The organism is uncultured Phocaeicola sp. (assembly GCF_948499155.1).
GTDB classification, from domain to species: domain Bacteria; phylum Bacteroidota; class Bacteroidia; order Bacteroidales; family Bacteroidaceae; genus Phocaeicola; species Phocaeicola faecalis.
Map to the genome: position 1 here is coordinate 1 of NZ_CAOOSE010000026.1, position 53,949 is coordinate 53,949.

A 53,949-nucleotide genomic window follows, 5' to 3' on the forward strand; every position below is an offset into this window, starting at 1 on the left:
AACCCCCCTTTCAAGAATGAAAATCTTGCGTCCTAACCGATAGACGAAGGGGCCAGGCCTTTAACTTGCCAGCCTTAGCTTGGCTTTTGCATCAGAGAGTGTTTTTCTCTTTTGCGGTTGCAAAGGTAGGAACTATTTTTAAATCTCCAAAACATTCGAGTGATTTTTTTTAGTTTTCTGCTCATTTTCCTCGAAATTGACTACTTTTGTACGTGGTAGAGGCTTAATAATGGAAGAATATGTTGCAAAAAACAGTCGGAATCGTACTTCATAGTCTAAAGTATAATGATACTTCGAATATTGTCGATATCTATACGCAGCACACGGGACGGGCTTCGTTTCTGGTGAAAATTCCCCGCTCGCGCAAGTCGGCGGTGAAGTCGGTGCTTTTTCAACCCCTTGCTATGGTGGAGTTTGAGGCGGACTATCGTCCGAATGGCAGCCTCTATCCTGTTAAGGAGGCTAAATCATGGTATCCGTTTCGTACCTTGCCTTATGATCCTTATAAGTCGGCCATAGCTATGTTTCTTGCAGAGTTTCTTTATCGGTCATTGCGTGAGGAGGCAGAGAACAGACCGCTTTTTGCTTATTTGGAGCATTCCATTCGTTGGTTGGATGAGTGTGAGCGTGGGTTTGCCAATTTTCATTTGGTGTTTTTGATGCGCTTTTCCCGCTTTCTAGGTCTTTATCCTAATACGGAAGATTATGATGAGGGATGTTTTTTTGATTTGCTCAATGCTTGTTTCACTCCCATACAGCCTTCGCATGGGGCGTTTCTGAAGCCGGATGAGGCTTCTCATATTAATATTCTGATGCGGATGAATTATGAGACGATGCACCTTTTTGCCATGAGTCGTGCGGAGCGCAACCGTTGTCTTACCATTATCAATGATTATTATCGCCTGCATTTGCCTGATTTCCCTTTGCTTAAATCATTGGATGTATTGAAAGAGCTCTTTGCCTGAAAACCGATATTTTTCTGCGGATTCAAATACGAAGTAAAGGAAAGCGGGGCAGTCAGTATTCTTAGTGATTTATATGTCATGTCATCGACAAAGGAAGAGTAAGCTGTTTCTTAGGGTCAGCTAAAGCTTTTTGAACGGAAGATTACTACAGTCTACAGCAATGGACTGTACGGTCCACCGTAACGGACTGTACAGTCTGCCGTAATGGACTGTACAGTCCACTGCCGAAGACTGTAGTAATCCGACTGACAGAAAGGCTTAATCGAAAGGACGCAAACGCTTATTCCGGCTAATGAAACGATGTAGGGAGTTCTAAGCGTCTGCGGGGGGGTGAAAACCGGAGGAAAGGATGTGTCAAAACGTAATTTGATGAAAGGACAATTTTTAATCTGAAACTTGACTCCCTAAATCAATGATGAAAAGAGCCATATCATTACTTAAAAACAGAGTTTGATATGGCTCCTTTATAATTGTTAGTTACAATCTGTAACTTTGTAGAGTGGTCATGTTGGTTTTGACACACCTTCTTGATTTGTTAAATCCCCAAGAATAATGACTGCCTCGGGAAACTGCGTTTCATATATCAGGGGGTAACCATTAGTGCTACAATAGCTTGGTGTGGAAGCCGGATGATGAATTAAACTTATTGTAAAGAGTTGTTGCAATAAAAAAGACAGAAGAGCGTTTCTTACACAAGACCAAGGTCTTTTCAGAAAAACTCTCCTGCCTTTTTCAAAAACTTCAGCAGCTTTTTGGCAAACGCTTCCGTCTTTTTTAAATGGTGTTTAAAGGCTTTATGCTAACAGTTCTTTTACCTTAGCTGAAATGGCACGACCTTCTGCTTTGCCTGCCAGTTGCTTGGTAGCCACGCCCATTACTTTGCCCATATCCTGTGGACCGGTTGCGCCTACTTCTGCAATGATTGTTTTCAAAGCAGCTTCCAATTCTTCAGCCCCCATCTGTTTCGGCAGATAGGCTTCGATGACGGCTACCTGAGCCAATTCGGTTTCTGCCAAATCAGAACGGCCTTGTTCGGTGTAAATAGCAGCTGAGTCCTTGCCTTGTTTTACCAATTTCTGCATAATTTTTAGAGCAGCGTCATCGGTCAGTGTATCATTGGCTCCCGGAGCGGTCTTTGCTTCGAGGAAGAATTTTTTTACATTGCGCAAAGTTTCTAATTTCACTTTGTCCTTGGCCTTCATAGCCTCTTTGATATCGTTGCTGATTACGTCAAATAAATCCATATTCTCTATATTTTAGTTGTTAAAATGTTATTGTTATGCCACCGTTTTCGGTATCGTTGTTGCTGAATGTTTCCTCTTCCTCGGCCACGGCTTTGGATTGGATACTTTCGAGCACAGTCTTGGTTCGTTGATAAGTGGGGGTTGTTTCTACCATACTGATGATGTCGTCATTGTCAAGGTCTTCCAGACTGAAGATATAGATGTTGTGTCGTTTTTTCTTGTTGCTATTCTTGAAAGTGTCGCGACCGTAGTAGTCTCCGCGGCGTTCATCTTTGCGCTGTTCTTCTTCTTCCTGTTCTTCCAGCTTCTTTTGTTCTTCGATGGTACGTTTGTTGAGCATATTGTCCATACCCGGTACATCTTTGATGCCGAAGCCGGTTGCCAGTACAGTGAATTTCACTTTGCTTTCCAACGATTCGTCGATGTAAAGTCCCCATTTGGTTTCCACATCTTTGCCAAACTTACTCATGAAGTCGTGCACTTCGTTCATTTCTTCCATCATTAACTCGCTCTTAGTGCTGAAAGAGATGTTGAACAGAATCTTCTTTGAGTTGAAAATATCATTGTTGTTCAGCAGCGGAGAGTGAAGCGCATCATTGATAGCCTGGCTCACACGATTTTCTCCTTCACCGTATCCGGTACTCATTATGGCCACACCACCGTCTTTCAATACTGTTTTCACGTCATTGAAGTCGAGGTTGATAGTACCGCGGATAGTGATAATCTCGGCAATACTTTTTGCTGCTACAGAAAGGGTGTCATCTGCTTTTCCGAAAGCATTCATGACACTGAAGTCGGAGTAGATGTCGCGCAGGCGTTCATTATTGATAACCAACAAAGCGTCTACGTGCTGGCTCATTTGCTCTACACCGTCCAGCGCCTGATCTATTTTGCGATTGCCTTCGAACAAGAAGGGTATAGTGACGATACCTACAGTAAGGATATCCATATCTTTGGCTGTCTTGGCAATGATAGGTGCCGCACCGGTTCCGGTTCCTCCCCCCATTCCGGCAGTGATAAATACCATTTTACAGCCGTCGTTCAGCATATTTTTTACGTCTTCAATGCTTTCTTCAGCGGCTTCGCGTGCACGTGCAGGACGATTTCCGGCTCCCAGTCCTTCTTTGCCCAGTTGCAGTTTGACGGGCACAGGCGATTCGGCCAATGCCTGATTGTCTGTGTTGCACACTACAAATGTTACATCGTGAATACCTTCTTTGTACATGTGATTTACGGCATTGCCGCCGCCACCACCCACACCGATTACTTTAATGATGGTCGGGTTGTCTTGTGGGAAATCGAATGGCATTATAGTTTCATCAGACATAATCTTACTATATTATATAAGGTGATGTAATTTACTAGTTTCTTTTAATCTTCTTTTAACAGGTCGTCAGAGAGCGTGGTGATTTTCTTGCCCAGCTTTGACCAAAGGCTGCTGCCTTTTTTCAATTGCTTGATGTCTTTCTCCAGTTCGCGTATCTGAGCATTCTTGGTTTCTACACCGAGCATTTCAGCTTTGCTCAAAGCAGCTAATGCTTCTTTATATTTTTCAGAATTCTTCAGTTCGATGGCTTTCTTTATGAAGCTTTCACAGTCGGCAATGCGTTGCTTTTCAGCTTCTTCCTTTCTGCGTTTCTCTTCGGCTTCCTGTGCCAGTCTTCTTCTTTTTTCTTCTGCACTTTCTCCTTCTTCAGTAAAGAGCCCGGTTTGAATGGGTTGTACCGGTTCTTTCGGGTGTTCAGGGCGGTAACAGTTCTCTTTTCCGGCAGCCAACAGTGCGATGATGGTGTTGGCCGTTCCGTCTTTCTTTAATTCAATACCTCCTTTAAGACTCAGTTGGCAGTCTTTGGCCATTCTCACTTTCTCCAGTTTGGTGCGTTTGCTGAAAGCTTCTTCCATATTTTTCAAGTTGGCTGCACCACCGGTGACAATGGCACCTGCCAACAACTTGTCATCGTAGCCGGAGAGTACAATCTGATTCCATACATTAGCCAATATTTCGTTGACACGTGCTTCAACAATATCTTCCAGCAAATGAGCTTCGATACTGCACTTTCCGTCAATGGCATAGTTGGGTGTTTCTTCTTCGTCTTGTGACGGATCAATATAGGCATTGCCGTATTTGACTTTCAACTCTTCGGCATCCTCTTCTTCTATTTGCTGGCTGCAAATATCTTTGGTAATATTGCTGCCGCCTAAAGGAATAACTGCCAGATGGCGGAGGATATTGTTTTTATAAACCGAAACAGTAGTTGTATCTGCACCAAAGTCGATGAGCATACACCCGGAGCGTCTTTCGCTGTTCGTCAGCACCGCATTGGCAAGTGCCAACGGTGAGATGACATAATCTGCAATCTCTATTCCCGCTTGACGGAAACACTTGTCGATATTCTGTTTTACACTGCTGCGGGCAATGATGTTGAGGAAACGGCCTTCAATATGGTCACTGGGAACGCCGACAGGATCAGCCAATAAGTTAATGCCTACCTTATATTCTTGTGGGGCTACCTCCAATATATCTTGGTCGATGATGGGCACTTCGCGGTTGCTGTCCATCAGCGAGTCAATTAACTCTTGTGATATTTTAGTCTCTTCTTCCAAATGGCGTACTTCCGTGTTGCGGATAGTGCGGAGCGACTGTCCGCCAACGCCTACATATACCTTTCCGATAGAAGCCTTTAATGTCGATTCCAGTTTCTTGATAATCGAAGTAAGGCTTTGTGCGGTCTTGTCCAGATTATAAATAACTCCTTTCCTGATGAAATCAGACGAAGGTTCGCTGGCAAGGGCCAGTACTTGTATACTTCCGTCCGGATGCTTCTTTCCTGCAATGCCTGTGATCTTTGAAGACCCCAGCTCTATTGCTACAATAAAATCTGTTGCTGCCATATCTTACTTCTCTTTTTTGGTACAAATAATCTGATTGCTAAACTCCAAACTGATGCGGCTGTATTTGTTCCAGCCCACCTGGTTCAGACCTTTTTTATAAAAAATCTTCAGTCTTTCAAACTTTTCCTCATAATCGCCGGGTTTCCCAAGGAAGATGATATGCTCTCCAACACGCGGAACCAGTTCCAGTTCTTTGGCAGGAGTGACGTTTATCTGTTCAATCTGGGCTTCCCATAGAGGATGATTCTGTAGAAAGATGCCTAACTTATATAATTCTTTCGTGGCAAAGTCACGGCTTACACTACCAGTAACAACAGCTACATGGGCCGAACTGTTGGGTATCGGCATCACTTTTCCTTTGCTGTCAATGTAATAATTATCTCCGTTGGCAGCCATTACCCTTAATAAGGGCAGGCGCTGGGTAACTTCGATACCGATTTTACAACCGGGAGTACGGTAACATTCCACGTTCTCAATCAATGGGTGCTTGCTGAGTTCATCTTCTAAAAGCCGGGTGTTGATTGTTCCCATCTTCTTTCCCACGGGAGACAACTTCTTGCTGTTGAGTAGGCGGAGTACTTCTTTTTTAGTGATGAAGCCATGGTCGATACTGTCATTGATAATCAATTCCATACCCTTGCAAGTCTGGTCTGCAGGCTTGGTATTGAAGACTGTAACCGCTACTACAAGGTAAGCTGTTATCAGTAACAAGAACAGGAGTATGAAAATTCGTTTAATCATTGTTTGTTCAGTATTTCGCAGATTTGGGAAACATAGTTTTCAATGTCTCCCGCACCTAAAGTGATTAATACTTCTATATTTTTATTTCCCAGTACCTCTGGAATCTCTTCTTTCCGGCACATAGATTTCTCGATGCCGGGGCGCAGATTGTCATAAATCAATTTGCTGGTCACTCCGGGGATTGGTTTCTCTCGTGCCGGATAGATATCTACCAAAATTACTTCATCCAGCAATGACAGGCTGTCTGCAAAGTCTTGGTAGAAATCACGTGTACGGGTATAGAGATGCGGCTGAAATACTGCAGTCAACTTCTTGTCCTGATACAAGGCGCGCATGGAAAGAATGCTTTGACGGATTTCAGACGGATGGTGGGCATAGTCACTCAGGAATACCACTTTGTCATTCTTTATTTTAAAGTCAAAACGACGGTCTACTCCATGGAAGGTTCTCATTCCTTCTTTTATTTCTTCATTGGTGACACCGCTCATCTGGGCCAATGCCATAGCTGCCACTCCGTTTTCAATGTTAATGGCGATGGGTACTCCCAATTGGATATCGTCAATATTACCCAGTGGCGAAATGTAGTCAAAGAATATTTCACCGTTTCCGATACGGATATTCTCTGCATGGAAATCACCTTCTTCTTTAGAATAGGTATATAGTTTTACACCTTCCTGCAAATCCGGTTGCAGTTCGATGCCTTTGCGCATAATCAGCGCCCCACCCGGACGAATCAAGGAAGTATAGTGCCGGAAACTCTCCAAATAGGCTTCTTTGGTGCCGTAAATGTCCAAATGGTCGGCATCAGTAGCAGTGACTACTGATATATAAGGTGAAAGCCAATGAAAAGAACGGTCAAACTCATCGGCTTCGATAACTATATATTCACTGGTATCGGACAACAGTAGATTAGTTCCGTAATTTTTTGAAATACCTCCCAGGAATGCGTTGCAACCGACATGGGATTGATGCAGCAAGTGGGCTGTCATGGTCGAAGTGGTCGTCTTGCCATGTGTGCCGGCTACACAAAGACCTTTTCCGGCATGGGTCAACATGCCGAGCACTTGCGAGCGTTTCTGTATCTCGAATCCGTTTTCACGGAAATAGGTAAACTCTTTATGTGTTTCGGGGATAGCGGGAGTATATACAACCAAAGTGCTTGACGCATCACGGAATGAGGCGGGTATTTGGTCTGTGCTATCTTCGTAGTGAATAGCTGCTCCTTCTTCTATCAACTTTTCCGTCAGTTCACTTGGAGTACGGTCATAGCCACCTACATTCTTGCCTTTTGACAAGAAGTAACGTACCAATGCACTCATACCGATGCCCCCGGCGCCGATAAAGTAAACTGATTTTAGTGTATTAACATTCATTTCTCTTTCTATAATCATCAGCCAATTCATAGACTTCGCGTGCAATGACATTTGCAGAGTCCGTAAAGGCCAGTTTTGCAATATTTGTACTTAAACTCTTTAGCAATTCAGGATGTTGGACGGTTTCAATCGCTTTATCCAACAAAGCTTCTTTGGCAGCGGCATCTTTTATATAGAGCGCCGCGTTTTTATTGACTAATGCCAATGCGTTTTTGGTTTGATGGTCTTCCGCTACGTTGGGAGAGGGTACCAGAATGACCGGTTTCTGCAATAGACAGAATTCAGAGATGGAACCGGCTCCGGCACGGCTGATAACCAAGTCCGCAGCACTGTATGCCGATGCCATATCACTAATGAAATCGGTAACATGAAGCATGGGCAGTTCTCCCGCTTTAGCTACGGCAGCGCGGGCTTCATCAATGTAAATCTTACCGGTTTGCCAGATGAATTGCACGCCCGATGTGCGTATCTTTTCAAGTCCTTCCATCACACAATGGTTGATGGTACGTGCACCGAGGCTTCCCCCTAGAATGAGAATGACCTTTTTTTCCGGGGAAAGTCCGAAAGAATGAATGGCTTCTTCGCGAGTGATAGCATGATTGAGCAACCCTTGGCGTACAGGATTACCGGTCAGTATGATTTTGTCTTTTTCAAAGAAACGCTCCATACCGTCATAGGCTACACATATCTTACAGGCTTTTTTTGCCAACAGCTTATTCGTAACTCCTGCATAAGAATTCTGTTCTTGCAACAGGGTGGGGATTCCCATCATTCCGGCTACCTTCAGTGTTGGGCCACTGGCATATCCACCGACTCCGACTGCTGCATGGGGACGGAACTCTTTAATAATTTTGCGCGCTTTCCACTGGCTCTTTGCCAGTTTGTAAAGGACGGATATATTTTTTAGCAAGTTCTTGCGGTCGAATCCGGCAACGGGTAAACCTTTGATTGGATAACCGGCAGCTGGAACACGATGCATCTCCATTCTGCCTTCGGCGCCTACGAACAGGATTTCCGCTTCGGGATGTTGTTCTTTTATGGCATTGGCAATGGATATGGCAGGGAAAATATGTCCGCCGGTTCCCCCTCCGCTGATGATAATTCTTAAATTCTCTTCCATTTCTTGCTCTATTTTGATGCAAAGTTATGAATAAACTCCTAATATGTTCAGTCTTAGACTGATTTATTGTCTTCGGAAGTTTCTGTTACTACTGTTTCGTCTGCCGAAATTGGTTCTGACACCTCCGAAAGTATATCTTCGTTCTCAAGTTTACCGGCAGCTTCGGTTGTTACCAGACCTCGTGCATGTTCCAGCAAAATCTGGGTAGCTGCTTGTAGCCTCACTTCGGCAGCAGTCTCTTCTTCCTGTTTCTTTTGTTCTTCTTTCTCTACTACATATCGGCTGACACTGAGAATCATGCCGATGTAGGCGCAGTTGATTAAAGTGGATGTACCTCCTTTGCTGATAAGAGGCAATGGCTGTCCCGTGACAGGGAAAAGACCTACTGCCACCATCATATTCAACATAGCCTGGGAGACTAGCAAAATGGCAATGCCCATGACAAGGAATGCAGGAAAAGCTTTTTCACTCTTTCGGGCTATCTTCCCGGCACGCATCAGTAACCAAATGTAGAGAATGACAACAAAGCCGCCTCCCAACAACCCAAGTTCTTCAATAACAATAGCAAAAATAAAATCGGAGAACGCCTGCGAAAGAAAATCTCGCTGGACACTGTTGCCCGGCATTTTTCCAATGATATTGCTGGAGGCAATGGCGATATTGGCATGGGCGATTTGAGCATCCTTGTCAATATCATATTTAGCAGCCGGAACAGCTTCTTTATCTTCGAAGAATCCTTTAATACGGTTCTGCCATGTCTCTACACGGTGCATCATCGGTACGTCACGGTATTGCTTTGCGGGTGTTACCATAATCATTCCCACAAATATGACGGCAATGACTCCTACAATGGAAGTCAGCTTGAGGAGTTGTTTCCATGGTACGCGTCCGATAATCATCATCAGAAAAACAACTCCAAAAAGTAACATGGCTGTTGAACCGTTCTCGGGAGCAATCAATATGAATACGATACCGGTAATCCACATAATATATTTGAATGCCTTCGGATTGGCACTGTCTTCTTCTTGAAACTTGGAAAGAATGAAAGCTGTGACGATGATAACAGCCATTTTAGCAAGCTCAGACGGTTGGAACTGGATGCCGAAAAAAGTCATCCATCGGGCTGCTCCGTTCACGCGGTCACCTGTAATAATACCCATTCCCATTACGAATACCAATAAAACTGCAGATATAGGCAATAAGAAGAAGGGAAGAACTCTAAACCACTTGCAGGGAATGTTATGCACCAATACCACAATGCAAGCACCCACCATTAGGATAACACTATGTTGAGTGATGGGACCCCAATGGTCTCCACTTTTGTAAGTAAGCGTACTGGCGGCGCTGAATACCTCTACAATGGAAATCAAACAAAGAAACAGGAAGATAATCCAGATTACTTTGTCGCCCTTGAATAAGTCTTTTATCAGGTCCATGCTATTTTATTTTCAGTTTATACGTTGGCTAAATTAATCAGGTTGCCTCTTTTACAATGCTCTTACGCATTCTTTAAACTGCTCCCCACGGTCTTCGTAACTCTTGAAGAGGTCGAAACTGGCACAACAAGGGCTCAACAATACAGTTTCACCTTTCTTTGCCATGCGATAGGCTGCATCCACAGCATCTTTCATACTCTGAACATCAGCTGTGGGAAGTCCGAATGAGTCGAAGAACTCATGCAGCTTTTCATTGTGTAACCCCATATAAATGAGCCCTACACATTTCTCTTTTACCAAATCGGCGATTTCATTGTAATCATTGCCTTTATCTTTTCCACCTAAAATCAGGACTGTTTTTGTCTTCATGCTTTGCAATGCATACCAGCAAGAGTTTACATTGGTGGCTTTTGAGTCATTGATATAGTCCACTCCTTTTACGCGGCATACTGTTTCCAGTCGGTGTTCCACTCCTTTGAAGTCTCCCAAGGCTTCGCGGATACATTCTTTGCGGATGCCGGCCAAGTTAGCGGAAATACCGGCAGCCATGGAGTTGAATAAATTATGAGTGCCGGTCAGGGCCAACTCTTCTTGCTCCATGTTGAAGGCAATCGGTCTGGTGAAGCATACCTTGTCTTTCTCAACATAGGCAGCTGCTCCGTCTTCTTTTTGCTCGGCAAAAGGATAGTAATGTCCGTGAATTCCATATTTATGGAGTTCACGCTGAATAATCGGATCGTCATTCCAGAAGATAAAGGCATCTTCGTCTGTCTGATTTTGTATGATGCGGAATTTTGCATCCACATAATTCTGCATTTCATGGTCATAACGGTCCAGATGGTCCGGGGTGATATTCATCAGCACCGCAATGTTGGCATGAAATTTATACATATTATCCAATTGGAAGCTGCTTAGCTCAATTACATAATAATCATAATTGTATTCAGCCACTTGAAAAGCAAGACTTTGCCCTATATTTCCAGCCAGACCGACATTCAGTCCTGCTTTTTTGAAGATATGATAAATAAGGGAAGTAGTGGTGGTCTTGCCATTACTGCCTGTAATACAAATCATTTTAGCGTTCGTATAACGTCCTGCAAACTCTATCTCAGAGATAACAGGTGTTCCTTGTGCTTTCAATTTCAAAATCATTGGGGCATCATTAGGGATACCGGGGCTTTTTATCACTTCATCAGCGTTTAGTATCAGCTCTTCGGTATGCTTTCCTTCTTCCCATGCAATGCCTCGTTCGTTTAGCATATCTTTGTATTTGTCCTTAATCATAGACATGTCTGAAACAAATGTCTCAAAACCTTGTTTCTTTGCCAGAACTGCTGCTCCCGCACCGCTTTCTCCGGCTCCTAATATGACAATTCTCTTAGCCATAATCAATCTTCGTTTATCTTATCTTTAATGTAATAATCGTAATTGCAGCCAGCACGATAGTAACAATCCAGAAACGTACTGTGATTTTAGATTCATGAAATACACTGCCGGGTTTTGTAAAGACATAGCTGCAATTAGGGTCTAGTTGTGCTAATGTAGTGCGGAAATGGTCATGGATAGGTGTACGCTTGAAAATACGTTGCACATGTCCTTTCTTTTTTCCACTCTTGAAATATCTCACTTGAAGAATAACCGATAAGTTTTCTATCAAGAAGATTCCGCAGAGGATAGGTATAAGCAATTCTTTGTGAATAATGATTGCAAATACCGCTATGATACCACCGATGGTCAAACTTCCCGTATCGCCCATGAATACTTGTGCCGGGAATGCATTATACCAAAGGAAACCAATGAGTGCACCAATAAATGCACATATAAATATAACCAGTTCTTCACTACCGGGAATATACATTATATTAAGGTATCCGGCATATTCGATGTGGCTGGATACATAGGCCAGAATGCCGAGCGTCAAACCTATGATAGCAGAGTTACCGGCTGCCATTCCATCCATGCCGTCATTTAGGTTGGCACCATTCGAGACGGCAGTTACAACAAAAATGGTTACTAAAACGAATAATATCCATCCGGCAGTTTGAGCATGCTCGCCTAGAAAGCCTACAAAATCAGCATAATCCAAGTTGTTGTTCTTAAAGAACGGTATGGTTGTTTTGGTGGATTTCTCATCATGGGTCTTATGAATCACTTCTACTATTTCTCCTTCTTTCTGTATTTCTACATTCTCACGGATAACCACATTGGGGCTTAGGTAGAGAGTTAACCCTACGATTAATCCTAACCCAACCTGGCCGATAATTTTAAATTTGCCATGCAAGCCTTCTTTATCTTTCCGGAAAACTTTGATATAGTCATCCAAGAATCCTAATGTGCCTAGCCAAACAGTAGTAATCAGCATCAATATCATATAAATGTTATCCAGTTTTCCCAATAAAAGACATGGAATGAGGATAGCCACAATAATAATAATCCCCCCCATCGTAGGAACGCCTACCTTCTTTACGTTAAAAGGGTCGATAGAGGCGTCGCGCTGGGTTTCTGTAATCTGTTTCCGTTTCAGCAAGTTGATGAAATATTCTCCGAAGATAGCGGATATCAACAACGAAAGTATGACAGCCATTAATGAACGGAATGATACATAGCCGAACATTCTGGCTCCGGGAAAATCACACTGCTCTAAAAATTTAAATAAATAATATAGCATCTCTTGTGGGTTTATTCATTAGCAAATATATCTTTCAATACCTCCTTATCATCAAAATGGTGCTTTACACCTTTTATTTCCTGATAGTTTTCATGCCCTTTTCCGGCAACCAGCACGACGTCTTTCGCTTGGACAAGCATACATGCCGTGCGAATGGCTTCTTTTCGGTCTGCTATGCTGATAACTTTACGCATATCGTCTTTGTCCAGTCCTGCAAGCATATCATTAATGATATCCTGCGGTTCTTCAAAACGGGGATTATCTGAAGTAATGATGACCCTGTCACTTTGCTTTGCTGCTTCTTGGGCCATTAAAGGACGCTTTCCCTTATCACGGTTACCGCCTGCGCCTACCACTGTAATCACTTTTCCTTTTCCGTTCAATACTTCGTGGATGGCATTCAACACATTTTCCAGTGCATCGGGAGTATGTGCATAATCAACGATGGCTGTATAGCCTTTGGGAGAACGCAAGGAATCAAAACGCCCGGCGACGGGGTGTAGTGTACTTAAAGCAAGAAGAACATCTTCTGGTTTCTTTCCCAGCAGACAGGCGGCACCATAAACGGCTAATAAATTGGAGGCGTTGAAACGTCCGATGAATTGTACGTTGACCTCTACATTATTAATGTCCAGCAACATTCCTTCAAATCCATCTTCAAGCACTTTGCCCTTAAAGTCACTGAGGCTGCGAAGAGAATAGGTGCTGACTTTCGCTTTGGTGTTCTGTGTCATAACCAAGCCGTTTTTATCGTCTAGATTGGTTAGGGCAAAAGCACTTTTCGACAAGCCGTCAAAGAATGCTTTCTTGGCTTTTAGATAATTCTCGACCGTTTTGTGATAATCCAGATGATCGCGCGTCAAATTGGTGAAAATAGCCCCGGCAAACTTTAAACCTCCAATCCGCTTTTGGGCAACAGAATGTGAACTGACTTCCATGAAGACATACTTGCAACCTTCGTCTGCCATACGGCCTAATAATTGGTTTAATGTAATGGGATCGGGAGTGGTATGGTCTGTAGGAATCGCCTCATTATCAATATAATTACAAACTGTGGATATTAAGCCAACCTTATAACCGAATTTACGGAACATATTATATAATAAGGTGGCAATGGTGGTTTTACCATTTGTTCCGGTCACACCTACCAATTCCAGTTGTGATGTCGGGTCACCATAAAAGGCAGTGGCCAGTTTCCCGACAATATCTTCTGTATCGCTTACCTTAATATAAGTGATGTTTTCGTTCAATGTTTCGGGAAGAGTCTCGCATACCACTGCAACAGCACCTTTTTCTATTGCTTTTGTGATATAAGCATGTCCGTCTGTCTGCGTACCTTTTACAGCTACAAACGCATGTCCCGGTTCAATAAGACGTGAGTCCATATTGATTCCTGAAATATCTTTGGCGGTATTGCCACTGATTTCGCTTACGGTTATACCTTTTATAATCTCTTCCAGTTTCATTTTTTTCTTCTATATTAATTTAATCGTAATTGTATGGTTTGTCCCTTGCGTATAGTATTGCCGGCCGGAATACTCTGCGACTTGACTTTACCCATTCCGTTTAGACGGGCTTTCAAGCCGACACTCTCCAATAGATAAACAGCATCTTTAGCGCCCATGCCGATTACGCTCGGTACTAGTTTATTATTTATTTCTTTTTTACTGAACATTACATTCTCTGGATTCGTCGTGACGTTTCCCCAGACCGGCTTGTCAATTGAATAGCTGTTTGATAGACCGGTGGTTCTTACATCAATCTGATTTAATACATAGTTTGCTGCTCCTATGTCTCCGTGTTTCACGTCAGGAACTAAGATGGAAGTTGAATCTTTCGCACCTTGTAAGTCCTGGGCAAGATGTTTGGCAAACACGCGTTCGGCTATATTGCGGAATACAGGACCGGCCATACCGCCTCCCGATGCCGGATAACCATTCTTTTGAATGGCCACGATACAACTGTATCGGGGAGCTTCGGAAGGGAAATAACCGCAGAAACTGACCAAATACTGGCGCATTCCGTTAGTGTATCCCGACCTTCCTTGAGATACTTGAGCGGTACCTGTTTTCCCGGATACATGGAACTGTTTGGAACCTGCTTGTCGGCCTAATCCCTCGCTAACTACCTTTTCAAGAATAACTTGTATCTCTTGAATTGTTTTGGGAGAAGCGATAGCTGGGTTAAGAACTTCGGTCGGAATTTCTTCTACTACTTGTCCGTCTTTCACGATTGCCTTGACAAATTTAGGTTTGACCAATACACCGTTGTTTGCTATAGCGTTATAAAACGTTACCGTACTGATGGGAGGAATCTGTGTCTCATATCCGATAGACATCCATGCCAATGCCGTCCGTGACCAGTTATTCTTGTTAGGCATGCGGATAAATGGGTCGCCTGCTCCCGGAATATCCAAATGGAGTGGAGACGCTATACCTAATTTATATAAACCTTGTACATACTTCTCAGGATGGTCGTGATAGTTTTGGTCTATTAACCGTGACACACCGATGTTGGAAGAGTACATTAACGTTTGCGTAGTGGTGATTACGCCATATCCTCCCCGATGCCAGTTATGGTCTTTCATGCGGGCACCATGCATGTTATAAACGCCGTTTCCGGTATCAATAGTTTGGTCGGGTGTTATTTTCCCATCTTCAAGAGCTACCATGATAGAGGCTGTTTTAAAAGTAGACCCGGGTTCCATCATATCCGAGACCGCATTATTGCGGATTTCCCTGTATACTCCATCCGCACATTTGGTCATATTCACAATCGCCTTGATTTCTCCGGTCTGTACTTCCATTAAAATGGCAACACCTACGGTTGCATTAATTTCTTTCAATTTATCGACCAATGCTTTTTCTGCGATATCTTGCATACCGACATCGATTGTCGTAATGATATCACATCCGTCGACAGGCGGTATGTCTACTATGTTCAGGTATTTGTTCATCACCTTTTGGCGGTGGGTAATACCTTCGCGTCCCTTCAATATAGAATCGTAAGAAAGCTCCAAACCATTCTTGGCACCTTGTTCAATGTCGGGATACATATCGCCTAATGTACGCATGGCTAATGAACCGAATGGTTTTTTGCGCTGGTTGAATGCCTGTTCGTGAAAGCCGCCCTTGTATTTGTTTAAGTTGAAGACCGGCAGACGTTTAGCCTCCTTATACTGTATGTAAGACACCCGTTTGGGATAAAGCAGATAATTGCGGCTTCCTTTCTTCCTACCTTTTAATATGTGAGATTTGAATTCCGCCTTGCTCTTATCCGGAAAAATCTGATGCAGGCCATCACAGATGGAGTCCATATAGAGCATAAGTAAGGAGTCCTTCAGGTGACCGCCGGCTTTGAAGTCCATATAGATTTTGTATTCCGGAAGACTGCTTGCCATTAACTGTCCATCAGAAGATATGATATTTCCTCGGGTTGGACGGACGGTTACGTTCTCTTTCACAAAACGGTCGGCTACATCTTTCCAATATTGCCGTTCGGCAAACATGATGACGCCGGCTTTGCAAATAATTGCAATACCTATCAATACCATCACCAGAATGATGAAGGAATAGCGGGTCATTATGCTTTTTTGATTCGGCATCATAATTTTAGTCTTTTTTTATCAGGTAAGGACGGTTGGTAGCCGTTTGTAAATGGCTCTCTTCCGTCGAAATATACTCTTCGATACGTGACTGACGGCTCTTTTCCATTAATTCGGATGAACGGGTAAGGGCGTCATATTTAATATCTACTAAATCTTTCTTTAACTTATCTATTTCAATCAGCTCCTGTTGGCTGCTGTAGCGGTTGTCGATGTACAACACCGTTAATATCATAATAAGGATAAGCAAACGGGTTTGTCTCTTAAAGAAATCGTTAGCTAGAATATCTCCTCCTAATATGCTGCGAATAGACATGTGTTTAGGAGAAGGAGCGGCATGCTCTTCCTTGGCCTGTTGTGTATTTTGCTTTTGTTCTTCTTCCATCTCGTTTATCTTTTTTCTGCGATTCTCAATTTGGCACTGCGTGAGCGGGGGTTGCGTTCCACTTCTTCGCTGTCGGCAACGATTACTTTGCTGTTTATCAGCTTGAATGGTGTTTGCACATTTCCGAAGAAATCTTGTTCCGTCTTCCCCTCTACATTGCCTGTCTTCATGATGTTCTTTACCATTCGGTCTTCCAGAGAATGATAGGTAATAACGACTAAACGTCCGCCCGGCTTCAGAGCTTCGGTAGCAGCATAAAGCATTTCCTTCAGGGCTTCCATCTCTTGATTGACCTCAATGCGTAGAGCTTGAAATACTTTAGCCAGTTCTTTCTTTTCGCGCTCACGGCCGAATAAAGGTTTAATGATTTCCAAAAAATCTCCGATGGTGACAATCTGTTTGACTGCACGCGCTTTTACGAGGACGGATGCCAGCTTGCGGCTGTTCTTCAATTCTCCATAAAGATAGAAAATGTCGGCAAGGCGTTCTTCGTCGTAGGTGTTTACCACATCGGCTGCTGTCATGCCGGCACGTTTGTTCATACGCATATCCAACTTTCCCTCAAAACGGAAGGAGAAACCGCGTTCCGAATCATCAAAATGGTGAGAAGAAACACCTAAGTCTGCTAAAATGGCATCTACACCTTCTACGCCATAATAACGAAGGAAATTATGTAAATAGCGGAAGTTGCTGCGCACAAATGTGAAACGCCGGTCGTTTACGATATTCTTCTCCGCATCTTCGTCCTGGTCAAAACTGAGCAAGCGTCCTGTATGGTCCAAACGATTCAGTATCTCTTTGGAATGGCCGCCACCACCGAATGTTACATCTACATAGATGCCTCCGGGCTGGATATTCATTCCGCTTACACTCTCGTCCAGCAGTACCGGTATGTGATATGTCTGTTCTGTTTCGCTCATTCTAATCCTTCATTATTGTTGTTTCCCATTATTTCTTCTAGCTCCTTGCCGAAATCTTCAGGCATCATGAACGGCTTGTCTGCAATTTCCTTTGCCCATATCTCGATTGTGTCATCCATCCCGATGAATCTGACTTCTTGCTGAATGCCTGCCAGTTTTAAATATCTTTTCGGGATGAGAAAACGTCCGTTGCCGTCCAGTGTGATGATTTCTACGTCCGACACGAATTGCCGGAATACCATTTGATGTTTGGAGTTCCAGCGGTTGAGCTTGCTGCGCAATTCGTTCATTTGCTCGTTCCATACACTTTCCGGGTATAAAACCAGGCAATCCTGATAGGTGTCTTTACGTAGAATCAGGCATTCTTCGGCCGCAGTTTGCAACTGCTTCCTGAATACAGCCGGAAAGAAAACCCTTCCTTTTGCATCTGTTTTTGCTTCCGAATTGCCAAGAAATCTCATCTTTACACCTTATTATATTATTCAGGTTGTAAAATTACACAATTCCCCACAATTCCCCACAATAAAACCAAGAAAATATTTCGAGAAGTTTTCAACAGGTTGTTAAAGGGGCTATGCGCTTGGTAAACAGGAACTTTAATTTTAATAATTTTCTTATAAAAAGGGCTGGAATCAGGTTGGTGCGGGAAGTGGAGAAAGCAACCGGATAATTGCACATTCGTTTTTAAACTGCGCAAAAACAGTGTGCTTTGTATTGTCTCAGACACAAAAACTCTTAATTTTTTTAGAGAAGGGCTCATTTTTCTGTCATAAATTGCCAATATAAAAAAAGATAAGTTACTTTTGCAATGAAAAGACGTTTGTAAAATGGCTGACGACTCTATATTTTTAATTGACATAGATAAGATTTTAAAGACGAAAGCTGGGAAGAAATCCAAATACATTCCTCGCTTTGTTACTTCATACTTGAAGCGTATTGTGCATCAAGATGAGTTGAACGTCTTTCTGCATGACTCCAAAGATAAAGTCGGAGTTGAATTTCTGGAAGCGTGTATGGAGTTCCTGGATGCTAAAGTGGAAATTAAAGGTCTGGAAAACTTGCCTAAAGAGGGTAAGTGTACCTTTGTGAGTAATCATCCGTTGGGAGGACAAGACGGTGTCGCTTTAGGATATATTCTTGGGAAGCACTATGACGGTAATGTTCGTTACTTGGTAAATGATTTGTTGATGAACCTGCACGGCTTGGCACCGTTGTGTATTCCTATCAATAAAACCGGTTCCCAATCCAGAGATTTCCCTAAAATGGTAGAAGCCGGTTTCGCTTCTGATAATCATATCATTATGTTTCCCGCCGGGCTATGTTCGCGTCGTCAGAATGGTGTGATAAGAGACTTGGAATGGAAAAAGACGTTCGTAACCAAGAGCGTGGAGACGCAACGCGATGTAGTACCTCTGCATTTTGAAGGACGAAACTCGGATTTTTTCTATAATCTGGCCAACTTATGTAAATTCGTAGGTATCAAGTTTAACATTGCTATGCTTTATCTGGCTGATGAAATGCTGAAGAACCGGCATAAAACTTTTACCTTGACCATTGGTAAACCCATCCCCTGGCAAACTTTTGATAAGTCTAAAACTCCTGCACAATGGGCGCAGTTTGTAAAGGACGTTGTCTATAAACTATAACAGACAAAGGAGAGAGAAATATATATGGAAGAGATTATTGCACCAATTAACAAAGAAATTCTAAAGGCGGAATTAACAGAGGATAAGCGCCTTAGATTTACTAATAAGAGTCATAATGAGATTTATGTCATAACCCATCAGGATTCCCCCAATGTAATGAAGGAAATCGGGCGTTTGCGCGAGATTGCTTTCCGTGCTGCGGGAGGAGGTACCGGGAAATCAATGGATATTGATGAATATGACATTATGGAGAATCCCTATAAGCAGTTGGTGGTATGGAATCCGGAAGCTGAAGAAATATTGGGCGGTTATCGTTATCTGTTAGGCGATGAGGCTCAATTTGACGAACATGGCAAGCCGCTCTTGGCAACAGCTCATATGTTTAATTTCTCCGAAACATTCTTGAAAGAATACTTGCCTTATACTGTCGAACTCGGACGTTCGTTTGTGACGCTGGAGTATCAGTCGACACGTGCCGGCTCAAAGGGCTTGTTTGCTCTCGATAATTTATGGGATGGCTTGGGAGCCTTGACGGTTATCAAGCCGAATGTGAAATACTTCTTTGGCAAGATGACAATGTATCCCAGTTATCACCGTCAGGGACGTGATATGATTCTTTACTTCCTCAACAAGCATTTTGGCGATAAGGATAAACTTATTACTCCGATGAAATCGTTGGAAATTGAAACAGACCCGGAACTGCTGAAGAACTTGTTCTGTTATGAATCTTTCAAGGAAGATTATAAGGTGCTTAATACTGAGGTGCGTAAGTTGGGGTATAACATTCCTCCATTGGTAAATGCATATATGAGTTTGTCTCCGACAATGCGCATGTTTGGTACAGCTATCAATTATGGATTTGGTGATGTGGAAGAGACAGGTATCTTGATTGCTGTCAATGAAATATTGGAAGACAAACGTGTGCGCCATATTGAGTCTTTTGTGAAGCAGCATCCTGAGTCATTGAAGATAACTTCCGGAGCACATCCTATTTTAGCTAAATAATTGTATATACATAGAAAGAGGCCGTGAGGCTGGACAAGCAATTGCCGGAAGGCGGTTGAAATATTCGGGCAGGTATAAACTTGCCCGAATGTTTTTTAGGGATAGCCGATGTCATTCTTCTCCGATACATTAAAATCACTTAGAAACAGCATGATGATATAGTAAGTTGTACCTGCTTATGCCTTCACGCTCTCATTCTTTCCTTCTTTTATTGATGAGCGTAAAATATTCATTAACCACGGCCGTGGTTAACTTTAACCACAGTCGTGACTAAGTCTAACCACGCTCGTGAGCAGGCTTAACCACCACCGTGGTTAAGCAAATACAATAGGAGCTTATACAGCAGGCAGACTGTTGCCTTTTATTTTGCGATAAAGGTCGAGCGCGTACACGTCGGTCATTCCGGATATATAATCGAGTACAGCCTGTATCTTTTCGTACAGAGTTGGGGCATTCACATTGTATTGGCTTGACATACGGTTGATTAGCAGTTGTGAATAAGCCTTTTCGGGCGTACGGACTGCATTAATCATCAAATCGATTAGCGTACTGATTACCCTGAAACCGGCAAGTTCTATATCCAGTACGTCGCTGGAACGATAGATTTTATGAAAAGCAATCTCCGAACAATGCTGGTATGCCTCCTTTAAAGGAGAATCGATATGCTTGATGAGTGCCCCCTCAAACTCTCCCGCGAGGATGTCTTCTTCATGCTCGATGAAGACTCGGGTGCATTCTTTTATCAATGCTCCGATAACTGAAGAACGAAGATATGCAATCTGTTCATTAACGTCTGTTACGATTTGGCAAACCTCTTCTATTCGCTGCTTCCTTTTGTCATCAAAGAACAAACTATATAATTCCTTCGTCTCGGCATGAGTCAGTAGCTTTAGTTTGTGAGCGTCTTCTATATCCATCATTTGATAGCAGATGTCATCTGCAGCTTCTACCAGATAAACCAGCGGATGGCGGGCGTATTTCAATGGTTCTCCTTCTTTGCTTACTTGGATGATGCCCAATTCGGTTGCTATTTTCTGAAAGTCGGCCTCTTCGCTCAGGAAGAAACCGAACTTTGATTTCTTTCCTGCCAAACGCGAAGAAAAAGGATATTTTACGATGGAAGCAAGGGTTGAATAGGTCATCACAAAGCCGCCTTTCCGCCTTCCTTCAAATTGATGGGTTAATAACCGGAAAGCGTTCGCGTTTCCTTCAAAATGTATTAGGTCATCCCATTCCATCGATGAAAGCTCTTCTTTTAATGCTATTCCTTTCCCTTCTGAAAAATAGGTCGAGATAGCTTTTTCTCCCGAATGTCCGAAAGGCGGATTGCCTAAGTCGTGTGCCAGACAAGCGGCCGATACAATGGAACCTATTTCTGATAGATGTGAATCTGCCAGTTCGGGATGTTTCTTCAATAACCGGCTGGCTACATCATTCCCCAAAGAGCGTCCTACGCACGACACTTCCAGACTGTGTGTCAGTCGGTTGTGCACGAATATGCTTCCGGGTAATGGAAATACCTGCGTCTTGTTTTGCAAACGACGGAAAGGAGCGGAGAAAATCAGTCGGTCGTAGTCACGTTGAAACTCGGAGCGGTCGTCTTTCCGTGCTTCGTGCAGCTCTTCCAGTCCGAAGCGTTTATTTGATATTAATTGTTTCCAGTTCATAATTCGGGGTTTATATGTTTGCAAAAGTATAAAATCTCCGTTTAAAAAACTGTAAACGCTTAGATAAATCCATTGAATTGTGTAGATTTGCATCTTATTAGATAAGTTAATTTTGAAAATGAAAGTACAGGTAATCAATAAATCAAAGCATCAGCTTCCCCAATATGCTACCGGGCAATCGGCGGGAATGGATATCCGCGCTAATTTGGACGAACCGATTGTATTAAAACCTTTGCAGCGTTGTCTTGTTCCGACAGGATTGTATATTGCCCTTCCCAAAGGGTTTGAGGCGCAAATCCGTCCACGCAGTGGCTTGGCTATCAAGAAAGGTATTGGCGTATTAAATTCTCCCGGCACTATCGATGCCGATTATCGGGGAGAGATTTGTATTATCCTGATAAACCTTTCGGCGGAAGATTTTACGATAGAAGACGGAGAGCGGATTGCACAGATGGTCATTGCCCGTCATGAACAGGCCGAATGGCAGGAAGTGGAAGTCTTGGATGAAACAGAACGTGGTGCCGGAGGCTTTGGACATACCGGTAAAAACTAGAATAAAGTAATGAATAATAAACAAACAACTAAAAGATATCTGCCGTTATTATTATGGCTTTGCCTTGTGGCTCTGCTCATGTCGTGCGGAACCATGCGGAAAGAGACTGCTTCTTCCAAAAAGAAATTGCTGGCGGAAGAGCAGAGGGATCCGTTGACACCTGAGCAACGCCGTAAATACGATTATTTTTTCTTGGAAGCACTCCGCATGAAGGAAAAAGGAGACCTTGACGCTGCTTTTGAAATGTATAGCCATTGCCTGGATATCTATCCTCAGGGAGCGGCAACTCTATACGAGATTGCCAAATTCTATATGTTCCTCAATCAGCCCGATAAAGGCGAAAAGGCGTTGAAGGATGCGGTGGCATCCGATCCCAATAACTATTGGTATAATCAGACACTCGCTGCGTATTATCAGAATAAGGGGGAGGCGGCAAAAGCAATTTATGTATACGAAGATATGGTCAGCCATTTTCCCAAACGACTGGAACCATTGATGTCGTTGGTGGACCTTTATACCCGCACTAAAGATTATCAGCAAGTAATCAATACATTGAACCGTTTGGAGGAACGCGACGGAAAATCCGAGGCCATCAGTATGGAGAAATTCCGTATGTATCTGGCGATGGATAATGACGAACAGGCGTTTACCGAAATAGAGAACCTGGCGAAAGAATATCCTTATGATATGCGTTACCTCACTATCTTGGGGGATGTCTATATGAATAACGGAAAGGAGGAAGAGGCACATTCTATTTTTCAAAAAGTACTGAAAGAAGAACCGGGCTATGCTCCTGCCATGCTGTCTATGGCTACTTATTACGAGAAGAAGGGACAAGATAGTTTGTATCAAGCTCAGTTGGACTCTATTCTGTTGAATGACAGGGTGGAAAGCAATACCAAGATGAATATCATGCGCCAGCTCATCCTCCGTTCGGAACAGACTGACAAGGACAGCACCAAGATAGCCGGTTTGTTTAATTCCATACTCGAAAGAAAGCAGGAAAATGCGGATATTGCTATGTTGGCAGCTCAATATTTCCTGACTAAGAAGATGGATAAGGAATCTGTTCCCGTTCTTCATAAAGTGCTTGAGGCAGATCCCGAAAATATTCCTGCCCGCTTGCAGCTCTTGAGCTTTGCCATTCGCGAGCAAGATATGGATGAAGTGATAGCACTCTGTACTCCGGCATTGGAGTATACTCCCGAAACATTGGAGTTTTATTATTATCTGGGACTGGCTTATCACCAGAAAGACCAGCCCGACGAGGCGCTTGAAGTCTTTAAGAAAGGGGTGAATCAGGTAAATGAGAAGAGTGATAAGAATATTGTATCAGACTTCTATGCCATCATGGGAGATTTATATCATATCAAGAAAATGAATGTCGAGGCTTATGCTGCTTATGATTCCGCTTTGGTATATAAGGAAGATAATATCGGCGCCCTCAACAATTACGCTTATTATCTGTCGGTAGAGCGCAAGCATTTGGATAAAGCGGAAGAAATGAGTTATCGTACTGTCAAGGCTGAGCCGACAAACGGAACTTATCTCGATACATACGCTTGGATACTTTTTGAGAAAGGAAAGTATGCCGAGGCTCGCATTTACATTGACCAGGCCATGCAAAACGATGGAGACAAGAGCTCGGTAGTGGTGGAACATTGCGGAGACATCTATTATATGGGCGGTGAAAAGAAAAAGGCGTTGGAGTATTGGCGACAAGCCGAGAAACTTGCCAACGAGCCACCCCGAGAAGGCAGTGAGCCGCGCGATGAGAAAGAATTGAAACTATTGAAGAAGAAGATTGCACAAAAGAAATATTTTGCAGAATGATGAAGCGTATCTATATTTATTTGTTCGGAGCCGTATTGTTGACACTCGTTTCTTCCTGTTCTTCTACCAAGAGCATGAAAAAGAGTGTGTCTATCGGTAATCTTTCGGAAACGGAGTATATGACTGAGGTTCTCAACCGTGCGCCGGCATGGGATGCTTTGACGGCAAAGATGTCAATGGCTGTCGACTTGAACGGAAAGGGAGCTACCAAGGTAAACGGCACTATCCGCATGAAACGCGACGAAGTGATACAGTTGTCTCTCACGGCTCCGCTCATCGGTTTCGAAGTGGTACGTGCCGAAATCTCTCCCGATGGGATATTGGTGATGGACCGCATGAACAAGCGTTATGTGCAAGTTTCGTTTGCAGAACTTAAAGGATTGGCAAAGGCGGACTTGGACTTTCACTCCCTGCAGGCATTGTTTCTGAACGAAATCTTCCTTCCCGGCAAGAAAACATTGTCGGCTCGCGATATTTCGGCGTTCACTGTTCATCCCGAAAATGAGAATGCCGTGCTGCTGGAAGTGAAAAATGGAAAGAAGTTTGCTTATCGTTTTCGTACCACAGCCAATGAAGGGCTGTTGAAAGAAAGTCATATCAGACTGGCCGGCACTTCTTATGGATTGCGTTGGAAGTATGATGAGTTCCGTTCGTTGGAGAAAAAGCAGTTCCCGAGTCGCATGCTTGTCTCTTTTGAAGGAGGAAAGAAGCCTGTCACGGCCACTTTCGACCTTTCCCGCCTGTCCACCAACAGTGACTGGGACACTCATACCGACGTGCCCAAGAAATATGATAAAGTTGAATTGCAGGATTTGCTCAAACAGCTCATTAAAAAATGAAACGTATCTTCTTACTATGTATCGCCTGTTGTTTTCTGAGTGCACTGTCGGCGCAGAGTACCCGGAAGATTAGGGAGCTGGAAAACAAACGGAAAGAATTACATCAGCAGATTGCCGAGTCAGAGACTTTACTGCAGTCTACCAAGAAAGATGTGAAAAGCCAATTGGAGAATCTGGCTCTGCTCACCGGACAGATAGAAGAACGTAGAAGATATATCCATACCATCGAAGCGGATGTAAATACATTGGCAAAGGAAATTACAACTTTGCAACGCCAGTTGACTGCTTTGCAGCGCGACTTGAAGGAGAAAAAGAAGAAATACGAGGCGTCTGTGCAATATATGTACCGCAACAAGTCTGTGCAAGAGAAATTGATGTTTATCTTTTCGGCCGAAAACCTGAGTCAAACGTACCGTCGTATGCGTTATGTACAGGAGTATGCTGACTATCAGCGTCTTCAAGGACTTGAAATAGAACGTAAACAGCGCCAGGTGATATCAAAGAAAAAAGAACTGGAACAAACCCGCAAAGCAAAAGAAAACCTTTTAAAGCAAGGGGAGGCAGAGAAAGCTAAGCTTGAAATTCAGGAAAAAGACCGTCAGACACTTTTGGCTAACCTTAAGAAGAAGCAGAAAGGAATACAGAATGAAATATCCAAGAAGAAACGCTCTGCACAACAATTGAATGCACAGATAGACCGATTGATAGAGATTGAAATAGAAAAGGCTCGTAAACGTGCTGAAGAAGAGGCTCGCCGTAAGGCTGCCGCTGAAGCTGCTGCACAGAAGGCTGCCGCGGCAAAAGTTGCCGAAGCGAATAAAAAGAGTGGTGAAGGAACCGCCTCTACTTCAAAATCGGATGCCAAAGCTCCCGAAAGAAAGGCTGCACCGGTGGAGAAATTTAATTTGAATAATGAGGACCGCCAGTTGTCGGGCAGTTTTGAACGCAATCGCGGAATATTGCCGATACCGGTTACTGGGCCGTATGTCATCGTGAGTCATTACGGACAATATGCCGTAGACGGACTCCGTAATGTGAAGTTGGATAATAAAGGAATTGATATTAAAGGTAAGCCGGGAGCAAAAGCACGTGCAATCTTTGATGGAGAAGTTTCTGCCATATTCCAGTACAACGGATTGAATAATATTTTGGTGCGGCATGGCAATTATATATCGGTTTATTGTAATCTGTCTTCCGTGGCTGTATCTAAAGGAAGTAAAGTAAGTACGAGAACTATCCTTGGAACGATTCATACCGATAGCTCAGGCAATGCGGTGCTTCATTTCCAGCTGCGTAAAGAGACGGCGAAGTTGAACCCCGAACTTTGGTTGGGAAGGTAGCTTTCTTCTGTTGTCGTTTTCATACAAAGTTCCCATGAATAGGGGCTTTTAGCTTCGTTGTTGAGAGGTGATTATATCAACTATTCTGACAGATGAAAGTGTTGGCTCTCATCCTCTTTCCAAAAGGGGGGTGTGTCAAAACGTGGATAATGCTGTCGTTTCGTTCGTAGGGGCGAGGTTCGCTCGCCCGAAAACAGTTTACTTTGTGTCTTCGGGCAGGCAAACCCTGCCCCTACAGCTGACGATTGGATAGGCTGGTTTAGTTTTGACACACTCCCCTTTTGTGACTGTCTGTGGAGCATAAGCTTTTCGCCTCCGATAAACAATTCATATTCCTATCGAGTATCCTTAATATTAAAATGTTAAACAAATTTTCTTGCTAAAAGATTGTTTTCTGATAAAAAATGTATAGCTTTGTCTATCTGCTTCTAGTTGTTAAGATGAACTGTGCAGAATTTATAAAAATGATATGTAATACTATGACTCACTGGGTACCTATAAAAGATATATCCGAAAAATATCAAATAGATCAAAATTGTATTTGTAATTTGATTGTGCGGAAAGCTGTCGCTTCGTCTAAAATCGGGAGAAAGATTAGGCTGATAGACGAGGACTCATTTATTTCCTATTTGGATATGCATAAACAGATAGAAAATAAAAAGGAAATCATTAAGGAGTTGAGTGATACTGACAGAATGTTGGAGGCCGAATTAAGGGCTTGCAGTGAGACCCATGCTGCTTTTGAAGTACAACACAGAGTCTTGTGCCGTTTTTATCGGGCATTTGTGCAGGCTTTTTCCCTGTTTATCAGAAATGAGGAAGAACGCGATATCTTTTTGCTGCTCAGTATGGGTGAACGGCTGGATTTGGTTGCATCAAAATATTCTCATTCCATTCGAACGACATTGAGAATATACAAGAATACCGTTGAGCGTGTTAGTAAGAAGAGCTTTAACTTTATAGAAGAACAGCGGACCAATGTGACAAGACTGGAACAACTAAATCGGAATATGAGGGAAGTGTATCTCGGGTTGAGAAGAGGAAAAATACGGAGACGAGTGATACATGATTCTGAATTGAACGAAAAGGAGCAGGAGGGTACTGAAGTGATGAGGTTGACGAAGCAAAATAAGAAACTTCAGTATGAATTGTCAAAAGAGAGGGATATGGCTAAAATGTTGCGGTTCAGATTGTGTGACTGCGAGAAAGAGAAAGAACAGAAAGCGGAACAGATAAAGGAAATTCAGCAGCAGGGACAGGAACAGCAACAGCAACGGGAAGTGGAGCTGTGGTTGAAGCAGAAGCAAAAGCACGAAGAACGGCTATGGATGGAAGAACTGACGAAAGAAAAGTTCTTGCTGGAGGTACAGTTGGAGCAGGAGAAGGTGCGGGTAAACGATATGCAAATGAAGTTGACCGATGCAGAAAGTGCTTTGGTTGATTGGCAAGGGAGATACTATAAAATGTGGGACAAGCATCAGAAATATGTTGCTAAAGTGGAAGCCGGCTATTTTGTACCGGGAATGAAGCATTTGATAAAGAATCTAAAAAGCTGGTGTAAGGAGTATTTCATCCCTATAATTCTGTTTATAATGCTGGTTGTGTGGATGATAGTATTTCTTCCTTCTTTGTTTTAACTGGCAGCATGGAATCCTCGGAGGAGGTGTGTCCAACGTTTTTTCTGTCATTCTGTAGCGAAGAGTCTGTTGGCATAAAGATGCGTGCATCCGGATTCTTCACATTGAACAGAATGACAAAAGGAGAAGACTGTTGAGGCTTTCGGTTTTTTTTGAAATGTGCACGAAGGCATTCTTGTGCTATTGTATCACCAGTCCGTCCAACAACTCGATATACAGCCCGATAGCTTCTTCTATTTCAGATACCATGATATATTCATCGGCCGTGTGAGAACGTGACGACTTGCCTGGTCCCATTTTTACCGATGGGAATTTCATCAAAGCCTGATCAGACAAAGTGGGAGAACCGAAAGGAACACGTCCCAACTGAACAGCGCGTCTGACAAACGGGTGTCCTGCATCAATGTGAGATGAATTCAGACGGAACGAACGCGCTTTGGCTTCACTCTTGATGTGAGTGCTGATTTCGTGGAATAATTCCTCATTGGAATAACACTCATTGCTGCGGATATCTACCACAAATGTGCAGATATCGGGAATAACATTATGTTGGGTTCCGGCGTTAATCTGGGTAACGCTCATCTTTACCGGTCCCAATAAAGAGGATTCTTTCGGGAAACGATAGTCGCGGAACCATTGGATGTCTTCCAATACCTTATATATAGCATTGTCACCCTCATTGCGTGCCGCGTGTCCTGCTTTTCCATGAGCCGTTACATCGAGCACCATCAAGCCTTTCTCGGCTATGGCGGGTTGCATCTCTGTCGGTTCTCCTACAATGCCCAGTGTGATGGGTGGAAGTTGGGACAACACACTTTCGATGCCGTTCTTACCCGACACTTCTTCCTCGCATGAAGCCAGAAAGATAAGGTTGTAAGCCTGTTCGGTAGTAGACAAATGGCGGTAGACTTGAAACAAAGATACTACACTGGCACCTGCATCGTTGCTACCCAGCCCGTAAATCTTTCCGTTTTCTGCTTTTGGAGTGAAAGGATGTTTGCGCCAGCCGTTCACCGGTTTTACCGTATCGATGTGTGAATTGAGCAAAATGGTAGGTTTGTTCAAGTCAAACATGGGGCTGATGCACCAAATGTTGTTTCCCGAACGGCCTGTCATGATACCGGTCTCTTCGATATAGTTTTGAAGAAAATCGGCGGCAGCTTCCTCTTCCCTGCTTAGAGAGGGGATACCTATCAGTGAATTCAGCAATGTGGTTGCCTCTGAAGTGTAATATGCTACGTCAATCATATAGATTTTATAATTATTGTGGGGCAAAGATACGATTTTTGCTCGGTAAAGTATGCTTGGAAGTGACGATAATTAAGTTATGTATGCAACTAATTTTAAAGATGGGATTCTTGTAACTCTTTGACTGGTTGGTAAAATTAATACCTATTTATGATGGATAATTCCAAATTAAACGATAACTTTGCCGCGTATTTAAAATAATTTATAATGAGCAATTCCCAATTATCTGTCCTGATTCAACGTCAGGCTGAGAAATATGGCGACCGTGTAGCCCTGAAATATCGTGATTATGACACTGAAACTTGGATTCCAGTTTCATGGAAGCAGTTTGCCGAAACGGTGACAACGACTTCCAACGCACTTCTTGAGTTAGGTGTGGGGGTACAAGAAAATATTGGTGTCTTTTCTCAAAATAAGCCCGAATGTCTTTATGTGGATTTTGGTGCCTTTGGCGTTCGTGCAGTAACTATTCCTTTTTATGCCACAAGTTCGGAAGCCCAAGTGCTTTATATGCTGGGTGATGCGGATATACATTATCTTTTTGTAGGCGAACAGTTACAGTATGATGTGGCTTTTCGGGTGATGTCGCTTGGCACACAGTTGAAGCAGATTATTATTTTTGATAAGGATGTGAAACGCGACGAACGTGACACTTCCTCGATTTACTTTGACGAATTCCTGAAGTTGGGCAAAGCTCATCAGCATCAGGCGGAAGTGGACAAACGTATTGCCGAATCGGGCAATGGGGATATTGCCAATATCCTTTATACCAGTGGAACGACTGGCGACAGTAAGGGAGTGATGTTGCATCATTCTTGTTATGAAGGAGCTATCAAAGCACACAATGAACGTTTCCCGCAATTGAGTGATCAAGAAGTGGTGATGAATTTCTTACCTTTTACTCATGTGTTTGAGCGTGCCTGGAGTTATTGGTGTATTTCAATGGGATGCCAGTTGGCTGTCAATTTGCGTCCGGTGGATATTCAGAAGACCATCAAGGAGATTCGCCCGACGGCCATGTGCAGTGTTCCTCGTTTTTGGGAGAAAGTGTATTCTGGGGTTCAGGAGAAAATCAATGAGACAACTGGGCTGAAGAAGAAACTAATGCTGGATGCATTGAAAGTGGGCCGTGAGCATAATATAGAATATGTATGTAAGGGACTTACACCTCCGGCTTTGCTTCATATGAAATATAAATTTTATGAGAAGACCATTTATAGCTTGTTGAAGAAAACTATCGGTATTGAGAATGGTCGTTTCTTTCCGACTGCTGGGGCAGCCATTCCACCTGCTGTTCAGGAATTTATATTGTCGGTAGGTATTAATATGGTGGCGGGATATGGATTGACCGAGTCAACTGCAACCGTGTCTTGTGAAAATGACTTTGATCATGTGGTAGGTTCCGTAGGACGTATTATGCCGCATGTGGAAGTGAAAATCGGCGAAAATAATGAGATATTGCTCCGTGGTGTCGGCATTACGCATGGGTATTATAAGAAAGAAGCGGCAACAAAAGCTGCCTTTACCGAAGACGGATGGTTCCATACCGGTGATGCCGGTTATATTAAAGACGGACATTTGTTCCTGACCGAACGTATCAAGGATTTGTTTAAGACCTCAAACGGAAAATATATCGCTCCTCAAGCCATCGAAGCTAAGTTGGTGGTAGACCGTTATATCGATCAGATTTCTATTATAGCAGATGAACGCAAGTTTGTTTCGGCTTTAATCATCCCGGAATATAAACTGGTGAAGGATTATGCCGAAAAGAAAGGCATCAAGTATGCTTCTATGGAAGAACTGCTGCAGAATCGACAGATTATCGATTTGTTTAAGGAACGGATTGATACGCTTCAACAGCAATTTGCACATTATGAACAAATTAAACGTTTCACCTTGTTGCCTCATCCTTTTAGTATGGAACGCGGCGAACTGACTAATACGTTGAAGATTAAGCGTAATGTGTTGAATAAGAATTATGCTGCCGAAATAGAGAAGATGTACGAAGAATAAAGAATTTGATTCACCTGTATTTTAGGCACGGATTGTACGGAATGCATTGTTCTTTCATTAAAAACAGTGAAATCCGTGTAATCGGTGCCTAAATTGTTATATCTTTGCAACTTAAAAGAAAAAATCCTCAAAATGATAACAATAGAGCAACTGAAAGACGTAAAAGAACGTACCGCTGCCCTCGAAAGATACTTGGACATTGAGAATAAACTGGTTCAGGTGGAAGAAGAACAGCTGCGTACACAAGCGCCCGGATTTTGGGATGATGCCAAGAAAGCTGAGGCACAAATGAAGAAAGTAAAAGAGATTCAGAAATGGATTGACGGATACCGTGAGGTAAAGACTTTGTCGGACGAATTGGAATTGTCTTTTGATTTCTTTAAAGATGACTTGGTGACCGAGGAAGAAGTGGATGCCGCTTATTCTAAAGCAATCACTGCTGTAGAATCTTTGGAGTTGAAAAATATGCTTCGTCAGGAAGCCGATCAGATGGATTGTGTCTTGAAAATCAATTCGGGAGCCGGAGGCACCGAAAGTCAGGACTGGGCATCCATGTTGATGCGTATGTATATGCGTTGGGCCGAGACAAATGGTTATAAATTAAGTATTGCCAATCTTCAGGAAGGGGATGAGGCCGGTATCAAGGCTGTGACTATGAACATTGAAGGTAGTTTTGCTTATGGTTATCTAAAGGGTGAGAATGGTGTGCATCGTTTGGTGCGTGTTTCTCCTTATAATGCTCAGGGTAAACGTATGACGTCTTTCGCTTCTGTATTTGTGACTCCGTTGGTGGATGACAGTATTGAGGTAAATATTGAACCGGCACGTATGAGTTGGGATACCTTCCGAAGTGGTGGAGCCGGCGGACAGAACGTAAATAAGGTAGAATCCGGTGTACGTTTGCGTTATCAGTATAAAGATCCTTATACGGGCGAAGAAGAAGAAATCTTGATTGAAAATACCGAGACTCGTGACCAGCCGAAGAATAAGGAGAATGCAATGCGTCAGTTGCGCTCTATTCTTTATGATAAGGAGCTGCAGCATCGCATGGAAGAGCAGGCCAAGGTAGAAGCCGGAAAGAAGAAGATAGAGTGGGGGTCACAGATTAGAAGCTATGTGTTTGATGACCGTCGTGTGAAAGACCACCGTACCAATTATCAGACATCGGATGTAAATGGTGTGATGGATGGAAAAATTGACGACTTTATTAAAGCGTACCTCATGGAGTTCTCGGGATCGGAGAATGTGTAAAAAGTAAGTAAATTATTTGTTTTCTCCCGGAAACTTTGTACTTTTGAAGACTTCAAAAGAGAAAGTTTAACCTTAAAATAAAATACTTATGGGAAAGAATAAGAAAGCTAATCATAGCAAGCGTGAAGAGGAGAAAGCAAATAAAGTAGTAAAAGGCATATTTATTGGTTTGATAGTATTGGCTCTGATTACTATGGTGGGCTATGCTGTTTATGGATAAGGCCGCAAGAAATAAGTGAAGTCCTGCCGGAAAAATCCGTGCAGGACTTTTTTATTATGTTAATCTGAAAATAAGATGGCACAGGAAATAGAACGAAAATTTTTAGTTATTGATGATAGTTATAAGCAGGAAGCGTACTCTCAAAGCCGCATTATGCAAGGATACATTTGTAGTGCCCGCGGACGTACGGTGCGTGTTCGTATCCGGGGCGATAAGGGGTATCTTACTATAAAGGGGGCTTCTAATGCCTCTGGTACCAGCCGATATGAATGGGAGAAAGAAATATCCCTGCAAGAAGCGGAGGAATTAATGAAACTGTGTGAACCGGGAGTGATAGACAAGACTCGTTATCTGGTAAAAAGCGGAAAGCATACATTTGAGGTAGATGAATTTTATGGTGATAATGAGGGGCTTGTTGTTGCAGAAGTAGAATTGGAGTATGAGAACGAATCGTATGAAAAGCCTCATTTCATCGGGAAAGAAGTGACTGGTGATGTCCGTTATTATAACTCATTTCTTATGAAAGACCCATTTTGTAGATGGAAAATATTATAGTTTATTTAACGCAATAAAAGTAACTACATATTATAGTTTGCCTATATTTGCACCAAACAAACACTTTTTTAATATATGAAAGACAATATTCTATGCATCTTTATCATGCTCTTGGTCAGTGTGACATTTAATGCAAACGCTCAAAAAAGTCCTCAAGGGCAGTTCTCAGTAAAAGGAGTTTTAGTAGATTCTTTATCAAATGAAGGAGAACCTTATTCAACCATTCGTATTTCATTGAAGAGCAATCCGGCCAAACCGGTAAAATTGGCTGTGACAGACACGAATGGAAAGTTTAGTGAACGTCTCGTTTCTCCGGGTACTTACCTGATTAGTTTTTCTTCTGTCGGCAAGCGGACGGTACAGAAAGAATTCACAGTGTCTGATACAAAAAAAGTAGCCGACTTAGGTCAGGTTCAGATGGCGGAAGCAACCGAAATGCTGAAAGGGGTGGAAGTGGTCGCTCAGAAACCACTTGTGAAAGCCGAAATCGATAAGGTTACTTATAGCATTGAAGATGACCCGGATTCAAAAACGAATTCTACCCTCGAAATGCTCCGCAAAGTACCTCTGGTAACTGTAGACGGAGAAGATAAAATTCAGGTGAACGGAAGCAGCAACTTTAAAGTGCATGTAAACGGTAAGCCGAATAGTATGATGAGTAATAATCCCACTGAAGTATTGAAGAGTTTGCCGGCTAACTCTGTCAAGTCTATTGAAGTAATTACTGACCCGGGCGCAAAATATGATGCGGAAGGTGTCGGTGGTATCTTGAATATCATTACTACCGGTGGCGGAATGGAAGGTTATACGGTTACGCTGAATGGTGGTGTCAGCAATCGCGGTTATAATGCCAGCGGATATGGAACGGTTCAGATAGGTAAATTCACCGTTACCGGAAATTATGCTTATAATCATAATACCAGTCCGCGTTCTTATAGCGAGAGTGGTCGTGAAGACTTCACTTCGGATGACTATAAGTATTTGAGTTCGGAAAGTTCTTCCAAGCACAAAGGAAATTTCCAATATGGCAGTATGGAAGGTAGTTATGAGATTGATACTCTGAATCTTATCACTTTCTCTATGAATATGTTTGGAGGTAAGTTTAAAAACAATGGTAGAGGAAGTACAAATATGCTGAACGCCCAAAGGGAACATGCCTACAGTTATAATACGTTGAGCCGCAATGAGTCGGAATGGGCTAGCCTGGGCCTCAATTTCGACTATCAGCGTTCTTTTAAGAAAAAAGGAGAATATCTGACTTTCTCATACCGTTATAACGGTTCTCCCGATAATAGCGAAGCTTATACGGAATATGAAGACGTGAAGGACTATCCTTACAGCATGGACTATTTGAGAGACCAGCATTATGACAATGATGCCCGTACCGATGAACACACTTTCCAGCTTGACTATACCAATCCGATTACCAAGCAGCATCAGATAGATGCCGGTGTTAAGTACATTTTGCGTAGAAATCAGAGTGACAGTAAGTATTTCAAAGCTGATGACAACAATATCTATCAGCCGGATAATGATTTGACCAGTAAGTTTAATCAAGATCAGGATATCTTGGCTGCATATGCCGATTATCAGTTGAAATTGGGTAAGTTTGGCGGTAAGGCAGGCGTACGTTTCGAACATACTATTATGGATGTAGAATATAAGTATATGCCTGACAGGAATTTCGACAGTAATTTCAATGATTTGGTTCCTTCGGCAAGCTTTACTTATCAGCTTGCACCTACCAAAACCATTCGTGCCAATTATAATATGCGAATCAGCCGTCCGAGTATCTGGTATTTGAATCCGTTTAGAGATACAAGTAACCCGACAAGCGTCAGCTATGGTAATCCTGATTTGGACAGTGAGAAATCTCATTCTGTGGGAATGACTTACAGTTCTTTCTCGCAGAAGTTTAATATGAACTTAAGTTTGAATTATTCGTTTGTAAATAATGGTATTGAGCGCTATTCATTTATGGAGAACGGCGTACAGAATAATACTTATGGCAATATCGGTCATACCAACCGCACACGCCTTTCGTTGTGGATGAACTGGAATCCGGGTTCGAAGACAAGAATTTCTATCAATGCCAGTGGTTCTTACTCCGATTATAAGAGCGATAATGAAGAATTCACAGCCCGTAATCACGGTTATCAAGGTAACTTCTTTGGTAATGCACAACAGACATTGCCGTGGGATATTCGTTTTAGCGTGTATGGTGGTGGAGGTACTCCCTATATTTCATTGCAAGGCAAGGGCTCCTCTTTTACCTATTATGGATTTAGTCTGAGTCGTTCTTTCTTGAAAGAGAAACGCCTGACGGTTTCTATGAATGCGTCTAATATCTTTAGCAAATATAATACGTATGATAATTCTACTACGACTTCTACTTTTACTTCATGGAGCAAGAGTAAATCTCCTAACCGTTATTACGGAATCAATATCAGTTGGAGATTTGGTGAATTGAAAGCTCAGGTGAAAAAGGCGGCTCGTAGTATTAATAATGATGACTTAAAGGGTGGTGGAAGCGGATCCGGTACGACTGGCGGCGGTCAAGGAGGTGCATAAAAGTTAATCTCCAACCACCTGTTAACTGTTATATTAGGGGGTAAAAACTGTTACTTGGCAGTTTTTGCCCCTTTTGTTGTTAGTTTTTCTGTCATCCCTTTTACAAGAAGTCGTTAATATTGCAGCAGAAATTAAAAACAGAAAATAACAACTTAAAAATAAAACGTTATGAAGACAGTCGACTTTACACAGCATTTATTGAATGTTCAATCGGAATTATTCCGTTTTGCATTTAAACTGACAGCTGACAGAGAAGAAGCAAATGACCTGTTGCAGGAAACATCATTGAAGGCATTAGATAATGAGGAGAAATTTACTCCCGATACAAACTTTAAAGGATGGATGTATACCATCATGCGCAATATATTTATTAATAATTATCGTAAGACCGTGCGCGATCAGACATTTGTCGACCAGACAGATAATCTGTTCCACTTGAACCTTTCGCAAGAAAGTGGATTCGATTCTACCGAAGGTGCTTATGATTTGAAGGAAATCCACCGTATAGTCAATGCTTTGCCAAAGGACTATCGTATACCTTTCGCTATGTATGTATCAGGCTTTAAATATAGAGAAATTGCAGAGAAACTTGGGTTACCGTTGGGAACCGTAAAGAGTCGCATTTTCTTCACACGCCAAAGATTGCAGAATGAATTGAAGGATTTCCGTTAAGTTGACTCTCTATCTTTATTATATAACTTTGACTTTTATCATTGCGCCGGCTGTTCGTGAAGAATCGCCGGCGTTTCTTTTTAGAATTTGCGCCACAAAAACGGGCGAATCACATAATATCCAAACAAGACGGCTAACAGTACTCCTGTGCTATTAGCTAGAAAATCAAGCCAGTCTCCGCTTCTGTTGGTCGTGAGGTAAGCTTGCATCAGTTCTATGCATCCACTCATGGCTATCGGTGCAATGATGCCTCCCCATATCATATGAGTCCAGTTTATCATTTTGTGGGTTCTTAAATATTCGAACCACAAAATGCAGCAAAGCCCTCCGTACATACAGACATGAACTAATTTGTCAATGTTGGGAATCTCCTCCAAATCAGTCTTTGGTGGAGTGAAAAAGGATAAGTAAAAGATAACTGCCATAATCACCAAGGATAACGGATATCTTCTAAAATAATATAGCATACTTTAAAATATTAGTTATTCGTCGCAAAAGTACGATTAATTTTATACTTTTGCACCCCAATAGGTTTCGAATTATAATAAATTGATAGTTTTTTATGCAAAAAAGCGAAAGAGCAAATTTCGGGAGTAAGATAGGAGCGATACTGGCAGCTGCCGGTTCGGCAGTGGGCTTGGGCAATATATGGCGTTTTCCTTATGAGACGGGTAACCACGGTGGTGCAGCGTTCATTTTAATATATTTGGCATGTGTCCTTGTATTGGGTATGCCGATTATGATGGCCGAGTTTACAGTAGGGCGTCATTCAAAGGCGAGTACAGGTAAAGCATATTCTGTTTTAGCGCCGGATACTCATTGGAAATGGTTAGGTTATTTAGGAGTATTGGCGGGATTTCTAATCTTGGGATATTATTCTGTTGTGGCGGGATGGACATTAGAATATATTTTGGAAGCAGGAGCGAATGAATTTGCCAATAAAAGGCCGGATGATTTTATTCTGGCTTTTGAGTCCTTCTCTCAGAATCCGGTTCGTCCGTTGATTTGGCTGGTGGTATTTCTCCTGCTTACCCATTTTGTTATTGTAAAAGGGGTGAAAGATGGCATTGAGAAGTCCTCTAAGATTCTGATGCCGGTACTTTTTATTCTCATTATAGTGCTTGCAGTGTGTTCGTTGTCTTTACCAAATGCGGAAAAGGGATTAGAGTTCTTGTTTAAACCGGATTTTAGTAAAGTGACCGGTGATGTGTTTTTGGGAGCCATGGGGCAAGCTTTTTTCTCCTTGAGTTTGGGAATGGGATGCCTTTCCACTTATGCCTCTTATTTTGGAAAAGAGACAAAGTTAGGAAACACCGCACTGAGCGTAGGAGTTATCGATACATTTGTTGCAGTATTGGCAGGTGTCATTATTTTCCCTGCGGCATTTTCGGTTGGCATTCAGCCCGATGCCGGACCTTCTTTGATATTTATTACTCTGCCTAACGTCTTCCAGCAGGCATTTGCCGGAATACCTATCTTGGCGTACGTCTTTTCTGTATTGTTCTATGTGTTGCTGGCTTTGGCAGCCCTGACGTCCACTATTTCTTTGCATGAGGTGGTTACAGCCTTTTTACATGAGGAGTTCGCTCTGACTCGCGGGCGTGCGGCTAAAATGGTTACTTTCGGATGTATACTGATAGGAGTGCTTTCATCCCTGTCGTTGGGTGTGATGCAGAAGTATACGCTGTTTGACAAAGGTTTCTTTGATTTGCTGGACTTTGTCACTGCAAAAATTATGCTTCCGTTGGGTGGAATGTTGGTATGCATATTTGTCGGTTGGTATTTGAAACGGTCAGTTTCTTATAACGAATTGACCAATGAAGGTACTCTGAAAGCCGGTTTCTTTAATGTCTATATATTTATTCTGAGATTCATTGCACCCATTGGCATTGCATTGATTTTCATCAATGAATTGGGCCTGATTTAGTGCAATATGTGGAAAGACTTCTTTTATTTCTCTAAGAAAGAACGCAGGGGGATAGTTTTCCTGCTTGGGATGATTGTTATGATAATTGGAATCTGGCTGGTTTCTCCTTATCTGATAGAAGAGTCTGATAAAGATACCAATCAGGAATCATTTGAAGAAATGGAACGGTTTTTGGCCGGTATCAAGATAATAGAGCAGCAAAGAAATGCCTCATTTAAAAAGAAAGAGGTTGTAAAAAGAAAGGTGGTATTGGCACCTTTTGAACCAAATTTGGCCGATTCCATCGAGTTTTTGCAACTTGGGTTGCCTTCTTTTATAGCTCATAATATAATAAGGTATAGGCAGGCAGGCGGAAAGTTTGCTACTGCGGAAGCTTTCTCACGTATCTATGGAATAACGGAAGAGCAGTTTCATACTTTAGAACCCTATATTTATATATCCGAATCATTTCAGAAGAAGCCTGATACTTTGCGTTATGCAAAAGTAGAGAAGCGCGACACTTTGGCTTTTTATAAATATCCCGAAGGAACTTTGGTTGATTTGAACCGGGCAGATACTACAGAACTGAAGAAAATTCCGGGGATAGGGATTGGAATTGCACAGGCTATCGTTGCCTACCGGAACCGGTTGGGAGGATTCTATGATGTTGCACAATTACAGGAACTCAAATGGGTAACTTCTGATATACAACGTTGGTTTAAAGTTGAAAATTGCCCTATTCATCGAATAAATGCCAATAAAGCGAGCTTGGACAGACTGCGTGCACATCCTTACATTAATTATTATCAGGCACGGGTTATTGTTGAGTTCCGGAGAAAGAAGGATAAATTAAAAAGCCTTTCTCAGCTATCCCTTTATGAAGAGTTTGCCGAGAAAGACTTGGAGCGATTATCACACTATCTTACTTTCGATTAATTAGGATAGCCTGCCGCCTCTGCTATTTTCACCGGGATTTCAGTATTGTCTATCCGACCTTGAAATAACTCTGCACCTGCGCCGATGGCAAATACAGGAACATATCCGCCGGAGTGTCCGCCGCTGATCCAGCCTACAAAGGCAATGTCATCCAAAATCTTTTTAGCTTCGGAAGCCAAAGGCTCGTCTTGCTGATATTCACTCTTCTGTAAATCTACATTTTGCTCGCCGAATGATTTATCATATACTTTCTTTAATTGCGCTTCCTGTTTTTCATTCAATTGGATGCTGTCCCAAAAGCCGAAATTATCTTTCAGCGATTGTTTGATTACTTCCCAAGATACTTGGTTCTTGTATTTTTTTCTTAAGCCATTGATGATTTGGGTATAGCCGCTCTCGCTGACTTTTTGTGATTTCAAAGCCTGAAGATTGAGTGTGTAAGGGCCTTTACCCAATACGATGCCACCGGTTTCATGGTCGGCCGTCACTACAATCAGTGTTTCGTCGGGATGTTGTTCATAGAATTCGTAAGCTACTTTGATGGCATCATCCAAATCAACCACTTCATTGAATACAGTTGCCGCATCATTGCTATGGCAAGCCCAGTCAATTTTACCACCCTCAACCATCAGGAAGAAACCTTTGGAAAGGTCTTTAGAAAGGAAATTGATACCGGCGCGGGTTATTTCGGCTAAGGTCATGTCACCTTTCTTGCGGTCAATGGCATAAGGAATAGAACTTGCATCGGTGGCGGAAGTCGGTTGCAACAGAATCATCTTGTCTGATTTCTTGGCTTTCTTCTGATAGTCTTTATAACCGCGTGCTACGCTGTATCCTGCTTTGTCTGCCAGCGTGTAGAGGCTTTCCGAATTGCTGTCTCCTCCTTTTTTGTTAGTGGGGTCAAGGAAATCCGAACCGGCATAGAAGTCATAATTAGCCGCAATCAAATCAAGGCCTACATTATAATAACTGCTTCTTTGTGCTTGGTGTGCATAGAAAGCAGCCGGAGTAGCATGGTCTACACTGACACTTGTGCTGATACCTACCCGGCAGCCTTTGTCCTTGGCCCATGAAGCCACACTGTTTATTTTAGTCTCCAAATCTTTTTTCATTCCCAATGCTCCGTTCTTGGTCTTGCTGCCGGTGGCAAGTGCCGTTCCCGCAGCAGCCGAGTCGGTTACGCCATTGGTGGCGGAAAATGTAGTAGCAACAGTAGCAAATGGAAATTGTGTGAAAAGCAGTGGGGTAATGCCAATCTCTCCTTTTAGCTCGGAGCGATACATTTCTGTCCCCAATACTTGGTTAACACCCATTCCATCGCCGATGAAATAAAAAACGTATTTAGCCTGCTGAGCCTGTACAAACAGGATGGACAGAAATACAAATGTAATAATGAAAGATAGTTTCTTCATGTTTTGTGACTTAAATGATACATAATTAGTAATGCTAGCAAATATATAAATTATTTGTGCATTACAAGGGAAAAGTTTACTTTTTAATGGGTAATGATGAGGAATTATTCTATATTTGTTTTCATATATAGAAGAGAGTATGAAAGAATTTATCAAGGCTTTGGTCAGCAAAACCAAAAGTAATATTGTGCCTGCCGGGTGTAATCTTTTCGGGCATTTCGTAGGAGAATGGGATTTTGAATGGATTGATAGCCATGGAACTGCAGAAGAAAGACACGTCGAGGGGGAGTGGATTTTTCAGTGGATATTGGAGGGTACGGCTATTCAGGATGTTTTTATCTGTCCTTCACGTAAGGAGCGTGTGACTAATTATCAGCCGGATGCCGCTTACGGAACAACGGTGAGGATGTATAATCCGGATACATTGGCTTGGGATATCCTATATGCGGAACTGGGCGGAGCCACTCAACTGGAGGCAAGATGGGAAAAAGATAGAATTGTTCAAACGGCAGTAAACAACAAGAATTTGCGTTGGGTATTCTCTGAAATAACACGGACTTCCTTTCATTGGCAACGCTTAGTGCGCAAAGATGGCAAGCATTGGACGATGGAAGCTGAATTGTTTGCTGTGAGAAGATAAAGATAGGTTTTTGGAGTAATATGCACCACATATTGATTTGTTTTCTATCTTTGTACCCGAAACAGATTAGAAAGAATTGTTCAACTTATGAAACACCAACTCTGTATATAGCTACGCTCCATGAATAGTACTTCCAATTAGGCTATTTGACGGACTATGAATATAGTTCGCCACAGAGTTTTATTATCATTTTATTTATGAGAATGCTATGAGGCCCACTGCTTGTCTGCAAAGGGCACGGAATAGCATCTATTTTCAGTTGAACAATGAATTATACATATAAACAAATTTGGCTCATCAACCTTCCGGTAATGATGAGCATTTTGATGGAGCAACTTATTAATATAACCGATGCTGTCTTTTTGGGACATGTAGGTGAAATAGAATTGGGAGCATCTGCTTTAGCCAGTATCTATTATCTGGCAATCTATATGTTGGGCTTCGGCTTCAGTCTGGGATTGCAAGTTATGGTTGCCCGTAGAAATGGGGAACTTCACTATGAAGATACAGGAAGAACTTTTATACAGGGACTTTTTTTCCTTGTAATATTATCCATGTGCTTATGTGGCTTGTCACAGTGGGCCTCCCCTCACATACTGAAATACTTCATTCAATCTGCCGATATCTATCATTCAGCTGTCGATTATATATATTGGCGGAGCTGGGGACTCTTATTTTCATTTCCTTTTTTGGCTTTCCGTGCTTTTTATGTAGGCATAATAAGAACCAAGGTCTTGTCTTGGGCAGCACTAATAGCAGTTCTTATTAATATTCCGTGCAATTATCTTTTCATCTTTAGCCTTGAATGGGGAATATCGGGGGCTGCTTTGGCATCTTCTTTATCTGAAGCGGCTTCGTTTATAATGATGCTTTTCTATACCTTATATTATATGGACAAGAATAGATATGGCCTGAAGATTAAATATAATGGCCGGCTGTTGAAGAAGCTTTTACAGTTGTCCGTTTGGAGCATGATGCATTCTTTTATCAGTATGGTTCCGTGGTTTTTATTTTTTGTTGCCATTGAGCGTTTGGGAGAAACCTCTTTGGCAGCCTCAAATATAACACGTAGCGTGTCGACAGTTTTCTTTGTTTTGGTCAGCTCGTTTGCTGCAACCACAGGTTCGCTGGTGAGTAATCTGATAGGAGCAGGGGAGGGGAAGCTGATATTTTCAGTTTCCAATAAAGTACTGAAACTGGGTTATGGAGTCGGCCTACCCTTAGTGGTGCTGGCAATGCTTTTTGCCCGGCCGATAATCGGTTTCTATACCGATAGTGCTATGCTGGTGGAAGTGACTTACATTCCTTTCTTCGTCATGCTGGTGAATTATGTTTTCGGATTGCCGGGATATGTATATATCAGTATGGTGACGGGAACGGGAAATACAAGACTTGCCTTTATTTTTCAGGTGGTGACGATTATTGTATACCTGGGATATTTGTATGTACTGAGTTGCTGTTTTACTATGCCGTTGGCTGTATATCTGACGGCTGAATATGTATTTGTCATTTTGCTTGGTGTGCAGTCCTATGTATATCTTAAAAGATATGTAGGTTCAACCGGCCGACCACATGGAAACAAGAGTAAATTAGAAACAACAAAATAGTTATGGAGCATATATTAGAATTAGCCGAAAAGAATCGGCAGCAGGCATGGGAAGTGATACGAAAGACCGACGTTATGAATATTTGGAAGTCGGTCGGGGCGGAGATTAATTTGGTGGGCTCATTGAATATGGGATTGTTGGTGAAGAACCGGGATGTGGATTTCCATATTTATTCCTCTCCTTTGACTCCGGCAATCAGTTTCATGGCAATGGCAAAGTTGGCGGAAAACAAGTCTGTCAAACGGATAACTTATAATAATCTTTTGGATACGGAGGAGGCATGTATCGAGTGGCATGCCTGGTATGAAGACTCGGAGAACGGTTCTTGGAAAATGGATATGATTCATATATTAAAGAATTCCCGTTACGACGGCTATTTTGAGAAGATGGCGGAGCGCATTAAAGCGGTTCTGACTGAGGAAACGAAGGAAGCGATTCTGCGTTTGAAATATGAGACGCCGGATACGGAATTTTGCATGGGAGTGGAATATTATCAGGCTGTCCTCCGGGACGGAGTGCGGACGTATGCAGAGTTTGAAAACTGGAGGAGACAACATCCGGTGACAGGTGTTGTGGAGTGGATGCCTTGATGAAACTGCCACCCAAACAAGGGGGCACATTGTTTTCTTGGAGATTCGACAATCATATCACAAACAAAGGTAAGAATAAGCCGTTTCTTAGGCTCAGCCAAGACCTTTTGAACGGAAGATTATTACAGTCTCCGGCAGCAGACTGTACAGTCCACTGTAGCAGACTGTACGGTCCACTGCAACGGACTATACAGTCCATTGCCGGAGTCTGTAGTAATCCGACGGACAGACAGGCATAATCGAAAGGACGAAAACGCTTAGTCTGGCTAATGAAACGACTTAGGGAGTTCAAAAACGGGGTCAATCCGAAAACCCTGTGGGTGATAAGCATGCCCTCTGAGTTACAATGCTGACGTCCAATCAGGTGTTCGTCTGATGTACTTGATTTATAATACTTTGGAAGGATGTATGTTTTTAGCATTGCAGACTTTCAATGTTTCTCAAAGATTATACCCACATACTTTTTGACTTGACCCCAAATATGTAATGAAATGCGTAACGAGTGTAAAAAAAGAACCCTTGAACTATTTCTAATTCAAGGGTTTTCTAAAAGTGAAAGTTTTTTTGGTGGTGCCACCAGGAATCGAACCGGGGACACAAGGATTTTCAGTCCTTTGCTCTACCAACTGAGCTATGGCACCATTGTTTCTTGTTTGCGGTTGCAAAGGTAGATAAAGTTTTCTAATCTTGCAAATATTATAGAGAGAAAAAATGCTGATAATAATTAATATGTTTATTATCAGCATTTTAAAATGGAAATTATTTTTCTTTCAATGGATTCCAACCCTGTGCTTTTAGTTCAAACTCTTGTCCGTCACGAGTGACAAGGGCGCAGCCCAGCTCTGGTTTAGTGATGTGACCAATTACTTTTACGCCTTTCATAGCCGAAACCTTTTCATGGTCTGTCAAGGGAACTGTGAACAGGAGTTCGTAGTCTTCGCCACCATTTAATGCACAAGTGGTGACATTCATATTGAGCTCTTCTGCCATCACAGCCGTCTGATAATCAATAGGGATACGTTCCTCGTAAACACGACAGCCAGTGTTACTTTGTGAGCAAATATGTAACAGCTCGGAAGAAAGTCCATCCGAAATATCCATCATGGCAGTCGGTTGTACTCCTGCTTGGGCAAGTTCTTCAATGATATCTTTACGCGCTTCCGGTTTAAGTTGGCGTTCCAATATGTATTCCTTGCCAGAGAAGTCGGGGGTTGCTTCTTTTTGGTCTTGGAATACAGCTTTTTCACGTTCCAGCAATTGTAATCCCATATAGGCGGCCCCCAAGTCACCGCTGACACAAATCAAATCTGTGTCGTGTGCTCCATTACGGTAAACCACCTTGTCTTTGTCGGCTTCGCCAATACAAGTGATGCTGATTGCCAAGCCTGTGACTGATGATGTGGTGTCTCCACCTACAATATCTACATTGTGTAGCTGGCAAGCCAGTTTCAAGCCATCATAAAACTGCTCTAAATCTTCTATACAGAAGCGTTTGGATACAGCCAAGGATATGGTGATTTGTTTGGGAGTTCCATTCATGGCATAAATATCGGAGAAGTTTACAATGGCTGATTTGTATCCAAGATGTTTTAGTGGTGTATAAATCAAGTCGAAATGTACTCCTTCCATCAAAAGATCGGTGGTAACCAATACTTCCTTTTCTTTAAATTCAAGCACGGCTGCATCGTCACCTACACCGTATTTGGTTTCGGGGTTCTTCAATTCGATATTCTGAGTCAGGTGTTTGATGAGGCCAAACTCGCCTAAAGTTGCAATTTCTGTTCTATTTGTTTCCTGCATATTCTTGTTAAGCTCTATTAATAAGTTCGCGCATAATGGTTGTCATCCGTGGCTGCGCTTCATCTGCCGCTTTCTGAACTTCTTCGTGAGAAACTTCCACTATCTTGCCTTCCACGCCGAGGTCTGTGATGACTGATACTCCAAACACTTTAATGCCGCAATGGTTCGCAACAATTACTTCGGGGACGGTAGACATACCTACGGCGTCGGCTCCCAGGATGTGGAACATCTTATATTCTGCCGGAGTTTCAAAAGTCGGTCCTTGTGTACCGATATATACGCCTTGCTGTACTTTGATGCCCTTTTCTTCGGCTATTTTTAATGCCTTGTTGATAAGTTCTTTAGAGTAGGCTTCGCTCATGTCTGGGAAACGGGGGCCGTATTCGATATTTTTTCCGTGCAACGGATGTTCGGGGAAGAAGTTGATATGGTCTCTGATAATCATTAAGTCACCGATTTCAAAATCGGGATTAGTTCCGCCGGCAGCATTAGACACAAACAGTGTCTTGATGCCTAATTCGCGCATTACACGTACCGGGAAAGTAACTTCTTTCATTGAATATCCTTCGTAAAAATGGAACCGTCCCTGCATGGCCATGATGTCCTTGTTGCCTAATTTGCCAAAGATGAGTTTTCCACTGTGACCTTCTACTGTCGATATGGGAAAATTAGGAATATCTTTGTAGCTTATTTCATATTTATCGGTAATTTCGTGTACCAAACTTCCTAAACCTGTGCCCAGTATAATTGCTGTTTCGGGGTTAGTATGCATCTTCTCTTTCAGAAAAGCTGCGGTCTCTTGGATTTTTTCTAACATATTCGGTTATATTTAAGTTGAATAATTCTTGTTGGTCATGTAAAAAGCTCACTTCTATCGGGAGTACATAGATAAATGGTTTGATGGTTTCGTCTAACAATGGATGGGATGACAGTCTCACCGCATCCTTTTCTGTGGTGATAATCATTCGTTTGCTTTCCGGTAGTTGTTCAAAGCGGCCTTTTATGATTTCCATGTCTTGAGGGGTGAAGTCATGGTGGTCACTAAATGTCAATGGGTTGATATGTTCGTTATAAGGGGCCAAGTCATGGATTAACTTAGCCGGGGATGCAATTCCGGTAACGAGCAATATATGTGCGTCTTTATGGATATTGGTTATGGGATACTCCTTCCCTTGTCGGGTGATAGGATACAATTTTCCATAATTCAGAGTTGTGAAGTAAAGCTGTTGATAGGGATACAATCCCATCTGTTTACGCAGCACCCGCACGTCCATAGGAGTTATATCCTTTGGACATTTTGTGATTATCACGATATGGGCACGGTTCTTGCCTTTTTCGGATTCGCGCATTCGTCCTGCCGGTAACAAAGCGTCTTCGCAGATGGGCCGGTGATAGTCCACCAGAAGAATGTTCATTCCCGGTTTCACATAGCGGTGCTGAAAAGCGTCATCCAATATGACAACTTCCGTTCCGGGTGCGGTGTATCCGTTGCACAATTTCTCGATGCCGTGGCAGCGGTCATGGTCTACTGCCATATAGATATCTGGAAATTTCTGCTTCATCTGGAATGGTTCGTCGCCTATCATATTTACCGGAGTATCCGGCTTGGCCAATACGAAACCTTTTGATTTTCGTTTATAGCCCCGGCTTAGTACCGCTACCTTATAGTTTGGTTGCAATAACTTTATCAGATATTCGGTATGAGGTGTTTTCCCGGTACCTCCGACGGTAATATTGCCCACCGAGATAACCGGAATATCAAAGCTTCTTTCTTTGTATATTCCCCAGTCGAATAGCTTGTTGCGCATCCATACGCCGGTTCCGTAAAGCCACGAAACCGGGTATAGCCACTTATGTATTTTGATAAAGTTATTCTCCATTAAAAGTTATTTGATGTTCAGTTCGAATGGCATACGTGCCTGTACAGGATTGATTTCTTTCAGATTTTGTAAAATTTCGAAATAGCTGTAGAAACCGCCCATATATTCTTTCATCTGACTGTTGACATAGTGTTTACGTTGGCTGTTCAGCAGGTTCATAAAGAAACTTTCTTTTTCAGGATAGCTGATAACGGTGTAGTTTTCTACGTCTGCCTGTTTTGCGGCAGCTGCCAGAGCATCGTTGATGCCACCCAATTTATCTACCAATCCTAAGCCGATAGCCATTTCACCTGTCCATACTCGTCCTTCGGCTATTTTTTCGATATCTGCTGCCGACATTTTTCTTCCTTCGGCGCAACGGTTTACGAATAGTTTATATCCATTGTTGATATAGTTTTGAAGCGCTTCCTGTTCGGCATTGTTGAATGGGCGTGTTACGAGTGGTCCGAAACTTGCTCCCATATCGGCCATTTTATTGGTTTTCACTACATCGAAATCCAGTCCCAGTTTGTCTTTGAATAACTTCTCTCCCGAAGGAATCATACCAAAAATACCGATAGAACCAGTTAGGGTTGTCGGGTCGGCAAAGATAGAATCTGCGGCGCAAGAGATGTAATAACCGCCTGATGCAGCATAGTCACCCATAGAGACGATAACCGGTTTCTTTTCTTTCAGGCGTACTACTTCGCGCCATATTTGTTCTGAAGCATAAGCACTTCCGCCCGGAGAGTTTACGCGCAGGACAACTGCCTTTACATTGTCGTCATCGCGCAGTCTGCGCAAGTCTCGTGTCATCTTTTGCCCGTCAATGACCTCTTCGGTAGAGTTGGAGGAAGCAGCATCTAAAATTTCTCCTGATGCATAATATACGGCAACTACATTTCCACTTTTATCTTTGGGGACATTCTTTTTTACGTTTATCATATCTTCGAGGAAAAGACTGTTCAGACTTTGGTCTTCTTTCCGTCCGGTCAGTTGTTTCAGATAAGCGAGCATTCCATCCTTGTACAGCAGTGAGTCGGCTAGTCCGCATTTGATATACTCTTCTGCCTGACAGAGATCCATGCATTGGTCTGCATAAGCATTAAGGGAATCTTTGGAGATGTTGCGTGACACCGAAACGCCATCCAGTAGCTGGTTCCATATAGAGTTTAAGAATACAGTGACTTGTTCACGGTTGGCAGGGCTCATTTCGGTAGCGATAAACGGTTCTACTGCCGATTTGTAAGTGCCTACTTTGAAGACTTGTACATCAATGCCCAGTTTGTCCAGCAAATCTTTGAAGAAGACAGGTTGTGATGCCAGTCCGTGCCATGAAATGTTTCCGTGAGGATTTACTACTACTTTGTCTGCCACACTTGCCAGATAATACATGCCTTGTGTGTATTGGTCTGCGTAGGCTACAATAAACTTACCGCTTTCTTTGAAATCTTGAAGCGCATTGCGTATTTCTTCCAATGACGCAAAGGAAGTGGCCAAATAAGACGGTTGGATATAGATACCCTTAATCTTGTCATTTTCTTTGGCTTTTTTGATGGAAGATAAAATGTCGTTCAGCCCATAAGAAGCATTTTCTTCTCCCAATATTTGTTGGAACGGGTTTTCTTGTACACGCTCGGACAAGTTGCCTTTCAAATCGAGGACGAATACAGAATTGTCTTTCACTATCGTTTCAGAGTCTGATGAAGCTACCATGCCTACTACGGTGATAAGGCCCAGCACAGTGAGTACCACACCGGCTAAAATGACGCCTATTAAACTAGCCAATGTAAATTTAAGAAAATCTTTCATTGAATGTGTTCTTTATAATGTTAATAATTAGCTAACAAAAATAGTTGATTGTATTGAAAAAAGCAAAGAAAGTGAACTTCTTTTGCTGTCTGCTTGTTTATATAGGTAAATAACTCATAAATAAATTGCTGAATATGACAAAAACTTTTAAGGAGGCCATAAAGAACCGCCGCACTTTTTATCAGATAGACAATAAATCCACGTTGTCTGAAAAAGAATTGTTGGATTTGATTCGTTTTGCTGTCGAACATGTTCCTTCAGCATTCAATTCGCAAACCACACGCGTTGTTTTATTAACAGGTGAAGCTCACCAAAAGTTGTGGAATATCGTTAAAAACACGTTGCGCAAGCAGATTCCTGCGGAGGCTTTTGTTAAAACGGAACAGAAAATAGATGGTAGTTTTGCTTGTGGATACGGAACGATTCTATACTTCGAGGATATGTCTATTGTCCATGCTTTACAGGAACAGTTCTCCACTTATAAAGATAATTTCCCGGTTTGGGCAGAGCAGACTGACGCGATGCATCAATTTGCCATTTGGACGATGTTGGAGGATGCCGGAATGGGTGCTTCTCTGCAACATTATAATCCGCTGATTGATGATGAAGTGCGTGCTGCATGGAGTCTGCCGCTACATTGGAAATTGATAGCACAGATGCCTTTCGGAGTTCCTGTGGCACAACCCGGGCCGAAAGAAGTGATGCCTTTGGATGAACGTGTATTTGCTTTTAACGACTAAATTTTTCTTGTTCCGTTTGGCTCGTTAGGGGAAAATAAGCATCTTTGCGTATTATAAATACAAAGATGCATTATGAAAAAACTTTTATCGCTTCCCCCTAATTTGGTGGAATGTTTTCATGATATAGAAAAGGCCGACCGTGGTGAATGGTTTTGTACTTCTGATCCTATTGGTAGTAAACTGGGCTCGGGAGGAGGAACGGCCTGGCTGCTTGAAGCATGTAAACAGCATGTTGCTCCTGATAAGGACTTCATGGAATGGCTGGGGGAGGAAAAAAGAATACTGTTGCACGCCGGTGGACAGAGCCGGCGTTTGCCCGGATATGCTCCGTCGGGTAAAATATTAACACCTGTTCCTGTTTTTAGATGGGCAAGGGGACAGCGCTTGGAACAAAATCTGCTGTCACTCCAACTTCCCTTATATGAACAAATAATGGAGAAGGCTCCGGCTTCTCTGCGTACATTGATAGCTAGCGGAGATGTGTATATCCGTGCAGATCAGCCGCTTCAGGATATTCCTGATGCTGATGTGGTGTGCTATGGGCTTTGGGTAGATCCCAATTTGGCAAAGAATCATGGGGTGTTTGTTTCTTCGCGCAGCAATCCCGACAAACTGGACTTTATGCTTCAGAAACCTTCGGTCGAAGAATTAGGTAAATTGATGCAAACTCATTTGTTCCTGATGGATATCGGTATCTGGTTACTGAGTGATCGGGCTGTTGGTTTGTTGGTAAAACGTTCTAAAAAAGAAGGTGAGCTCTCATATTATGATATGTATTCCGAATTCGGATTGACACTAGGCGAACATCCGCGTATTGTAGATAAAGAGTTGAATGGGTTGAGTGTGGTTATCTTGCCGTTGCCCGGAGGTGAGTTTTATCATTATGGAACAAGCAGGGAATTAATCTCCTCCACTTTGGCTGTGCAGAATTTGGTGAACGACCAACGTGAAATCATGCATCGCAAAGTGAAGCCCCATCCGGCTATGTTTGTACAGAATGCTGATGTGGCTTATCATCTTACTGCGGATAATTCTGAAATCTGGATAGAAAACAGTTGTGTAGGCAAGGAGTGGAACCTTCATCAACAGACGATTATAACAGGAGTTCCGGATAATAACTGGAAACTCAATGTACCATCGGGGGTATGTGTTGATGTGGTACCTTTGGGAGAAACTGAATATGTAGCCCGTCCCTATGGATTTAATGATGCTTTTAAGGGGGCACTGACGGATAAAAATACTGTTTATCAGGGTGCTCCGGTGTGTGAATGGCTTTCTTGCCGTGGAATAGCAGTTGAAGAGATAGAAGGTATCCAAGATTTGCAGGCCGCCCGTTTATTCCCTGTTTGCTCTACAGTGGAAGATTTGGGACTAGTAATGCGTTGGATGATTTCCGAACCCGAACTTCAGGAAGGTAAGGAGATATGGAAACGTTCTCGCCGGTTGTCGGCCGATGAAATTTCCGCTTATGCTAATCTGCGTCGTTTGGCTGCTCAGCGTGATGCATTTCGGGTTATGAACTGGCCTGTGTTGGCACGTAATTATGAGCGTAGCGTTTTTTATCAGTTGAATTTGGAAGATGCCGCTTATGAATTTGCCACTCATCATTTGGAGTTGCCGGATTCATTGCCACTGTCTGCGCCATTGATGACCCGGGTAAGTGATTACATGTTTCGGGCTAAAGTCAGACAACTTAGTGGTGAAGCCTATGAAGATGATGAAAGTAAGGCGTTTGGGCTGATGCGCGAAGGTTTGACAGCTGCTGCATTGGCGAAAAAACAGCAACCTTATTTGTCGGTTTATTCAGACCAGATTGTGTGGGGAAGAAGTCCGGTTCGTATTGATTTGGCGGGCGGATGGACAGATACTCCTCCTTATTGTCTGAATGAAGGTGGAAATGTGGTGAATATCGCTATTGAACTGAATGGCCAACCTCCTTTGCAAGTCTATGTAAAGCCTTGTAAAGAATATAAGATTATTTTACGCTCTATTGACTTGGGGGCAATGGAGACTGTTGTTACTTATGAAGAACTGCATGATTTTATGCAGGTTGGTTCTCCTTTCTCTATTCCTAAGGCGGCCTTGGTGTTGGCCGGTTTCCAGCCGGGATTCTCTGTCGACGTTTATGCTACGTTGGAAGAGCAGCTCAAGGCATTTGGTTCAGGTATTGAAATCACCTTGTTGTCGGCTATTCCTGCAGGTTCAGGCTTGGGCACAAGTTCTATTCTGGCTTCCACGGTGCTTGGTGCGGTTTCTGATTTCTGTGGCTTGAAGTGGGATAAGAATGAAATATGCAATCGTACTCTGATTTTGGAGCAATTGCTCACTACCGGTGGGGGATGGCAAGACCAGTATGGAGGCGTGCTTCGTGGGGTTAAGCTTCTTCAGACCCATGCCGGTATAGAGCAAAGTCCGTTAGTTCGTTGGTTGCCTGATTATTTGTTTACTGGCAGTGAGTATCAGAAGTGTCATTTGTTGTATTATACCGGTATCACTCGCACTGCCAAAGGAATTTTGGCTGAGATTGTCCGTAGTATGTTCCTCAATTCTACAGAACATCTTGCACTGTTGGGGAGCATGAAAAGTCATGCACTTGATTTATATGAAGCTGTCCAACGTGGTAATTTTGATGAAATGGGTCGTTTGGTAGGTAAAAGCTGGAAGCAGAATCAGGCTCTTGATTCGGGGACTAATCCTGCATCGGTTGAGGCTATCATTCGTCGGATTGATGATTATTGCTTGGGTTATAAGTTGCCCGGAGCAGGCGGGGGAGGCTATCTTTATATGGTGGCTAAAGACCCCGAAGCTGCAGTCAAAATAAGAACAATATTGACCCAGAATCCGCCAAACAGTTGTGCTCGTTTTGTCGATATGACATTGTCCGACAAGGGATTGCAGGTCAGTCGCAGTTAGGCCTGTAGGGTGCATAACTGTGCAATCAGCCTTTTGATATTTTCTGTAGCTATTTCAGGTTTCATTGTTTTCTCTAATGCGATGGAACCCCGAAGTAGCTATTTCAATAAAACTCTTACCAGCAGATTAGTGTGTCATTATTAATCACTCTTAGTAATTCTTACACAAATTGCTTGGTGTCGTATCTTCCTTTCTCCTCTCATCCATGAAATAAAAGACGTTTATAAAAAGAAAAACTGGGAGAAACCTTGGAAAAGAATAGGGGTAGTGCTGAAGCACATCGAAAAGTAACAAGGTTGAAAGGTTCTTTGCACGAAAATGATAACAATGTTCTGATAATATGTAAATTCAAGAAACCATGAAACTAATATTTGTATACAGCATATCGCTCCTCTGCCTCATGACTTGCAGTTCGGGAAACCAAAAACCTGCCACCCAACTGGAAAGAAAAGACAATATCATTCATTTGTCTGCTGCCATAGAAAATGCAAGGGAGGAAATGTTGCTTTCGGAACTGGTGGACAGTATAAGCTGTATATAGAATACGGTGCTTTATGCGTAGAGGCTTTTCAGGCCTACAAGAACGGAGTTACAGAGTCTGCGAAAATCCTCAAGATAATGGATGGCAAGTATGTGGTGCCTGCCGTATATGAAACCGATGATTTTGTATTTCTTGATGTATACATGCGCAGAATGTGGGCTGAACTCCGCAATTTGCCGTTTACCCCTCCGGTGCTGGCCGTCTATAACAAGAAGACCGGTGAGACCTTTGGCGTAAACAAGATTATTGACGACCTCGGAGGTATGAAGACCTTCTGGCCTAGGTTGGGTATCTGTAACGGCAAGATGGTAGATGCCATCTGGCCCTATGAACTACAAGAATTCATCAACGAAGAAAAGGAAAAAGGAAACACAGTCAGCCCACTTCTCTTGGACTTAATGAAACGTGTACACGAAGACGATAACCCGATATTAATCATAGCTCATCTAAAGACAAAATGAAAGCATATACTTTTACTAAAACTTCAGGAGGAAATTGTTATTTATATAATAGCAAAAAGTCAACTTTACTAAACGTTCATCCTATCATTAAAGGTCCAATGCCAGATTCAAAATGATACGAACCATTCAAGATTTATCTGTACCCCGGTATTAATGGTTGTCTGAAGTCAGGCATTCCACCCTCCGGTAGCTGCCATGTCTTTTTGTGACTGATTCTATTTTACTGTTCTATTAAATATTCGAATAAGCAAATAAACAAAGGTAAAGTTTTTTTTGAAGAAAAAATTGCTTTTAATAAAACTTTCGTATCTTTGCCCCTGATGAAAGCACATTT

The 53,949-nt window shown here is 42.5% G+C and carries 45 protein-coding genes and 1 tRNA gene; 23 read left to right on the forward strand and 23 right to left on the reverse strand.

Going from position 1 to position 53,949, the window contains the following annotated elements; genetic code table 11:
- The first annotated feature begins 239 nt into the window (after positions 1-239).
- Positions 240-965: a DNA repair protein RecO gene (gene recO / locus QYT14_RS15245; protein WP_237038689.1), complete on the forward strand. Its 726-nt coding sequence runs from the start codon at positions 240-242 to the stop codon at positions 963-965.
- A gap of 794 nt (positions 966-1,759) precedes the next feature.
- On the opposite strand, the gene QYT14_RS15250 is transcribed toward recO, so the two are convergent.
- From QYT14_RS15250 to mraZ, 14 genes are read right to left on the reverse strand one after another with little or no spacing between them, the layout of a single operon-like run.
- Positions 1,760-2,209: a GatB/YqeY domain-containing protein gene (locus tag QYT14_RS15250; protein ID WP_237038688.1), complete on the reverse strand. Its 450-nt coding sequence runs from the start codon at positions 2,207-2,209 to the stop codon at positions 1,760-1,762.
- A 19-nt stretch (positions 2,210-2,228) separates the two neighbouring features.
- Positions 2,229-3,536: a cell division protein FtsZ gene (ftsZ, locus tag QYT14_RS15255; RefSeq protein WP_237038687.1), complete on the reverse strand. Its 1,308-nt coding sequence runs from the start codon at positions 3,534-3,536 to the stop codon at positions 2,229-2,231.
- Between the two features lie 44 nt (positions 3,537-3,580).
- Positions 3,581-5,101: a cell division protein FtsA gene (gene ftsA, locus QYT14_RS15260; protein WP_288325118.1), complete on the reverse strand. Its 1,521-nt coding sequence runs from the start codon at positions 5,099-5,101 to the stop codon at positions 3,581-3,583.
- 3 nt (positions 5,102-5,104) lie between these two features.
- Positions 5,105-5,842, reverse strand: a complete 738-nt coding sequence (locus QYT14_RS15265) for a cell division protein FtsQ/DivIB (protein WP_237038685.1) — start codon at positions 5,840-5,842, stop codon at positions 5,105-5,107.
- On the reverse strand, positions 5,839-7,215 hold the full coding sequence (murC, locus tag QYT14_RS15270) for a UDP-N-acetylmuramate--L-alanine ligase (protein ID WP_237038834.1): 1,377 nt from the start codon (positions 7,213-7,215) through the stop codon (positions 5,839-5,841). The genes QYT14_RS15265 and murC overlap by 4 nt, the downstream gene beginning before the upstream one ends.
- Positions 7,205-8,335: an undecaprenyldiphospho-muramoylpentapeptide beta-N-acetylglucosaminyltransferase gene (gene murG / locus QYT14_RS15275; protein WP_288325119.1), complete on the reverse strand. Its 1,131-nt coding sequence runs from the start codon at positions 8,333-8,335 to the stop codon at positions 7,205-7,207. Before murG ends, murC begins: the two co-directional genes overlap by 11 nt.
- 53 nt (positions 8,336-8,388) lie before the next feature.
- On the reverse strand, positions 8,389-9,771 hold the full coding sequence (locus tag QYT14_RS15280) for an FtsW/RodA/SpoVE family cell cycle protein (protein WP_288325120.1): 1,383 nt from the start codon (positions 9,769-9,771) through the stop codon (positions 8,389-8,391).
- A gap of 51 nt (positions 9,772-9,822) precedes the next feature.
- Entirely contained in the window at positions 9,823-11,157 is a 1,335-nt protein-coding gene (gene murD / locus QYT14_RS15285) for a UDP-N-acetylmuramoyl-L-alanine--D-glutamate ligase (RefSeq protein ID WP_288325121.1), read from the reverse strand.
- Between the two features lie 13 nt (positions 11,158-11,170).
- Positions 11,171-12,439: a phospho-N-acetylmuramoyl-pentapeptide-transferase gene (gene mraY / locus QYT14_RS15290; protein ID WP_237038681.1), complete on the reverse strand. Its 1,269-nt coding sequence runs from the start codon at positions 12,437-12,439 to the stop codon at positions 11,171-11,173.
- A gap of 11 nt (positions 12,440-12,450) precedes the next feature.
- Positions 12,451-13,905 carry a UDP-N-acetylmuramoyl-L-alanyl-D-glutamate--2,6-diaminopimelate ligase gene (locus QYT14_RS15295; RefSeq protein ID WP_288325122.1) on the reverse strand — a complete coding sequence of 485 codons (1,455 nt, stop codon included), beginning with the start codon at positions 13,903-13,905 and terminating at the stop codon, positions 12,451-12,453.
- Between the two features lie 14 nt (positions 13,906-13,919).
- On the reverse strand, positions 13,920-16,046 hold the full coding sequence (locus QYT14_RS15300) for a penicillin-binding protein (protein ID WP_237038679.1): 2,127 nt from the start codon (positions 16,044-16,046) through the stop codon (positions 13,920-13,922).
- Positions 16,047-16,050: 4 nt separating this feature from the next.
- Entirely contained in the window at positions 16,051-16,428 is a 378-nt protein-coding gene (locus QYT14_RS15305) for an FtsL-like putative cell division protein (RefSeq protein ID WP_237038678.1), read from the reverse strand.
- Between the two features lie 5 nt (positions 16,429-16,433).
- Complete coding sequence (gene rsmH, locus QYT14_RS15310; RefSeq protein WP_237038677.1) at positions 16,434-17,348, reverse strand: 16S rRNA (cytosine(1402)-N(4))-methyltransferase RsmH; 915 nt, start codon at positions 17,346-17,348, stop codon at positions 16,434-16,436.
- A complete protein-coding gene (mraZ, locus tag QYT14_RS15315; RefSeq protein ID WP_237038676.1) occupies positions 17,345-17,809 on the reverse strand; it encodes a division/cell wall cluster transcriptional repressor MraZ in 465 nt (154 codons plus the stop codon). Before mraZ ends, rsmH begins: the two co-directional genes overlap by 4 nt.
- Before the next feature lie 366 nt (positions 17,810-18,175).
- Between mraZ and QYT14_RS15320 the strand changes: the two genes are divergently transcribed.
- Both QYT14_RS15320 and QYT14_RS15325 read left to right on the forward strand, forming a co-directional pair.
- Entirely contained in the window at positions 18,176-18,994 is an 819-nt protein-coding gene (locus QYT14_RS15320) for a 1-acyl-sn-glycerol-3-phosphate acyltransferase (protein WP_237038675.1), read from the forward strand.
- Between the two features lie 24 nt (positions 18,995-19,018).
- Entirely contained in the window at positions 19,019-19,999 is a 981-nt protein-coding gene (locus QYT14_RS15325; RefSeq protein WP_237038674.1) for a GNAT family N-acetyltransferase, read from the forward strand.
- A 335-nt stretch (positions 20,000-20,334) separates the two neighbouring features.
- Here the strand turns inward: QYT14_RS15325 and QYT14_RS15330 are convergent, their stop codons facing one another.
- Positions 20,335-21,666, reverse strand: a complete 1,332-nt coding sequence (locus QYT14_RS15330) for a deoxyguanosinetriphosphate triphosphohydrolase (protein ID WP_237038673.1) — start codon at positions 21,664-21,666, stop codon at positions 20,335-20,337.
- 118 nt (positions 21,667-21,784) lie between these two features.
- Here QYT14_RS15330 and dut point away from each other — a divergent pair, with 118 nt between their 5' ends.
- From dut to QYT14_RS15355, 5 genes are all read left to right on the forward strand, one after another.
- Entirely contained in the window at positions 21,785-22,219 is a 435-nt protein-coding gene (gene dut, locus QYT14_RS15335) for a dUTP diphosphatase (protein WP_237038672.1), read from the forward strand.
- Positions 22,220-22,228: 9 nt separating this feature from the next.
- Positions 22,229-24,052, forward strand: a complete 1,824-nt coding sequence (locus QYT14_RS15340; protein WP_288325123.1) for a tetratricopeptide repeat protein — start codon at positions 22,229-22,231, stop codon at positions 24,050-24,052.
- On the forward strand, positions 24,049-24,891 hold the full coding sequence (locus tag QYT14_RS15345; RefSeq protein WP_177795688.1) for a DUF4292 domain-containing protein: 843 nt from the start codon (positions 24,049-24,051) through the stop codon (positions 24,889-24,891). The genes QYT14_RS15340 and QYT14_RS15345 overlap by 4 nt, the downstream gene beginning before the upstream one ends.
- Complete coding sequence (locus tag QYT14_RS15350) at positions 24,888-26,231, forward strand: peptidoglycan DD-metalloendopeptidase family protein (RefSeq protein WP_288325124.1); 1,344 nt, start codon at positions 24,888-24,890, stop codon at positions 26,229-26,231. The genes QYT14_RS15345 and QYT14_RS15350 overlap by 4 nt, the downstream gene beginning before the upstream one ends.
- A gap of 479 nt (positions 26,232-26,710) precedes the next feature.
- Complete coding sequence (locus QYT14_RS15355; protein WP_288325125.1) at positions 26,711-27,868, forward strand: hypothetical protein; 1,158 nt, start codon at positions 26,711-26,713, stop codon at positions 27,866-27,868.
- 180 nt (positions 27,869-28,048) lie between these two features.
- On the opposite strand, the gene QYT14_RS15360 is transcribed toward QYT14_RS15355, so the two are convergent.
- The gene (locus QYT14_RS15360) at positions 28,049-29,116 is read right to left on the reverse strand and encodes a M20 family metallo-hydrolase (RefSeq protein ID WP_288325126.1); all 1,068 of its coding nucleotides are present in this window, start codon (positions 29,114-29,116) and stop codon (positions 28,049-28,051) included.
- 207 nt (positions 29,117-29,323) lie between these two features.
- On the opposite strand from QYT14_RS15360, the gene QYT14_RS15365 reads away from it, so the two are divergent.
- The 6 genes from QYT14_RS15365 to QYT14_RS15390 all read left to right on the forward strand — a co-directional run bounded on the left by QYT14_RS15365 (position 29,324) and on the right by QYT14_RS15390 (position 36,398).
- Positions 29,324-31,129 carry a long-chain fatty acid--CoA ligase gene (locus QYT14_RS15365; protein ID WP_237038667.1) on the forward strand — a complete coding sequence of 602 codons (1,806 nt, stop codon included), beginning with the start codon at positions 29,324-29,326 and terminating at the stop codon, positions 31,127-31,129.
- A 132-nt stretch (positions 31,130-31,261) separates the two neighbouring features.
- Positions 31,262-32,380, forward strand: a complete 1,119-nt coding sequence (prfB, locus tag QYT14_RS15370) for a peptide chain release factor 2 (RefSeq protein ID WP_237038666.1) — start codon at positions 31,262-31,264, stop codon at positions 32,378-32,380.
- An 88-nt stretch (positions 32,381-32,468) separates the two neighbouring features.
- Positions 32,469-32,600, forward strand: coding sequence for a hypothetical protein (locus QYT14_RS15375; RefSeq protein ID WP_262914275.1), 132 nt, complete (start codon positions 32,469-32,471; stop codon positions 32,598-32,600).
- Positions 32,601-32,675: 75 nt separating this feature from the next.
- Positions 32,676-33,155 carry a CYTH domain-containing protein gene (locus QYT14_RS15380; RefSeq protein ID WP_237038665.1) on the forward strand — a complete coding sequence of 160 codons (480 nt, stop codon included), beginning with the start codon at positions 32,676-32,678 and terminating at the stop codon, positions 33,153-33,155.
- Positions 33,156-33,230: 75 nt separating this feature from the next.
- Positions 33,231-35,726 (forward strand): TonB-dependent receptor, encoded by a 2,496-nt coding sequence (locus QYT14_RS15385; protein ID WP_288325128.1) that lies wholly within the window; start codon positions 33,231-33,233, stop codon positions 35,724-35,726.
- A gap of 168 nt (positions 35,727-35,894) precedes the next feature.
- Positions 35,895-36,398, forward strand: a complete 504-nt coding sequence (locus QYT14_RS15390; RefSeq protein WP_237038663.1) for an RNA polymerase sigma factor — start codon at positions 35,895-35,897, stop codon at positions 36,396-36,398.
- A gap of 80 nt (positions 36,399-36,478) precedes the next feature.
- Here the strand turns inward: QYT14_RS15390 and QYT14_RS15395 are convergent, their stop codons facing one another.
- Positions 36,479-36,865 (reverse strand): VanZ family protein, encoded by a 387-nt coding sequence (locus tag QYT14_RS15395; RefSeq protein ID WP_237038662.1) that lies wholly within the window; start codon positions 36,863-36,865, stop codon positions 36,479-36,481.
- A gap of 95 nt (positions 36,866-36,960) precedes the next feature.
- On the opposite strand from QYT14_RS15395, the gene QYT14_RS15400 reads away from it, so the two are divergent.
- Together QYT14_RS15400 and QYT14_RS15405 are read left to right on the forward strand one after the other, a co-directional pair.
- A complete protein-coding gene (locus QYT14_RS15400) occupies positions 36,961-38,325 on the forward strand; it encodes a sodium-dependent transporter (protein ID WP_237038661.1) in 1,365 nt (454 codons plus the stop codon).
- Positions 38,326-38,331: 6 nt separating this feature from the next.
- Complete coding sequence (locus tag QYT14_RS15405) at positions 38,332-39,240, forward strand: helix-hairpin-helix domain-containing protein (RefSeq protein ID WP_288325130.1); 909 nt, start codon at positions 38,332-38,334, stop codon at positions 39,238-39,240.
- On the opposite strand, the gene QYT14_RS15410 is transcribed toward QYT14_RS15405, so the two are convergent.
- A complete protein-coding gene (locus tag QYT14_RS15410; RefSeq protein WP_288325131.1) occupies positions 39,237-40,652 on the reverse strand; it encodes an alkaline phosphatase in 1,416 nt (471 codons plus the stop codon). The genes QYT14_RS15405 and QYT14_RS15410 overlap by 4 nt on opposite strands.
- A gap of 139 nt (positions 40,653-40,791) precedes the next feature.
- Here QYT14_RS15410 and QYT14_RS15415 point away from each other — a divergent pair, with 139 nt between their 5' ends.
- The 3 genes from QYT14_RS15415 to QYT14_RS15425 all read left to right on the forward strand — a co-directional run bounded on the left by QYT14_RS15415 (position 40,792) and on the right by QYT14_RS15425 (position 43,489).
- Complete coding sequence (locus tag QYT14_RS15415; protein WP_237038658.1) at positions 40,792-41,292, forward strand: hypothetical protein; 501 nt, start codon at positions 40,792-40,794, stop codon at positions 41,290-41,292.
- Positions 41,293-41,558: 266 nt separating this feature from the next.
- Entirely contained in the window at positions 41,559-42,899 is a 1,341-nt protein-coding gene (locus QYT14_RS15420; RefSeq protein ID WP_288325132.1) for an MATE family efflux transporter, read from the forward strand.
- 2 nt (positions 42,900-42,901) lie between these two features.
- Entirely contained in the window at positions 42,902-43,489 is a 588-nt protein-coding gene (locus QYT14_RS15425; RefSeq protein ID WP_237038656.1) for a phosphoglycerate mutase family protein, read from the forward strand.
- A 565-nt stretch (positions 43,490-44,054) separates the two neighbouring features.
- Here the strand turns inward: QYT14_RS15425 and QYT14_RS15430 are convergent.
- The 5 genes from QYT14_RS15430 to sppA all read right to left on the reverse strand — a co-directional run bounded on the left by QYT14_RS15430 (position 44,055) and on the right by sppA (position 48,960).
- Positions 44,055-44,130: transfer RNA gene (locus tag QYT14_RS15430), tRNA-Phe, on the reverse strand.
- A gap of 118 nt (positions 44,131-44,248) precedes the next feature.
- Entirely contained in the window at positions 44,249-45,289 is a 1,041-nt protein-coding gene (gene thiL, locus QYT14_RS15435; RefSeq protein ID WP_288325133.1) for a thiamine-phosphate kinase, read from the reverse strand.
- Positions 45,290-45,296: 7 nt separating this feature from the next.
- Positions 45,297-46,106 (reverse strand): purine-nucleoside phosphorylase, encoded by an 810-nt coding sequence (locus QYT14_RS15440; RefSeq protein WP_288325134.1) that lies wholly within the window; start codon positions 46,104-46,106, stop codon positions 45,297-45,299.
- Positions 46,051-47,169 (reverse strand): tetraacyldisaccharide 4'-kinase, encoded by a 1,119-nt coding sequence (gene lpxK, locus QYT14_RS15445; protein WP_288325135.1) that lies wholly within the window; start codon positions 47,167-47,169, stop codon positions 46,051-46,053. The genes QYT14_RS15440 and lpxK overlap by 56 nt, the downstream gene beginning before the upstream one ends.
- A 6-nt stretch (positions 47,170-47,175) precedes the next feature.
- Positions 47,176-48,960 (reverse strand): signal peptide peptidase SppA, encoded by a 1,785-nt coding sequence (gene sppA, locus QYT14_RS15450; protein ID WP_237038652.1) that lies wholly within the window; start codon positions 48,958-48,960, stop codon positions 47,176-47,178.
- 134 nt (positions 48,961-49,094) lie between these two features.
- Here sppA and QYT14_RS15455 point away from each other — a divergent pair, with 134 nt between their 5' ends.
- The 4 genes from QYT14_RS15455 (at position 49,095) to QYT14_RS15470 (ending at position 53,615) form a co-directional block, all read left to right on the forward strand.
- Positions 49,095-49,700 carry a nitroreductase family protein gene (locus tag QYT14_RS15455; protein ID WP_237038651.1) on the forward strand — a complete coding sequence of 202 codons (606 nt, stop codon included), beginning with the start codon at positions 49,095-49,097 and terminating at the stop codon, positions 49,698-49,700.
- A 72-nt stretch (positions 49,701-49,772) separates the two neighbouring features.
- Complete coding sequence (locus QYT14_RS15460; RefSeq protein ID WP_288325136.1) at positions 49,773-52,613, forward strand: bifunctional fucokinase/fucose-1-phosphate guanylyltransferase; 2,841 nt, start codon at positions 49,773-49,775, stop codon at positions 52,611-52,613.
- 358 nt (positions 52,614-52,971) lie between these two features.
- The gene (locus QYT14_RS15465; protein WP_288325137.1) at positions 52,972-53,154 is read left to right on the forward strand and encodes a hypothetical protein; all 183 of its coding nucleotides are present in this window, start codon (positions 52,972-52,974) and stop codon (positions 53,152-53,154) included.
- A gap of 77 nt (positions 53,155-53,231) precedes the next feature.
- Positions 53,232-53,615, forward strand: coding sequence for a hypothetical protein (locus tag QYT14_RS15470; protein ID WP_288325139.1), 384 nt, complete (start codon positions 53,232-53,234; stop codon positions 53,613-53,615).
- The last annotated feature ends 334 nt before the right edge of the window (positions 53,616-53,949 follow it).

Excerpts from the sequence above, each read along its gene's own strand:
- recO (WP_237038689.1), top strand. The coding sequence starts at position 240 with ATGTTGCAAAAAACAGTCGGAATCGTACTTCATAGTCTAAAGTATAAT.
- QYT14_RS15250 (WP_237038688.1), bottom strand. The coding sequence starts at position 2,209 with ATGGATTTATTTGACGTAATCAGCAACGATATCAAAGAGGCTATGAAG.
- ftsZ (WP_237038687.1), bottom strand. The coding sequence starts at position 3,536 with ATGTCTGATGAAACTATAATGCCATTCGATTTCCCACAAGACAACCCG.
- ftsA (WP_288325118.1), bottom strand. The coding sequence starts at position 5,101 with ATGGCAGCAACAGATTTTATTGTAGCAATAGAGCTGGGGTCTTCAAAG.
- QYT14_RS15265 (WP_237038685.1), bottom strand. The coding sequence starts at position 5,842 with ATGATTAAACGAATTTTCATACTCCTGTTCTTGTTACTGATAACAGCT.
- murC (WP_237038834.1), bottom strand. The coding sequence starts at position 7,215 with ATGAATGTTAATACACTAAAATCAGTTTACTTTATCGGCGCCGGGGGC.
- murG (WP_288325119.1), bottom strand. The coding sequence starts at position 8,335 with ATGGAAGAGAATTTAAGAATTATCATCAGCGGAGGGGGAACCGGCGGA.
- QYT14_RS15280 (WP_288325120.1), bottom strand. The coding sequence starts at position 9,771 with ATGGACCTGATAAAAGACTTATTCAAGGGCGACAAAGTAATCTGGATT.
- murD (WP_288325121.1), bottom strand. The coding sequence starts at position 11,157 with ATGGCTAAGAGAATTGTCATATTAGGAGCCGGAGAAAGCGGTGCGGGA.
- mraY (WP_237038681.1), bottom strand. The coding sequence starts at position 12,439 with ATGCTATATTATTTATTTAAATTTTTAGAGCAGTGTGATTTTCCCGGA.
- QYT14_RS15295 (WP_288325122.1), bottom strand. The coding sequence starts at position 13,905 with ATGAAACTGGAAGAGATTATAAAAGGTATAACCGTAAGCGAAATCAGT.
- QYT14_RS15300 (WP_237038679.1), bottom strand. The coding sequence starts at position 16,046 with ATGATGCCGAATCAAAAAAGCATAATGACCCGCTATTCCTTCATCATT.
- QYT14_RS15305 (WP_237038678.1), bottom strand. The coding sequence starts at position 16,428 with ATGGAAGAAGAACAAAAGCAAAATACACAACAGGCCAAGGAAGAGCAT.
- rsmH (WP_237038677.1), bottom strand. The coding sequence starts at position 17,348 with ATGAGCGAAACAGAACAGACATATCACATACCGGTACTGCTGGACGAG.
- mraZ (WP_237038676.1), bottom strand. The coding sequence starts at position 17,809 with ATGAGATTTCTTGGCAATTCGGAAGCAAAAACAGATGCAAAAGGAAGG.
- QYT14_RS15320 (WP_237038675.1), top strand. The coding sequence starts at position 18,176 with ATGGCTGACGACTCTATATTTTTAATTGACATAGATAAGATTTTAAAG.
- QYT14_RS15325 (WP_237038674.1), top strand. The coding sequence starts at position 19,019 with ATGGAAGAGATTATTGCACCAATTAACAAAGAAATTCTAAAGGCGGAA.
- QYT14_RS15330 (WP_237038673.1), bottom strand. The coding sequence starts at position 21,666 with ATGAACTGGAAACAATTAATATCAAATAAACGCTTCGGACTGGAAGAG.
- dut (WP_237038672.1), top strand. The coding sequence starts at position 21,785 with ATGAAAGTACAGGTAATCAATAAATCAAAGCATCAGCTTCCCCAATAT.
- QYT14_RS15340 (WP_288325123.1), top strand. The coding sequence starts at position 22,229 with ATGAATAATAAACAAACAACTAAAAGATATCTGCCGTTATTATTATGG.
- QYT14_RS15345 (WP_177795688.1), top strand. The coding sequence starts at position 24,049 with ATGATGAAGCGTATCTATATTTATTTGTTCGGAGCCGTATTGTTGACA.
- QYT14_RS15350 (WP_288325124.1), top strand. The coding sequence starts at position 24,888 with ATGAAACGTATCTTCTTACTATGTATCGCCTGTTGTTTTCTGAGTGCA.
- QYT14_RS15355 (WP_288325125.1), top strand. The coding sequence starts at position 26,711 with ATGACTCACTGGGTACCTATAAAAGATATATCCGAAAAATATCAAATA.
- QYT14_RS15360 (WP_288325126.1), bottom strand. The coding sequence starts at position 29,116 with ATGATTGACGTAGCATATTACACTTCAGAGGCAACCACATTGCTGAAT.
- QYT14_RS15365 (WP_237038667.1), top strand. The coding sequence starts at position 29,324 with ATGAGCAATTCCCAATTATCTGTCCTGATTCAACGTCAGGCTGAGAAA.
- prfB (WP_237038666.1), top strand. The coding sequence starts at position 31,262 with ATGATAACAATAGAGCAACTGAAAGACGTAAAAGAACGTACCGCTGCC.
- QYT14_RS15375 (WP_262914275.1), top strand. The coding sequence starts at position 32,469 with ATGGGAAAGAATAAGAAAGCTAATCATAGCAAGCGTGAAGAGGAGAAA.
- QYT14_RS15380 (WP_237038665.1), top strand. The coding sequence starts at position 32,676 with ATGGCACAGGAAATAGAACGAAAATTTTTAGTTATTGATGATAGTTAT.
- QYT14_RS15385 (WP_288325128.1), top strand. The coding sequence starts at position 33,231 with ATGAAAGACAATATTCTATGCATCTTTATCATGCTCTTGGTCAGTGTG.
- QYT14_RS15390 (WP_237038663.1), top strand. The coding sequence starts at position 35,895 with ATGAAGACAGTCGACTTTACACAGCATTTATTGAATGTTCAATCGGAA.
- QYT14_RS15395 (WP_237038662.1), bottom strand. The coding sequence starts at position 36,865 with ATGCTATATTATTTTAGAAGATATCCGTTATCCTTGGTGATTATGGCA.
- QYT14_RS15400 (WP_237038661.1), top strand. The coding sequence starts at position 36,961 with ATGCAAAAAAGCGAAAGAGCAAATTTCGGGAGTAAGATAGGAGCGATA.
- QYT14_RS15405 (WP_288325130.1), top strand. The coding sequence starts at position 38,332 with ATGTGGAAAGACTTCTTTTATTTCTCTAAGAAAGAACGCAGGGGGATA.
- QYT14_RS15410 (WP_288325131.1), bottom strand. The coding sequence starts at position 40,652 with ATGAAGAAACTATCTTTCATTATTACATTTGTATTTCTGTCCATCCTG.
- QYT14_RS15415 (WP_237038658.1), top strand. The coding sequence starts at position 40,792 with ATGAAAGAATTTATCAAGGCTTTGGTCAGCAAAACCAAAAGTAATATT.
- QYT14_RS15420 (WP_288325132.1), top strand. The coding sequence starts at position 41,559 with ATGAATTATACATATAAACAAATTTGGCTCATCAACCTTCCGGTAATG.
- QYT14_RS15425 (WP_237038656.1), top strand. The coding sequence starts at position 42,902 with ATGGAGCATATATTAGAATTAGCCGAAAAGAATCGGCAGCAGGCATGG.
- thiL (WP_288325133.1), bottom strand. The coding sequence starts at position 45,289 with ATGCAGGAAACAAATAGAACAGAAATTGCAACTTTAGGCGAGTTTGGC.
- QYT14_RS15440 (WP_288325134.1), bottom strand. The coding sequence starts at position 46,106 with ATGTTAGAAAAAATCCAAGAGACCGCAGCTTTTCTGAAAGAGAAGATG.
- lpxK (WP_288325135.1), bottom strand. The coding sequence starts at position 47,169 with ATGGAGAATAACTTTATCAAAATACATAAGTGGCTATACCCGGTTTCG.
- sppA (WP_237038652.1), bottom strand. The coding sequence starts at position 48,960 with ATGAAAGATTTTCTTAAATTTACATTGGCTAGTTTAATAGGCGTCATT.
- QYT14_RS15455 (WP_237038651.1), top strand. The coding sequence starts at position 49,095 with ATGACAAAAACTTTTAAGGAGGCCATAAAGAACCGCCGCACTTTTTAT.
- QYT14_RS15460 (WP_288325136.1), top strand. The coding sequence starts at position 49,773 with ATGAAAAAACTTTTATCGCTTCCCCCTAATTTGGTGGAATGTTTTCAT.
- QYT14_RS15465 (WP_288325137.1), top strand. The coding sequence starts at position 52,972 with ATGAAACTAATATTTGTATACAGCATATCGCTCCTCTGCCTCATGACT.
- QYT14_RS15470 (WP_288325139.1), top strand. The coding sequence starts at position 53,232 with ATGGATGGCAAGTATGTGGTGCCTGCCGTATATGAAACCGATGATTTT.